The sequence below is a fragment of the Salinivirga sp. genome, assembly GCF_055145285.1.
In genome coordinates this window covers 1-51,180 of sequence record NZ_JBSRDC010000021.1, presented here as the reverse complement: position 1 = coordinate 51,180, position 51,180 = coordinate 1, and the positions used below count along the sequence as shown (strand labels likewise).

Below are 51,180 nucleotides of genomic sequence, written 5' to 3'. Positions count from 1 at the left end.
TCTGTATGGTATGATCTTATTGGAGAAGGGACAATAGCAGATGCTATTTTGGATCGGTTGGTAAACTCTTCTCACAGGATCGACCTCAAAGGAGAATCGTTAAGAAAAGGTTTTATAAAAAGTGAATAAGAAAAAAAATTGTACTATTGTATGATCTTTCAAAGTGGCACCTTTTCAACCGGAAAGACTGGCATGGTCCGACCGGAATAACCAGCTTTATTCAACTGTTTGAATATTACTAATTAAATGATTTGATGCTTTTCTTTTTAAACTATTGATTGTATCAGACATAAACATTATATGATAATCATTTTCTACCTCAAAAAGCGTCGTTGAATTTTTTAAATAACCGTCAGAGTCTGTGTCCTTTTCTTCTATAACTACTTTGTAATTAGAATCATTAATTTGAAGTGTACACCATATTTCATAATTAATCCTTTTCGTTGCAGTTTTAAGAGAAAGCATTTTTCTAACCCATTGAATCTTATTAATGTTTTCTTCTTCTAAATCGTGTCCGAAAATCTTGTACTTTTTAACTATCACTTCTCTATCGGCCAATGATCGTGCTGACCTTAATAAGGGGTTAGTAATTGTTTTAGTTTCTTCAATTTTTATACCGTCAACATAATTCTCATTCTTAGTCTCGGCAAAGAAGTCATCAAACTTGGAAAGTACGCTATTAAGAGGTTCCCATAAATCACTATTAATGTGGTTTATGATTTCAAAAGCAACTTTGGGAGTTACAAATATTTTGGATTTTGTTAGTTTCTTGCGTTTCAGAATTTCAATTTCTTTTTCAATATCACCTAATTCGTCAATATCTTCTCCATTCGCTGCTTTTATGCTGAGTTCTAACGACCAAATTGATTGCCTTTCAATGTATTCAATTAGGGATTCAATATCACCAGCATCAGCTTTTTGTAAAGCTGTTAGATAGTTTTCTTTATCTTCAGATTTTATTATTACTGGTGGGTAGCTGTTTTTTAAAAGAATATAATTCATTATTAATCTGGCGACTCGTCCATTTCCATCATCAAAAGGATGGATACAAACAAATCTGTAATGGAATTCCGCTGCTAATTGTACTGGATGTGATTGGTTAATGTTAGAGTTATACCAACTCAATAAATCCCTCATTAATGCTGGGGTTGCTTCTGGTGAAGCATACTCATGAATTTCTCCATTTTTCAATTGAACGCTGTTGGGAGAACTTTTGTATTGCCCGATTTCAATCTTCTTTCTAGTAGATGTACCATCTGGTGTAATTGCATCTTTCCAAAAAGGATTAACTAAAATTGTTTTATTTAACTCTTTGATAAATGTTTCTGTTAATGGACGTTCTTTTTCTTTTGCCATTTCCTTAATTTGTGATAAAGCTACATCATGAGCTTTCATTTCTTCAATATCACTTACTGGAACATCTCCAGAACTTTTATCAAAAAACAATAATAATTGAGTTTGACCATATGTTAATGTATTACCTTCAAGGTGATTTGAGTTATAGTTGAATTCTAAACGGAGCTTTTTTTGCAAACGCTTATTATCTTCATCTTTTAAAGGAAGCATTTCATCTAATTCCACCTTCAGGGCATTCACGGTATCTATTGTCTTCGTATTATACATTTCTATTTTTTTTATTAGATACAAGTAATTCTTTGACATCAACATCTAATATCTCTGCTATTTTATATAAGTCTTCTAAACTTGGTTGTCTCCTATTCTGAACGTAAGCATTTATCATGTTATAGCTTTTATTCAATTGCTTAGATAACCAAGTTTGTTTTATGCCTTTGATTTCAAGTACCTCTTTTATTCTATTCATTATATCTCAAAATGTGATATAAAAATACGGCATTATTTAATTGTCTGCAAGTTTTTTTAGGAATGGTATTGTTTTTTTGCATGAAACCCAACCGTCCCGGCTGTATGCGCTCGGCCGGGGCTTTCAACCCGATGTGATTTTATCAGTATAAACGAATGTGCCAGGGATAAACGAATGGCTGAATATGTTGTGGATGCCCCGGCTGCCGTATGACAGCTTTGTTGCCTGCTGGCATTCTATACTATTTTTTCAATTCATAATTTGTACTTCTTCCTCCTTCGGGTTCCTTTTGTAATATGTTCTTATTTATCAAATCGTTAATGTCTCGAATGGCTGTGTCTTTTGAACACCTGGCCATTTTAGCCCATTTCATTGAAGTCAGTTTTCCTTCAAATCCATCAAGAATTTTGTTTAATACTTTTCTTTGTCTCTCATTAATGATTGTTCTTGAGTGTCTGTTCCAAAAATCTGCTTTGAATAAAACTCTTGTCAAAATCTTGTCTGTTGTATTTAAAGCATTAATTAAACAACTTAAAAACCATTTTATCCATTCGGTTATGTCAAGGTCTCCTTTTTGAGATTTTTCAAGAATCTCATAGTATTCTTTTCTTTCTACTCTAATTTGAGCGGACATACTATAAAATCGTTGAGTGCTTTTATCTGATTGAGCTAATAGCATATCTGTTAAAGCTCTTGCAATTCGTCCATTTCCATCCTGAAAGGGGTGAATTGTTACAAACCAAAAATGTGCGATTGCTGCTTTTATTACTAAATCAATATTCTTCTCTTGGTTGAACCATTTTAAAAATTGATTCATTTCATTACCTATTAAATCTGCATCTGGTGCCTGGAAGGGAACCTTTTCTCTTCCCGCAGAACCCGAAACAACTTGCATTTGTCCCGCTGTGTCTTTTCTCCAGTCTGCCACCGTTATCTTAGAGATTCCACTTCGTCCCATTGGGAACAGCGCAGCGTGCCAATCAAAAAGTCTATCTTTTGTTAATGGTTTGAAACAATTATTTGTAGCATCAATCATCATGTCAACCATTCCGTCGACGTTTCTATCGGATGAAATTGCCCCAGCGAATTCCATTCCGAATCTCTGTGCAATTGAAGAACGAACTTGCTCAGGATTTAAATGCTCTCCTTCTATTTCTGATGATTTTATTACATCTAATGTTAAAGTTTCAATTAATGCTTCATCTCGTAATTCAAATCCCAGAGATTCCATTTTGCCAATCAAGCGACCTTGTAGATTTCTGGTTTCACTTAGAAGGTTGACAAATTCATTACTATTCCATTTGAAATTTGGCCAATTCTCCTTTTGATGTATATAACGCTCCATTCGTCTTAAAATTTGCAACAAATATACGATTTAATCGTTGCAAAACAAAATTTTCGTTACATTAAGTGCGTTGAATAATGGGGTTATTCGTTGCACTTTGCATTCTATGCTTGCAGGCAACTTATAAATAATACCACCATCCCCGTTTTACTGCGTTTATATCTCCTTCTTCCACAGAAAAAACGGCTATGTTTGCTCTTTCAAATATATCAAAGGTTATGTGAAATTCTATTTGTTTTCACCAAAAATTTCGGGATTAGAAAATGGGTTGGGATGTCAGGGCATCAATGGGTTGAAACTTGCAGGTTTGGATGAATTTTAGCTGTTTCATCCAAAAAAAGATAAATATATTTGGTTAATATAATTAACTGGTTTATATTTGTGTCAACTTAATTTAATTAATAACTAAAAATATGGAAAAAAATAGTTTTACACCGGAAGAGAGCTTTGATTTGATTCAAAAGCACATCTCAAATTTTAAAATGAATTACAAAGAAAATGCACAAATCTTTCTACTTTGGGGTTGGATAATGACTTTAGCCAGCTTTTCGCATTTTGCTATTGCAAAAATCATAATAAGTTATGAAGCTTATGAACAGTTCATGATACTTACTATTGGCAATTATATTGCATTTGTTGCTGTTGGTTTTTTAATAGAGTATTTCATTGACCGGAAAAAGAACAAAAAAGTATTTAGCCAGTTGGACAGTTTTAGCAATATTCTTTGGAAAGTAACCGGTGCATCAATACCAATTACTGTATTCCTTTGTATTAAATTGCAAGTGCCTCCCCCTCCGTTTTTTTTGCTGACAATGGGCGTTGCCACGACAATTACCGGATTTCTTATAAAATATAAACCTGTAATTCTGGGAGGCATTGCCTTCTTTTTATTCGCTATTGCCTCTTCATTTGTTCTCAGCGAGAATACCTTGTTAATTACGGGAGCGGCATTAATTTGCTGTTATTTGGTCCCCGGATATTTTTTGAAATACGCAAAAGAATAGTGCTATGTACAGTGATTTAGATCCGTTATTGCATTCTCAGTTACGATTGGCGATTATTTCTATGCTGGTGAGCTCAGAAAAAGTTGACTTTACCCATATTAAGGAAGAAACCAAAGCTGCGGCAGGCAACATCAGCATACAGATAAAAAAGCTGGAGGAAGCCGGGTACATTGAAGTTGAAAAGACCTTCAAAAATAATTACCCGAAAACCATGTTGTCGATTACTGATAAAGGAGTGAAGGCATTTGAAGTGTATGTAAACGATCTCAAAAAATACATTGACCCGAAAAAATAATTTTTTTATCAATTTAGTTAAAATTATTATCTGATAAAAACACACGGTCCAAAGGCAATTAACACAGCGTAAAGGTGCGGGAATAAATGGTCGTTTATCGATAAGTTGTGTGCAAGGCAGCACCTTTCAAGGCTATTGCAATAATTCTCCAGAAATTCGTAAATTTGTTTAAAATTATTTTCGATGAACAACAGGAACTTAATACGATTCGACTGGGCAATTAAACGACTTTTACGAAATAAAGCCGACTTTACTGTATTGGAAGGTTTTTTATCTGAATTGCTTAAAGACGACATCCTAATTGATTCAATTCTTGAAAGCGAAAGCAACCAAAAAATTGACAGCGACAAGTTTAATCGTGTTGACATACTTGTGAAAAATTCAAAAGGTGAATTGGCGATTATCGAAATACAGAACGAAAACGAGTACGACTATTTTCACCGAATGGCTTATGGAACGTCAAAAGTTTTGACAGAATATATTTCAATTGGCGAACCGTACAAAAACATTAAAAAAGTTTACTCGATCAACATCGTTTATTTTGATCTTGGACAGGGCGAAGACTATGTTTATCACGGGAAAACTGACTTCTTGGGGATTCATAAATCCGACAAACTAAAATTATCGGCCAAACAGACGGAATTGCTCGGTGGAAAAACTGACCCCTACCAGATTTATCCTGAATACTACGTGCTTAAGGTAAATAATTTCGACGATATTGCAAAGGACAGTCTTGACCAGTGGATTTACTACCTGAAAAACAACGACATTAAGGACGAATTTAACGCTAAAGGAATTGAAAAAGCCAAAGAACGATGGCGGGTTGACAATTTACCGGAAGAGGAACGGAAAAGATACTTAAAACACATTGAAAACTTGCATTACGGAGCAAGCATGGCCTGGTCGATGAAAGTTGATGCAGAAGATGAAATCAGGAAAGAGGAGCGATATAAAGAAAGACTCCAAAATGCAAAAGGAATGAAAGAAAAAGGAATTGATACAACGATTATTGCTGAAATTACCGGATTAGAGCAAAAGGAGATAGAAAAACTGTAATTCGTGCTCGTGAGAAAACTCCAAAAATTGCGCCGTGCCGTCGGCAAGCCTTTGGCGACCGATGGTTATGTTCATTTTGAAAACAGTCGATCCGTCGGCTGACCTAAACTCCTTGATATTCAAAATGAATGACTTATCGGAAAAATTCACTGTAATACGTTTTGACCAGCGAGGATTTGGAAAATCAAGTATCCCCGAAAAAACATAAAAATGAACACAACTGAATATAATAAAGACGTTTGGGACAGATTTGTTGCGAATAAAGTGCGATGGACGATTCCCGTTTCTAAAAAAGAAATTGAGCATGCAAAAAATGGCATTTGGGACATTGTTTTAACGCCCACAAAGCCTGTTCCTCATCAATGGTTCCCCGATTTAAACGGACTGAAAGTACTTGGTTTAGCCTCCGGAGGCGGACAACAAGGACCGATTTTGGCAGCATTGGGCGCCGCGGTTACCATTTTTGATAATTCTGAGAATCAACTTAGCCAGGATAGAAAACTAAGTGAAGAATTCAACCTTAATATCAAAACCATCCAGGGCGATATGAAAGATTTGTCGGTATTGGCTGATGAGTCGTTTGATTTAGTTTTCAATCCTTGCTCGGTAGTTTTCACAGATAACGTAAAACCGGTTTGGAAAGAATGTTTTCGCGTTTTAAAATCAAACGGAGTTTTAATGACCGGGTTAATAAATCCAATAATTTTCCAGTTTGACCAGGACATTAATCCTCTTCAATTAACTTACGCCCAGCCCTATTCAGACCTGAACTCATTACCGAAAGAAAAGCTCGATAAATTAATTGAAAACCAGGAAACTTTAGAATTTGGCCATAGCTTAACTGAGCAAATTGGCGAGCAGTTAAAAGCCGGTTTTTTAATGACCGACTTTTACGAAGACGATTGGAATGGCGAAAAAATTATTGATAAATACCTTCCTTCGTTCTTTGCAACCCGGGCGATAAAAAGATGAACCTGACAAGAGAAAACAACAGTAATGAATAACTTTAGTATAGTAGAAATAATTGCGCTAATTTCTCTCTTTATTTCGTTGCTGCTGTCATTTTTCCTGCTGACCGTAAAAACGAAAAACAAGCCTGCAAATATACTTCTTGCAGGCTTTATAATTCTTTGTGCATTTGATATAAGCGGACTATTCATAAACTCACGCGTACTATTATCGGTTTCTAACACATCAATATTCTTAATCTTCCCCACCTTCTATCTTTATGTTTTATCCATTTGCCATACAAACTTCACCTTCAAAATCAGGCATTTATTACATGCAATTCCATTTCTTATATATGCTTTACTCCTAAGCTTTTGCTTTTTATTTGATGGAAATGAATTAATTGGTTACTACTTTTTTAAAATAAAATGGATATTTAGCGCTTTCCTGTTAAAACTGCAAGCACTAATTTACATCATTGCCGCTATTCTTTTATTGCGAAAACACAAAACAATATATCTTGAGAATTACACAGGTGGGGACATTTCGATTTACAGTATGTTATATCAGATTGTAATAATTTTTGCACTTACGCTTCCACTGACCATCGCAAAAGAAATGATGTTTTCTGCTGAATTTCAGCATGTTCTTCAATGGATAAATATCACTTTACTGGCAGCAGCATTGTTTATGTTGTGCTGGTTTGTGCTTAAAGCATTATACCATCCTGAATTATTCAGGGGAGTGAACCCGAAATTAAAAACCACAAAAGAAATAATACATAATCTTGAACCAGGTAAATACGAAGAAACAGACAGCCAACAAAATCCTGAGATAAAAACCCGGATAGAACAGATCAAAAAATATATGGCTGAACAAGAGCCTTACCTTGAACCAAAATTCAGTTTGCAGGATCTCGCTTCACGGCTTGAAATGCCTTTGCGAGAAGTTTCTGTTTTGATTAACCGGTATATGGGGCAACATTTTTTTGATTTTGTGAATGAATACCGCATCAAAAAGGCAAAAGAACTATTAAAAAACGCTACAAAAAATGAACTTACCATTCAGCAAATTCTGTTTGATGCCGGATTTAACTCAAAATCTTCATTCAATACAGCCTTCAAAAAGCATACAGGGTTAACGCCAACCGAGTACCGAAATAAACATACATAAAACCGAACCATAAAATTTTCTAAAAAGGGTTCGACTTTCTGAAAGTCGTACGCCTGCAAAATATTTTTTATCGATTATTGCTTCATAATTGGCCGAACCATATCGGTTAAAGATTTAGTTATGTTAAATAATAAGATTTAAAATTATGAAGATGAAACTATTTGCAACATCACTGGTGCTAATCGCATTGACCATTTGTGCTAATGCTATCCCAATTAGCAACACCACAAACAACAATTTTGAAGATACTGTTGAAATTAAAAACGTTAAGAAAACTGTTGTGGAATCCTATGTAGAGGGCATTTTTTTACAAGGCAATGCAAAACTGCTAAAAAAGGGTTGGCATCCGGATTGCGATATCGTGATATTTGAGAATGGAGAATTAACAAAGTTGCCTGCAAAGTACTGGATTCAAAGGCTAGAGAAAAATCCCAAACCATTAGACCCTTCAGTAACATACAAATTTATTGATGTAAAAGTAACCGGATATGCAGCCATTGCGATAATTGAAATTTTTTCAGATGGCAAACAGGTTTATACGGACTATATGTGCTTATATAAATTCAACGATGGTTGGAAGATTGCAACAAAAATTTATTATGCCTTTCCCAAATAATACCCGTTGTATATCAAAATGATTGAAAAAGCATTTTGCTTATTACAACGGTTAATGCCGATACAGAATCACAGATTGATTTTTAATCATTCGTTTTGATTCGTAATCGGTATAGTCTATTTATTAAAATAAAAATTACAGAAATGAAAAATATATCAATCTTATACGTATTACTTGTTTTTACTTGTAGTTGCAACTCTCAATCCATATCAGGATACTGGACAGGAACTATGGAAGTGAATGGGAAGACAGCGGATTTATCTTTAGATTTAAATGACTCTACTATTTCAAGTAGTGATAATATGTTCCTAAAACAGCGAATACAAAATCTAAGCCTTAAAAACAATATCTTAAGCTTCTCATATATTCCTTCTGATGCCAATTTATCATTTGAAGGAGAATTGGACAAAAACAACATAAGAGGTACTGTAAAAATTCGGAAAATGCCTCCTGAAATAAAAATGAGTTTTAATCTAACCAAACAATCTGATACAAGTCCTCCAAAAAAATATACTACAGAAAAACTTATTATTGCAAGCAATGGTGCCAATATTTCAGCAGAAATTTATAAACCAAAAAAAGAATCAATACATCCTGCAATAGTTTTACTTCATGGTTCAGGTGGGACCACTAAAAATGGAAAAGCTTTTTATGCTGATTATTTTGTTAAGCAAGGCTTTGAAGTTTTAATATATGATAAAAGAGGAAGCGGGCAATCAACAGGCAACCGAATAACAGCAACTTATGAAAACCTTGTAGAAGATGCTATAGCATGTTTGGAAATATTAAATAAGAGAGAAACAGTAGATAAGAATAAAATCGGACTCTGGGGAACTAGCCAGGGAGGAATGCTGTTGCCTTTTATTGCTTCCAAAACAGATATTCCTTCATTTATGATAGCTATTTCTCCGGCGTTTAGCGCATATGAAGCAGCTGCTTTCTCTGATAGTCTGAGAGTTGTAAGCAGAGGCAACTCATCTGAAGATGGACATATTGCAGCAGAAAGTCATAGAAAGGTGGCTGAAATGATACGCAATGGAAGCGATTATAAAGAGGTGTTGAACTTCATAAATAATAACACACAGAAATATCGTTTTATGAATCTAACAGGATTACATGACAGGCTGGTTCTAAATAAAGAGATTTTTGAGGGATGGTATTGGTCCGGAAGAAAATACAACTTTTATAATTATTGGAAAAAACTTGATATTAAAACATTATGCGTGCTTGGCGAAGATGATAGATATGTTAACGCAATAAAAATTTCAAAAGCTATAAAAAGCATTAAGAATAATAAAATTGAAATGAAATTATTTAGTGGGGCAAGTCATAATTTGAAGAAAACGCCTAATTTTAGAAATCCTTCTGAATTCGACTTTCCAAGAGTAAAAGAAGGTTATCTGGAATATGTTGAAAATTGGATGAAAAGTGAAGTTGATGGTAATTAACTCATTGGCAACTTACATAATGCCGCACCGGTGCTTTTTCAAAAGTAAACAAAGCCTGGAGGGCTAAAATCATGGCAGATAAAATGTTTGAAAATGGAATATCGCTGCGATGTACTGTAAAGCATTAAAGGAGTTACCCAATATTTCAAGGTGGCAGAATGTATTTCTGCACGGGGCAAGAAGGGCAAACTCTTTTGCAATTTCTGGTTTAACCCGAAAAATTAGCTTCGCTGAGCTCGTCCTTCGTCCTCGGTTCATGAATTTTCTACGACTAAGAAATACCAACAAATTTGGCAAAACAAGATAGCCCAAATTTACCTTCGGTGAGCTCATCGCTGCGCTCTTCGGTTGGGTATTTCTAAGCCGGAGCCTGTTCCGGTTTATCGGAAGTTACCCGCTTTGCCATCCCTTATCCCACCCCACATTCATGAAATTCGCTTCACTCTTTCATGAATAAAGCGGGTTAAGAATTGCAAGTGTGCCTGACCTTGTCAGAAGGCTTGCTTCAAAATTTTCCATACTCATTTTCGGAAAATTATAATTCCCGTAATTGTTAAAAAGAATGCAATGCAAAGCCAGGCAAAATAATCGCCAAGCGAAGAATAAATAGTTTGTTGCCCTTTGGTTGGTACATCTGAGTAGAATATTAAATCACTGGTATTGAAAAAATCTAATGAAGATAATAGCTGTCCTTTATAATTAAATGATGCTGAAAACCCTTTTGAAACTGACCGAACCATATTAAACCCATGTTCAATTGCCCTGATCGATGATACGTACGTGTGGTAAGGCGAAATCTCCCGCCAATCATTTCCCGGCACTAACATAAGGTCAATGTTTGCTCCTCCTATTTGGTTAATATGTGCAGGGAAATCCATATCAAAACAAATGGCCGAACTTATCCTTCCGTGGGGCGTGTCAAAGTATTTTAGTCTTCCATCTCCATACCTGCCTTCACCCGGAGTTGGCCTGGCTTTATTGTAGGTAAACAACATCCGGCCTTTTGGCGAAATCCAAACAATTTTATTTTCTGGTCTTTTTTCGGGATATCCCTTTGGAATGATACATATAGGCAGCCCCAGGTAAATATTATATTTGGATGCAGTAGCTTTGGCATTTTCAATGAATCCTTTTTCTTTATCTTCCGATAATGTAATTAGGGCTTCAATTCCAAATACAATTTTTGCCCCCGCATGTGCTGCAGTATCGCAATTATGTAAAAACTTCTTATTCCTTCTTTCATTTACAGAATCAGCATTTTCACTAAAATGATATCTCAATTCAGCTTGCTCTATATTTATTGATGCTATACGAACAGTTTCATATTCGTTGTTCATTGCCAACCTGATTTGGCCAAATAGCACCACAAGAAGAAATGGGATGCCATAAATTACCAGGGCCAGGTAAATCTTACTTTTCTCAAAATAATTGTCCCAAAGCCAATTTATAATTGATGCAGTCCACGTAATCAGAAATGTCACTCCCCAAATACCGGTAACCGAAACAAGCTGTAATAAAGGCAACGATGACTGTGTATGAACCAAAGTGCCATACGAACCTGAAGGATTGGTTGATATGGTTATATAATCCATTATCACATAAGCAGCAGGAAATATGAGCGTCGAAACAATTCCTTTTATTTTTTGCGAGTAAATTCTGTCCAACAAAAATGTCAGCGACGTAAATACGCTCATCATAAAAGTAACGAGGTAGTAGAAAAAGCCTGACATGGGCATCATTCCCTTCCATACGAATATGTTTGACACCCACCCGGCAAGAACAATTATCAGAAATCCTTTAAATGGTTTTTGAAACCGTAAAAAACGAATGAGAAATACAGGTGCTATAAAAGCAGCAATTGGGAGAATCCATCTTCCGTTAAAGAAAAACAACCATGCAAACCCCAATAAAAGATATAAACAGGATTGATTTGATTTTGTTTTAAAGTTTAGCATAAGTCAAAAATTTAATTTTTGACAAACATAAGCTGTCAATACCCTCTTTCTGAAAAAATGTGACGAAGTGCACGAAAATGTGATAAGATGTTCTGAAACGGCGAAATGTAACGATTCAAATCAACCCATTTTTGAAGAAACAAGCTTTCGAAATTCCTTAATCTTATTTCTTGAAACAGGAATAACATTGTCAATATCCTTAAAATGGACTTTAAGCCCCTGGGCAACGCCGGTAATATGATGGACATGCTGCACGTTTACCAAATAGGAACGATGTGGCTTATAAATGATATTAGATGAGCCTGTTTTCTGCTCAATATTAGTGATGGTATCCCGGATCGTAATCTTTTTTATACCATTATTGATATAGGTTACATTCAAATAATTGCCCAACGCTTCGACAAGAACAAGACTATTAATATCAATATTAACTTTGGTAAATTTATCAACTTTAAATTCTAACCGGCTTTGCGTAGTTGACTCATTTTTTAAATCAAGCGAATTGTTAATGTTGGCAGAAATATTTAGATGTTTTTTTAACAGATAATATTGATTGACCAAATTAATAATTAAACCCAACGGCACTCCTATTAGTAACTGGAGATAAGCCCACCATAAGTAATTTTTAAATGTAAACTCTTGAAAAGCATTGTATTTGAAAATAAGAAAAAGATTCAACGCAAAAAACATGATATTGGCAAACAAGAGATTAATGCCTACAACCCAAACCAAATTTCTTTTTATTGTCCATTTGTCTTCATTGAAATATTGAGGGAAAATCAAAGGAACCAATACAGTAGTTACCAGTCCTGCAAAGCCACCTGAAGCAGTCATAAATGCAGAGAATACAATATAATCGGGGTTGTTATTAAGCCCGAATGGTTTAAAAAGAATTAGAAATAAAAACACGCACAAGCCAATGGGTACAATTTGTTTAATCCTTCTTGAAGGTTGAAATGAAAAAGGATATGGCCGATCCAGAAATTCAAGCATCACATTTCTTTGCTAATTTATCGATCAAAAATAGCAGAAAAAACAGAACTTAAAAAGTATTACCAATGCTCTGCATACGCCTATTATATTGTAAAAACCAATCATAGAGTTCTTGCTCGGGATATATAGACCAATACATTCCATGACCGGCTTCCGGATCTGCCGTGAATTTTAAATCTTTGTTTTTTCCTTCCAATTGATTAATCATCCATTCTGTATCTTCAAATTCTGCTATTTTATCTTTTTTTCCATGAAAAGCCCAAACAGGCAGGTTAATTAATTTATCCGTATTCTTCATAATGTAATCAATATGGCGCGTAAATCCGCTCATAGGAGCAATTGCCGCAAATTTATCAGGATATTTCATCGCCAGATACCATGTTCCGGCTCCTCCTAAACTTACTCCTGTAAGGTACACTCTGTTGGTATTTACTCTATATTTTGTGGTTATTTCTTCATAAAAATTCTCAAACCAATTGTCGGTGGACCATCTTTGGTTTATCGGACATTGAGGAGCAACAATAATAAATTGAAATTTTCTCTTTCTCCATATTTGATCAGGAATACCACAGCAATAAAGGTCAATTGTATCTGTACCTCTACTGGATCCACCATGCAGATAAATGATTAATGGCCATTTTTTTGTGGTGTCATCGGTATATTCTTCGGGCGTATAAGATATGTAATGGTAATTTGTATCTTTTGGATGTTGATTTAATCCTTTCTCGAAAACCAATTCATGTTGCAATGAACCATCAATATTCCACCATGTACATTTCCCATGCTTTTGTCCATTTCTATACTTTTGCGTTGACTCTCTTTGCCCATTCGAATACCAATATTCATGCAGGCCGTGCCGTAATCCATTCGAATAATTAGCCATTCTCTCAAGTTGCCCGTTTTTGTACCATGCTTTGAATTCTCCTTCTTTTGTGTTCGTCCTATAATTACACCACAGGCTTTTTACTTTTACTGTTTTATCAAAAGAACTATAGGTGCCTTCCATCTGGATCTGACCATTTGGATAGTAATCCCGAACATGATACAATTTAGTATCGTTATCAAATCGGATAATTCGCTTGCAAATTATGGTATCGTTTTTAGATATTGGAACATGCAAATTAAATGTATCAACATCCTGGGCTTTTATTGTTCCCTGACAAATAGACAGTAGTATGATAAATGCAATTTTCTTCATCGGCCCGGGCTGCAATTGAAATACAATTAATGTTTACTAAGATAATGTTTTTTAAATTCAATCAATTCAATTGGCGCTCCATTATGCTCAATCATTGCAACTCTAATCCCATCTGCAGGAGGATTAGGTTCTGTTATTACATTTAGATCATGGTTTTTTAATTCAAAATCCAAATTCTCAACCTCAAATGCAATGTGAGGAACTGTTTGTATTAATTTACTAATTGGGCTATCTTCCTCAAATCTCATCCATTCAACGCCGAAAGGACTTGTGCTAAATCCTGAAACATATAACTTGAATTGTGGTAAATATCTTTCATTTGGCATTTTCATATCTGTAGGAATTCCCAGATGGTGATATTTCCAGCCCCAATCTTCGATACAAGGAGGTAATTCAAAGTCTTGACGTATTTGCTGCATATCTTTGATTTTAATCAGTTCGTTTACATTTTACCAAAATACATTTTAAAGGTGGTTCATTTTCCATATGTTTTATCGGTTCATCAATTTCAAAAAATTCGACCAAACCATATTTTTCAAATTCTTGTTTTACGGAGTCGCTGTTGTAAAAGAATACATTTAATCCATCCATTACTTCATATCTGTCTTTACTCAATTGTTTTCCATTTCCATACATCGAAGCTTTTTTTGAGACAACCGTAAAAATCATATGTCCGTTTGGTTTTAACTGTCGGAAACAGTCTTTTACAAACTTTTTTCTCTCGTTTTGACTTAAAAGATGAATCAAAGCATAACAAAATATTCCATCATACATTTTTGTGTCAAATGGCATCTCTGTTACCGAACCATTGTGGATTTTTATATCGAGTCCGTTAGTTCTCTTAGCCAAATCAATTGCTGTTTTTGATATTTCTATTCCAGTCACATTTAATCCGTGCTCAGAGAAAATCTTTGCATTTCTTCCGTATCCAATCCCGGGAATCAGAATTTCTTTTGCATGCATTTTAAGAAAGAAGTCTTTTGACAGAATTGCAGAATCCGATGGTTCAAATCCCCATGTCGTTTTTTCTTCTTTGAACATTGATTCCCAAAAGTTCTTCATCTCATTCCTTTTTTTGCAGGATGTTTGTTTTGCTTGCGGCTAACGGCTTTCTATTAACTATAACCCCGCAATTATTGCTCATATTATTGTTTGGTTCGCGATGGCATCGCGAAGCAGCGGAGGATCGTTGTTGCATATACTTTTATTAAAACCTCATTATTCTTATGTTTTGGCTTATCAATTTCCTTAATCTGGAGGACTTCAGGTAGTCCGTATTGCGTACAAATGACTGCTTTCATTTTTATAAACCTTTAAATTGAATGAATCATTCTATTTTGCGTTGCTTTATTTATTATAAATCACAGGCATTTTCCCTTTCCATTCTTCCCATAAGTCATTTTCAATAATTAATCTTGCCATAAAGTTCCCAACGTTTATTCGACTGGTTTTGCCCGAATTAAAAATAGGACTTCTTGTGGGCGAAGCATGTAGTTCGTATCCGGTTACGTTTGATTCATTTATCAACGAATCCGGGCGAACGGCTACCCATTGAATATTTTCATGATTCTGACCAATGTTTAACCTTAAATAATCGGCTGCGGTTTCATTGTCTAGTTGAGGTGGTATTAGTAATCGAATCAAACCTATTACAATTTTTTCTCCTAATGAAAAAGTTTCTTTCAAATCTTTGTTTCTGTTGCCTGTGGTATTCATGAGAACAAATTTAAAAGGATGTCCATTGGAATTTTTTTCGATAGCACTGCACAATAATTCAACGGCACTTGTAACTAATTTTCGAGGCTTTCCGAAAATTCCCCGGAAGTTTAAATTATGTCCAAGGCAAGACACAACAGATTGGCAATCTTTTATATAGTTCGCCATTTCGTTTACTTCAATTTCTGATACATTGGCTTTTATTATTGATATGCTTTTATTGGTTTCCCATGTGTCAGGAATTATTGCAAGAGGCCGGACGATTACTTTAACATTTTGTCCCATTAAAATTAATTGATTTACCAATTCCTTTCCTGTTGCTCCGCTAGCTCCTATTACCAAAGTTGTCAAATTGTTTGTTTCCATTTTTCATATTTTAAATTTGCAATTAATTGCAATGGATTGTTTTCTTTTCAAATATAACATATTTTTATTGAGGCAGTTAGGCTTGTGGTTAAAAAATGAGAACCTACACCGGGCAAACCGCTGAAATGTATACAAAAAAATGCGGGATGTAGTTCTATCATGAGTTGTCGGCGGAGCTTGCAGGCCGCTCATTGGTCTATCAATTGGCAGCGATAGTTTTTATTTGTTCTACATTCTTGTCCAAATTCCTTCGTATCCCCTCACACGTCCATCACATTCATCATCCTTTATCAATTGAAATCGTAAAGTATCATTGTGAATTTCATATTTATATATTCCGGCAAAATCACATGGTACGCCACCCATATCTTTAAGTATTATTGTATCATTTTTTAAATCATAATATCCCCAAACATCAATTTCTTTGTCATCAAAAAAATCAGATTGAGTTTTATAATCAGGTGTAAATGTCTTAATATTAATCCTATTCGGCAATTTCTGTTGCCAAACACCAATTATGCTATTTTCAGGCTTATCAATTTGACTAATACTATCATTAATCCATGTTCCCCATCCTTTTTCTATTGCTTGTTCAATAAATGGAGCTTCACAGTAACCATCAGGTTTTATTTCACCTGACCTGTACTGATTTCGCAATAAGTCTCGTGCTATTCTATGAATATTACCTGATAAGGTATGAAATTCAGATACATTGGATAAAACTATTACAGCACTTTTAGCCTTTTCATCCATATACATAGCTGAGCGGTAACCAAGTGTACCGCCATCATGAAAATACCAATAGAAAGGAGTGATTCCACAAAATCTTATCATGTTCCATCCAAGAGCCACATTATTGTTATGGTCATCAAAGGTTTTTTGCCGCTGAAAAGATAGAATAGAATCATTTGTAAAATTAGCTTGAACAAAATTAGCTAAATCATTGGTCGAGGATAGAACGTCTCCTGCTGCCCGATGAATATTAAGATCCCAATTAGGAACGTTTTCCCCTTTTTCATTTTGTCCATGTACTAAACACTTATGTACGTCATTTTGATTAGTTGTAGAAATGGCCATACCATACTTTTGGAAAACATATTCCTTCAGTAAACGCTCATAACTTTTGCCTGTTTCCAGCTCTAATATGTATCCAAGTATGCCATATCCTAGATTTGAATATTCAAATTCTTCTCCCGGCATTGAAAACAATCTCATCTCGTTTACCAGATAATCTTTTAGCAACAGGCTATCGTACTCTAAATACGGATTTAGTGGATTTCGCCCTGCTACACTATCCAGGTTTGATGGATAATTTGGTAATCCTGACGTATGATTTGCCAGCATTTTTAAAGTTATCTTATTAGCATTTTCTTCTGTTGAATTTAACCCGAATGGTAAATAGTCAGAAATAACATCATCTAATTGCATGCTGTTTTCCTTAACTATATTTGCTAAAATAGTGGAAGTAAATAATTTAGTAATCGATCCAACTTCAAAAACAGAATCTTTATTGTTTATTTCTATAATCGTATCATTTGCAATGTTATAGCCTAAAAATCCTACTTTATTGCTCTTAATAACTGCAATTGAAAATTGGGTGTTATCAGGGAATTCATTGATATATTCCTGAATAATTTTCTTTTCTTGAATCGTAATAAAACCCTCATTGATATTCTGCTCGCAACTTATCAAGACCAGGATCAATATCAAACTACTTATTATTTTCATTTTGTTAATGATTTTTTGTTTGTGAAAATTACCGCCAAGGGCAAATTTAGGTAGTAACCGACTGGGTGGCACTTTCCTGTCAATTCACAAGAAAGTTGAAGCGGGCTATAATCCTCTAAATTAATACCATATCGGCTATTTTTTTTACATTGTTATGGGCGCTAATTGTTCTATTTTTTAGTTTTAGAATCAAACAGAAGGTCTAGCATTTTATACAAATCACCTTCGTTGTAATTTGATATATTTTCGGTATCAACTCTATGCACAAAAATCATATCCAGGTTAGGATAAACTCCTAAACAATGTATTCCTGCCCCACCATGAAAAAATGAATTCCTTTTTGTTTCATCTTTAGAAACTATTACATCCCAAAGTATTCCTCGTTTTACAAAATTTTGAAGGTTCGAATATGGTTTTGTACTTACATCAATCCATTCTTTAGGCACTAGTTGATTTCCATCCCAAGAGCCGTAGTTCATATACAATTGTCCGTATAACATTAAATCGCGTGCCGACATTCTAAAATGCCAGGCTGGATATTTTGATTTGGTTTTTTCATATTGATAATAACCATCTTTGTCTGTAAAATTCAAATCTTCTGAACTATCACCAACGGTATAAGTAAAATACTTTCCTTTATAATCTTTCATTCCCAGAGGTATAGCAATCTCTTCATTGAAAAGGTCATAGATGCTTTTTCCTGTTTGCATTTCTAAAATTGCGCCCAAAGTATTAAAATCCCAATTATTATAATAGTAATGTTCACCGGGTTTGTGCGAATGGCGTTCAGGTCTACGATCAATCATACCTTGACTTTCTGCTGCCGCTTCATGATACACACCCGAGCGTGATTTAAGCAAATCAACAACCCTGGCTTGTTTTTCACCTTCAGTTAAACCGGGAGTGATATCATCAATTCCAAGTTCTGCCATTGTTTTTGAGGTATCAATCTGCCCGTTTGAAATAGCAATTCCTATTAATGAATTTAAAAGCGCTTTTCTAATAGAATGTATCAAATGTTTTTTATCTGTTTCTCCCCATTCAAAAACAATAGCTCCATCTGCCATTATCATCATTGAGGATGCATCGCTTTTTTCAAGATGTTTTTTTAGCAATTCTAATTTCTGAGAAGAATAACCCTTTGTTTCAGGTTCAGCATAAGTAAAGCCGGATTTAGGTGTTATATCACAACTAGCTAAAAACACTAATAACCCAAATAGATAAATGATTAGATCTTGCTTAATATTCATAATCATAATTTTAAATTGTTTACACTGCCGGTTTGTTTTTATTGCCCATAACAAGTCGCGAAGCTACACAAACGGTGCACAATCGTCGATAGTTTTTATTTGTTCAATTTTATGGTCCAAATTCCTTCATTTCCGCTAATCCGGCATCTATTTTTCAAAGAATTAATCCTTTTTCTTTTTCATAGCTTCTTCCAATTCTTTCAATCTCTTTTCAAGCTCAACTTGCTTTTTAATAAGCTCTTTATTTTCTTTTTCGAGCTGCTTTGCTCGCGAATTATGATTAATGTTCGTATTGTACGTCGCCTGAGAGCCTGGGGTGTCAATGTTAATATTCTCAAAAGAATTAAAACCAGTTGAAACACCATTCAACGTGGTAGAAACAATCCCTTCAATATCGAGGTTTCCAACAACAAATGAGGCCACATCCATCCCGGCTTTAGCTGCATTAACAGACGATTCAATAATTGCGGGATCAACCCCGTCGGCTGCCATTTCGCGCCGCATTTCAATTTCCATTTCCTTGCGGGCCTCTTGTATTTCGCGGGCGGCTTCTTTCATTTCCTCATTTATGCCTTCTTTTTCAACCTCTACAGAAGCTTCTTTCATTGCTTTGGCTGCCTCTTGCATAGCTCCATTAATAATACCACCAAGATTTATTTCGCTAATGCTTTGGTTTATGTCATACATCATCTTTGCAGAAAGCTGCGAGTCGGCTTCAGACATAGCTATTTCAACCGCTTTTTCCACGGCTTCCAGTTGGTCCGGTTGTAGCTTGTCGGTGTTTTTAACCGTAACTTTCATTAAACTGTCACGGTTTTGATGTGTAGTTTGTTGTAAAACAGAATCATTAATATGGGTTAACGATTGGGTTGGGTCGTTTGAAGTAAACGATGCGAGCATAAGGCCTCCCGCAATTATACCTGCGGCGATTATACCTTCAATAAAATTAGTTTTCATAGTTTTTTCTTTTTGTAATCGGTTAATACGTTGTAATACACTACCTCTTTTTGCCGAAAATGCCATTGCAAGCCGGGCTTGTTCTGTTTGTTTAATTTGCATAGCTGCAAGGGTTTTTATATACTCAATTTTATTACCGGTTGCATCAACAGCAATATTGTCGCAGCTGTTTTCGCGTTCGGCACGCACCTGTGCCGATATTATCCAAACCGCCGGATGATAAAAGAACAGCATTTCTACCATTGATTGCATTATGTTGAGCAAATAATCATGGCGCCTAATGTGCGCCAGTTCATGGGCAATAGCAGCCTCGAATTCAGTTGGCGTTAAGCCGGTTAAAGCGCTTATTGGAAAGAGAACAATTGGCTTTAAAGCCCCTAAAGTAACCGGTACCCGGGTCAGTGGTGAAAAAAACGATTCCACTTTCCGCTTTATCCCAAGTTTATGTGAAAGCGATTTTACTATCTGACCCCACTCATCGCCCATTGGTGTCAGGTTTTGGGTGCGCAATCTATGGGTGTAAATAAGCCCTCCGGTAAACCTTGCCATCATAAATAGCATGCCCACAAACCAAATCAGACAAATGATATTGAAGTTTCGTTGGAAAAATGCACGAAACTTTAGTGTGTTTTGATTAATAACCGATGTTTGCTGTTTGTTTAGGTTACTTGAGTGGGAGTTGTCCGCCGAAAGTATGTTTTTAAGGTAACCGGGGTTATTTAACATTTGTGTTTTCAATGCCTGCTTTTCCGAGGCATATTGATAGGCATTAATAAAGGTGATGCCTGCCCACACCAGAATACCCATAAGTGCTGTAAACGAGAGAAAATATTTGATTTGTGCGCTTTTTTTCTTTATTAAATACAAAACAAGAAATAGTAAAATGGCTATTATGGCACCTTGCCAAAGCGAGTGGATTAGCATCCACCCCAATGCTTCCGTTAATTCTTCGGAGAATATTGCTGATATTGTATTCATCACTGTTGGGATTTATCAATCTCATTAATAATGCGCTTGATCTCTTCAAGTTCTTTTGCGCTTGTTTTCTTGTTGCCCAACAATTGCATGAGCAACCCGGAGGCTGATCCGGCAAATGCGGTGTCGAGAAACCGGTCTAATAGTTTTCCGCGGGTTTCATCTTTTTTGGTATTTGCGAAATAGAGGTGACTTTTTCCGTTTGGCTCTCTGCGCAGCAAACCTTTAGCCGTCATATTCTGCATAATTTTCAATGCTGTAGTGTAACCAACATCTTTGGTTTGTACCAACTGCTCATGAATTTCTTTCACCGTGAGCGGTTCCTTATTCCAAAGTATATTTAGTATTTCCAGCTCTGCCGCCGTAGGCATATTCGTATTTTTGTCCATATCAAAGAAGAATTACGATGTTTGTCGTACAAATATATACGACAAGTATCGTAATAACAAATTATTTTGCAATTATTTTTGCAAATATTTGATTGCATTTCAATTATGGAATCCCGGTGTCTTTCGATAGTCGATATGCCGAAATATCCATGGGTTTAAAAAACTCCTCCAATAATACTTCGCCAGGATGTCTGTTTGCTAAAGTGCCCATAGTCAAGTCGTTTATTTTTGATAATCAATAATTTCCACGTCATGTGCTATGACTTGTTGGCAAACATAAGCACTAACGTTTTTTAAATTATTAATTATTTCAAATATGCATTATAATTATCAGATAACCACCACACCGCCAATGAGCTATGAGCACTTGTCAAGCCGCTCAGAGTCCTACTTATAAACCATTGCTATAAAGACTCATACTGAAAATCTAAAGTTGCAAAAAAAATGGTTATTAAGAAATATTTATTGATAAATCGCCAGAAACAAAGGAACAAAGCTTCTTTAAAGCCGGATGAATCCGGCTATAATTATTTGCCGTGTCGTTTTTTACACCCGGTTAAAACCGGGTGCTATTCCAATCCCGTTGCTTATTCCAGGGGTTTCGATTGGTTCATCCGAATAAAATCATGAGGAGCCATAAAAAATTTCCATTTTCTTACAACCTTTAAACCGGGTGCTATTCTAATCTCGTTGCTTATAAACAGGTTAATACCGGGTGTCAGGCTAATCTCGTCGCATATTCATGGGTTTTCAATTGTCCCACTCGATTAAAAAAATAAGGGGTCGCAGAAAGCAAAACCCCTTATAATTTGGTATTAATCCAAATCGAACCGGTCGAGATTCATGACTTTGTTCCAGGCGGCCACAAAATCGATGACAAACTTGTCCCGGCCATCTTCGCTGGCGTACACTTCTGCAAGGGCTCTCAGCTCTGAGTTTGAGCCAAAGATAAGGTCTACGCGGGTTCCTTTCCACTTTTGTTTGCCCGATGCCCTGTCGTAGCCCTCAAAAGCTTCCCTGGAATCAGATGTGGGCTTCCACTCGGTATCCATATCGAGCAGGTTGACAAAGAAATCGTTGGTGAGTTTTTCAGGTTGCTCTGTAAATACGCCATAATCGGAATGGTCGTAATTTGCGTTCAATACGCGCAGCCCACCTACAAGAACGGTCATTTCGGGCGCGGTTAATGTGAGCAACTGCGCTTTATCAACCAACGCATGCTCTGTACATTTGCTATACTCCTTTTTGTGATAATTGCGAAAACCGTCGGTCTCCGGCTTCAGTGCTTCGAACGATTCCACATCGGTTTGTTCCTGCGAGGCATCCGTGCGGCCCGGTGTGAATGGTACGGAAATGTCGAAGCCCGCATCTTTTGCGGCTTTCTCTACTGCTGCACATCCGGCCAGCACAATGAGATCGGCCAGTGAGACTTTTTTATCTCCGGATTGCGCACTGTTAAAGTCCTGCTGAATGCCTTCGAGTGCTTTCAACACCTTGCTGAGTTGTTTGGGATTATTGACTTCCCAGTCTTTTTGCGGAGCAAGTCGAATGCGCGCACCGTTGGCGCCTCCGCGTTTGTCTGAACCCCGGAAATTAGCAGCCGAAGCCCATGCAGTGGCAACCAATAGTGATACAGACAGGCCGGAATCGAGCACTTTACTTTTCAGTTCTGCAATATCATTTTCATCGATCAGTGCATGGTCTACCTCGGGAATCGGATCTTGCCAGAGTAAATCTTCCTCAGGCACTTCGGGTCCGAGATAACGGGATTTGGGCCCCATATCGCGATGCACAAGTTTAAACCATGCGCGGGCAAAAGCATCGGCAAATTCATCCGGATTCTTATAGAAGTGTTTGGATATTTTTTCGTATTCCGGATCCACTTTAAGTGCAAGGTCGGTGGTAAGCATCATGGGCGCATTTTTCTTGCCCTCAATGTGCGCATCCGGCACTAAATCTTTGGCAGCCTTGTCTTTTGGCGTCCACTGATGTTTAGCGGCCGGGCTTTTCGTCAGCTCCCATTCGTATTCGAACAGGTTTTCAAAGAAGCCCATATCCCACTGCGTAGGTTTTTCTGTCCAGGCACCTTCGAGACCGCTGGTAATGGCATCGGCTCCTTTTCCGGTGCCGTAGCTATTTTTCCATCCGAGGCCCTGCTCCTCGATGGGCGCTGTTTCAGGATCGGGCCCGTTATGATCTTCGGGCGCGGCACCGTGTACTTTTCCGAACGTATGTCCGCCGGCTATAAGTGCTACGGTTTCATAATCGTTCATGGCCATTCGTTCAAATGACTGGCGAATAAATTTTGCTGATTTTGCGGGATCGGGTTCTCCGTTGGGGCCTTCGGGGTTAACATAAATGAGGCCCATGTGGTCGGCAGCTAAGGGGCCTTCCAGCGTTCCTTCATCGTTGTGACGGTCATCGCCCAGCCACTCATGTTCTGGCCCCCAGTCTATATCTTTTTCGGGTTCCCAAACATCTTCGCGACCGCCGCCAAAACCGAACGTTTCGAAGCCCATAGATTCCAGGGCAACATTACCGGCCAGAATTATCAGATCGGCCCATGAAATGTTCTTACCATACTTTTGCTTAACCGGCCATAGCAAGCGTCTTGCTTTATCGAGGCTCACATTGTCGGGCCAACTGTTGATAGGCATAAAACGCTGATTGCCTGTACCTCCACCGCCACGGCCATCGGTAACACGGTAAGTTCCGGCGCTGTGCCATGCCATGCGAATGAACAAACCACCATAGTGGCCCCAATCTGCCGGCCACCAATCTTTGGAATCGGTCATCAACTCGCTAATATCTTTTTTCACGGCTTTCAGGTCCAGTTTTTTGAATTCTTCAGCATAGTTAAAATCTTCGCCCATGGGATTGGACAATTCTGAATGCTGACGCAAAATATCGAGATTTATCCGGTTCGCATCGGCACCCGGGTTTGATGCTCCACTACCGGCCCTGTGCGTTCCGGTTGCTCCTGTTACGGGGCATTTGCTAATATTGTTGGAATCCTTTTTCATATTACTATATTTTAATAAGATTTAGTTAGAGTTATCAACGGTCTATGGCTTATTTTGCTTCTTTATTAATTGATTTATTGATGTTCCGATAATTAATACACATTTACTGTTTGGAATGTTTGGATAAAAGTTAAAAATACAGGTTATTTTTCTGTTTTTTAGGAGATGTTTTACACTTTAATAATGGATACAAATTTTTTTTATCCGTTCATAGAACAGAAAAAGCTAAGATAAGTGCATAGAAAACTCCCGGGAGGTAGTTCAACCCGGACTAATATTTAGGTTTCCGATGCATACAGAACAGGATTTACCGGCCGCACAGAGTCGGGTTTATTGGGGATTGTTCTTATTGTTTTGTATTTCCTGATAATCGTCAAGCGCCATTTCTATGCTGTTAATGATCAGTTCCGGGTCATCTTTTTGCACATAATGCCTGGTTTTGGTGCTATAGAAAAACCTGCCATAGCTTAATGGATACAACAGTTCGAGCCAGCGATTACGCTTTAGTGTGCTGTTTAGCCGGAACATTTCTTCCTGGTCATAAGGAGTTACTCGATTTTCATTTGTCCTAAACCCGCCGGCCTGGATAAAATGAACAGGCACATCGGGCAGCGGATTGCGGGTGCATTGTGCATAACCGGAGTCATTAATGGTTGTAGCCACTTCCATCTCCATCAACACGTGCCGGGGCATTGTTGACTTGTATTTCTCTTTAAAATACTTGAAGGAGGCAAAAATGGAGTCAATTTGATGCTCGGTTATTCCAATTTTCTCGTAAGGTAATCTGCCCATCCCCTTTTTCTTTGTAAAATCGTGTGGGTCAGCAAATATAAGTCCGGCGACTTCATCCGGATAAAGCGAGGCAAAACTTCTGATATAATTAGCTCCGAAAGAATGTCCTACCAGAAGGTAAGGTGGGTTCAAATCTTTTTTCAGCAACATTTTTCTCAAATTGGTTACAATGTGTTTCATGGTTGGCAGAAGGCTATCGTCTTCTGATTGTCCAATTCTTGGCCGGTTATAAGCAAAAACCGGGCATTCTTTGGAGACTTCATCAATTATGTTAGTCCAAAAATCAAGTTTTGTAGCACGGCCGTTTTCAAATACAATTGTTGGTTTGCCGGAGTTTTTGTTCTCCATGCCAGCTAATAAAACTTCGATTTTGGTTTGATTGACTTCAATGAAACCAGGTTGACTGAAAACCAAGCTGTTGATGGTTAAAAAAGCAATAAAAGCGAAAATTGAGGTTCTGCTAAACTTCATAATCATACAAATTTTGGTTATTATTTTGAACCCTTATTGGGCTTAATCATCTCTCGGCACTTCATATAGTTCCTTACTTGCTTCTACAGCAACTATCTACTTCCTCTTTAGTTAAAATCCCATCTTTTATGGCATAAGGATAAATCTCCATTACTTTTTGAAAGTCATTGCAAGCCAGGGAATCTTTGCCCATCTCCAAATAGATTTTACCTCTAACCAAATGTGGATATTCGCTTTTCGGATCCAATTCAATGGCTTTTCCAAAATGATAAAATGCATCTTTTGTATTATCCAATTGATGTTTCAGGGCGCCTATTCTTGTGTGAGTAAAGGCCAAATCAACGTGGAGGAACAAGTCTTCGCTGGCAATTAATTTCAATGCTTTTTCATAATCTGACAAGGCCTGTTTAAGGTTTCCCAGTTCATCTTCTGCCCCGGCTTTTATTAAATAATTGACCCATTCACCGGGATTTGCCTTGATATCTTCTCTGGCCTTTTGCAGACGCTGCTCAGCGGTTTGAGTAGTGGTATCATCTATAGGTAAAATTTCCAGGGTCAATTCAGCCATTTCATGAAAACTCATTTTATCAATCACATTCAGGTTAGTGTCCAGATGAAAATATGTTCCTTTGGCTAGTGAATCGCCAATTTTATATGTATGTACAATGGAATACGCAATTGGTTCATTAGTATTTATTTTGTTTTGTATTTCTTTCGCGTAGTTTTGAACATAGAACTCCCCAAATCGAATAACCACATAATCATCTTTTTTGGATTTCATCCATGCCTGCACATTAATAATAGCTGTTATTTGGTTTTTTAAGTATTGAACATCTTTGTCCCGGTTATTTAACGCATAAGCTTTTTGAATATCGTCCTTCGCAGCACCATATTCTTTCAATTGCATCAATAAATAACCTCTCTCAAAATAGTATTCGTAGTTATTGGGGCTGATATTTATAAAAAAGCCGAGGTCTTTAATTCTTCCGCGATAATAACTGTTTTGTGAAGTATCAGTTTCATACTTGTATTCATATTCTATTTTTCTGTCAGTTTTTTGAGCACGAAGTTCGAAAGTTAGAATCAGGAGTATTATTAAAGCTGTTATCTTCATCCGTTTACAATTTTGATTTTATTTGTCGCATAGTCTGCCCCGCAACAGGCGGGAAAGCTCGCCATGATGGGTTAAATGTCCGGCACACTATATTTTAGCCCATTACAATCATGCTAAACACCGAAGATACTTAATCTCCAATGAACATACAAATAAATGATAACATTCGAATATCACGGTATTGGTGGCAGGCGTTGGCTTATGTACGCATTATCTGCATTGTAGTTCAGCGATACTAATTTAGCCGACTCGGTTCGAAAACAAATAACGTTGAACTACAGGTAAACCGGTTTCAGCTTTATTGATGTGCTTTTAGATATCCTCATCAATTGCTTTTCTATTGGTGGTGGCCCGAATTTACCATTGGCATTGTTCGAAAAACCGTAGCCCTCTTTGGGAATTCCTATTATGGATTTATCAAGTTTTTGATTGCTGTTTTCATCATGAAAATATTGAATAGTATATTCACCGCAGGAAAGGCCATCTATTTCCATGGTACTTTCGTTGCCGGTAATATCTTCAACCACTTTTCTTATAAGCTTACCGTTCCTGGTTTTAAGCTGTAAGGCTACTTGTCCTTCACTATTCTTAAGACCTGAAATTGTTACTTTGAGGTGATGTTTATTGCCGGACCTGGACTTTATCAATAAACTGTCAATTTTCTGAATATACCGCTCCGGGTAAAGCATCATGGCTTCAAGATGTTTGCCTTGATATTCCCAGAAGCTTTTGGGATGGGAAGCGCTGTCATAAACACTCTTTCCATAATGAAAAGGAACCGACTCATCCTGTTTACTGTGAACAATAAGCTTCGGAACATCTTTTAAACTTTTAACATTCTCTATTGCCGAATAGGGTGAGGTAACATATTTTGCAATGAACTCTTTTTGTTCTTTTGGAACGGAAGCCAAAGCAATGTCGGTGAAGGAAGTTATAGCGCCATCGAGCACAAGAGCATGTATCTCTTGTTGATTATCTTTTGTGATTTTTGCGGCAACCTGCGTACCCATGGAAGCCCCGTAAACAATAATCTTTGTATCCTTAATGTTTTGCATACCAATAACAGAATCAAAAACTTTCTGTGCATCATTAGCGATATTCAGATGCGTGGGTTTGCCAGACGATTTTCCATATCCCCTGGGGCTAAACATAAAAACCTGGTAGCCGTTTGCCACTAAAGGCTTCACCAGAGGGATGTACGTAGTAACGTTACCTCCGGAGCCATGAAAGAAAAACACAGTCGCCTTTGCATTGCCTTCACTCTCCAGAAATAAACAATGCAAACGGCTGGAGTCAACATCAAAACCCATCTCTTTATACTGTACATCTTCAACAGACTTCCACTCTTTGGAGGGAAAATAAAATTTATCATCAAACTGCGCATAAGAATATGCCACTAAGGCGATCTGGATAGTTGCAATGAGAAAAAACTTTTTCATAATAAACCACTTTTGTTTGTTTTAGTGGTTGTAAAATTATGGGTTCAAGGTGTCAAGCTTCTTAACATATGATAAGAAATTATTTTTTTGCCAATTTATTCCGTATTCTGCTCAGGCTAACGGGTGTAATACCCAGATAAGAGGCAATATATTTTAAAGGTATGCGCTGCAAGGCGTCGGGATGCTTTTTGGTGAGATCAACATATCGTTGTTCTGCTGTTTTTGTAATGAGTGAGATTGTTCTCCGGCTTGCGTTGATATAGAGTTGCTCAGCAATAATTCTCCCGTTTTTCTGGTGATCGCCCGAAAAATTGTACGCCGCCTGAAGGTTATCGTACGGAATACGTTCTACAAAGGTTTCCTCGATAGCAATAATGCGTAATTGAGAGGGTTCCCGGGTGAGAAATGAAACGTAAGAACTAAAAAAGGCGTTTTCCAATGTGAAACCGGGACATATTTCATTGCCATCGTGGTTAATAATCTGAACTACACAGCCCTGAATAATATAGGAGAGATAGTTTTCAATTTTACCTTCTTTTAGAATGGTTTCTTTCTTTTTAAATTTTTCAATCAAAGATAATTCTCCGAAAATTTTCGATTTTTGCTGCATGGATGATAATTTTCATTGGTTTCATTTTCAGCCCTAAAATACAAAATTGCAGTCATTATAAAGATTACTTACATATTTAATCATAATTTATCTACCATAATATCAGGCCTACGGCCTTTTTATCTTCTTAAAAGCGCCATTCGGCGCGGTATTATGGTAGTAGATAAATATTATACAGGAATGGTAAGCACCTATCTTTGTGCGATATTATCAAGGATAGTTAAAGTATTAATTATCATTCATATAATCAACTGTGAAACTTCGGTAACTTAAAACCCACAGGAATAAAAATCGAGAGAAAAATACGTTTGTGTCTGCACTAAATTACAATTGTTAATTTTATTACTGATAACTATTCCATTACCGTTACAACAAATAAAAAGACCAATACTTCGCATATAAATTTTCATAAATCAATAAATTTTGCAAACTTTCAGGATAACTCACTTAATGGGGAATTCGTAAAATGTTAGCAAAGAGAGGCACTTTAATCTTTATATTAATGCTAATTAGCAGTATGATTTGCAGCCAGGATTTGAATAATTCCGGGCTGCCAATGCTAACCTACTTTCCTTATAGTGAATACAATGCAGACCCACAAAACTGGGATATTGCGCAAGCCCCAAACGGTAAAATGTATTTTGCCAATGGAGACGGCGTGCTTGAGTTTGATGGTAATTGGTGGCGACTGATTGAATTGCCCAACAGAACCCTTGTTCGCTCGTTAGATGTGGCCGGGGATGGAACTATTTACGTTGGTGGTTACGAGGAGTTTGGGTATCTAAAAGAGAACAAAACCGGATTTTTAGAATATAAATCGTTGTTGCACCTATTGCCCGATGATCACGAATATTTTCAGGATGTATGGACAACACGGATTGTCGATGATGTGGTATTTTTTCAAACTACAAATTCAATTTTCATCCTGAAAGATAGCACCATACAGGAATTTACACCGGAATGGGGTTTTGTTTGGGGAAGTGTTTCTCACGATCATTTTTTTACGCATGATTTTCACACTGCATTGAAAATATATGTAGATGGCGATTTAAGAAAGCTTAAAGGAGCAAACCGATTCCAAAGGGAGAGAGTCTATAATGTACTGGATTATAATGACAGTTTGTATTTATTGACCACTGAAAAAGGAAACATGTTTATCTGCAACATCGACACCACGCAATTGCAATTAAATATTAAAGACTCAGTAAATAATTCCCTAACTGAACTCATAAAAGAAAACTGGTACTACACAGGAATAAACTACAATAATGAAAAGTTTTGTTTTTCAACATATTACGGAGGCCTGTTTTTGGCAGATATGTCGTTTAATCCCATACTGAACCTGAATGAATCTTTTGGTTTAGACAACAACAATATCACCGATATTTATGAAGATCAGAATGATAATATCTGGATTACAATGGACAGGGGAATTACGCTTATCAATATGGATTTATCGATAACTATTTTTAATAAGTTTTCCAACTTAAGGGGAAGCATTAATGATGCTATTGTTTACGATAATCCGGCGGATAATATTCCCAAACGCTTATATGTTGCCTCAATTGAAGGCATATTTTATAAAGATTTAGATGTAAAAGCGGATCCGTTAGATGAAAAAAAATTTCAGAAATTTAGTGTTTATGAAAATTTCCGGAATGAATCCTGGAGCTTTTTTGAGCACAATAACAGCTTACTCTGTGCAAGTTCGGCTGGTGCCTATGAGTTAAAAACCGATTCTTTATACCAGATATCATGGAGATCGGCAAGGTCTTTTACCCTTGTTAACAACAAATCGAAAACATTAATAGTTAATCTCGTGAACGGCCTGGAGCTTATAAAACTTGAACAGGGCATATGGGCGGCCCAAACCCGTGTTGAAGGGAGCAAGGGGTACATCAGCTCGAGTGTTTTTGATAAAGCGGGATATCTGTGGAAAGAAAGTGTAAATGAAGGTGTTATTAGGTTACAACTGTCAAAAGATCTCGACAGTGTAATTTCGCGGAAATCATACAGCACGAATAAAGGTTTGCCATCACCGGCATTGAACTATCCATATTGGATAAATAATGGGCTGAAAGTTACAACAGAGCATGGAATCTATCAATACAAAAAAAGCGAAGACCGGTTTATCCCCGATGAGCAATTAAATCAATTAATTGGAAATGTTTCGCCTGACTTTTTGCTGCAAACACCCAATAAAAATATATGGTATATTTCCTCGCGAACAAAAGCTTTGGGTGAATTAATCCATCAACCTGATGGCGAATACTTAAAGGATACATCCCATTTTAACGACATTCGAAATCTTGCTGTCCAAAACATATATCATTATAATGATTCAATCATTTTCTTATGTAGTTCAAACGGTTTAATCTTATATAACAAAAACAAAAGAAAAGAAAGAAAAGAGACTTTAAACTCACACATTAACAAAGTTGAAATAATAAGCAATACCAATGCTGTATATGCTGTTCAAAACAGCACATCTGAAGATGAACCGCTTACATTAAACTTTGATCAGAATGCGATCCGGTTTTATTTCGCAGCCACATCGTTTGTGAGTGCTTATGAAAATCAGTTTTCATATTATTTGGAAGGATTTGATAAGAACGAACAATGGTCAGACTGGACCGACCAGGCCGTAAAAGAGTATAACTTTTTAAGAGAGGGTGAATACACATTACATGTAAAGTCGCGAGATTTGCACCTGAACATCGGAAATACCGTAAGCTATCATTTTGAAGTTTCACCACCCTTTTACCGGACAAATATTGCCTGGGTATTCTACGTTGTTTTAATCGCAGCAATCATCTATTTTCTGTTGATATTAAATTCAAGACGGTTAAGAGCAGCGAACATTAAATTAGAAAACAAGATTAAAGAGCGCACAGAAGAAGTAAGATCACAAAAAAAGAAAGTTACAGACAGTATTGAATACGCTTTGCATATTCAAAAAGCCATTCTTCCATCTGAAGATGCCATAAAAGAAATATCGGAAGAATTTTTTATTTATTACAACCCAAAAGACATTGTGAGTGGCGATTTTTACTGGTACAACAAGTGCGACAATGCACATTTTTTTGCCACGGTTGATTGCACAGGCCACGGGGTTCCCGGTGCATTTATGTCGATGATTGGCAACACGCTACTCAATGAAATTGTGGGACATGAAAAAATATTGCAACCAGCCAACATTCTGGAAACTCTCAACGTCAGGCTAAAATTCATTCTCAACCAGGGAGATGAAGACAATGATGCCAATACAGATGGAATGGATTTATCGATTATTAAAATTGATAAACAAAACCAGGTATTAAACATTGCATCAGCAATACACTCTGTAATATTAATAGAAAATGACGAGCTTAAACTCATACAGGGCGATCTGTGCGATATAGGCGGAATTTTCTCAAATCGTGAAGAATTTAAAATTACAGAGCAACTAATTAAATATAAAAAAGGATGCCTGGTTTATATGTTTTCTGATGGTTTTACAGATCAATTCGGTGGAAATGACAACCAGAAGTTCAAATTATTGCGATTAAAAAAACTTCTTTTCACAATCAGGGATTTACCCATGGATACCCAGAAAAGAAATATTGAAGATGCATTTAATGAATGGAAAGGTGACAAAAGGCAAATAGATGATGTTACGGTTATTGGATTTAAACTGTAGCTTAGCTCGTCGCTTTGCTCTTGGTTTTTTTAAATCGGGATTTCCCTCAATAGCCTTTGCCTTAACGCAGATTAATTCCAGGTCATCTTTTCCTCCGGAGAAAAAGGCTCTTTGAGTCGTTGCTCCACCCAGGCTTTATCAACGGTCATATTGTACTGTGAATGTGTGTAAGGATTGCCATCCCATACATCGATTGCTTTTTGGTAATATTCAATTGCAGTGTTTCTGCTACCTGTCAAATCGTACATGTGGCCGAGCCAGGCACTATTAATAAACTTTTTATCATTGCTTCCGTACTTCAGTCCAAAATAAAAACACGTTCTGGCTTGTCTGCTATATCCGCCATCATAAAGCGCCATTCCAAGCTTGTACCATTCATCTGCAACTTTTTCGCGGTCGGAGTTTAATGCCTGAGCGTATACAATGTACGCTTTATCGCCGGCTCCGGAATATGGCAGTGAACGAATTTTTGGTTTTACATCCTCTGCCTTTAGAGTTAGTTGCTCATCCAAATTGGCCAAACAACCCGAAGGATCGATTACTGCGCCGGTGAGCTTACTGCTACTGGTAAAATTCACAACAGATTTATGGCTTGATCTTCCGGTCATTTTCACCTGGTATGAACCGTCTTCAAACGTTGCATAAACAGGTACCGGCATATAAAAATCGCTTTTATAATGCACGTTCACAGTGGAATTGTATTTGCCATTTTCCAAAACCGATGTGGTATTGCTCACAAAAGCAGATACATATTTGTTTGATCTTAACCAGGCATTGAAAAACCAACTGAGGTTTTCACCGCTGGTTTTTTCGCACTCTTTTTGGAATTCGCGGTTTGTCAATCTTTTACCGCCATATTTTTTCAGCGTTTCATTGTAGGCTTTCTGAAACATTTCTTTTCCCATAACTGTTTCCAGGGCACTGACAAAAGAAAATCCTTTGGCATGCTGAACGTAATTGTTGCGATCAAAGTCAAACGATGATTCCTCTTCGGCGCGAATATCCATTGTGGTATTATAGCCCTTTTTTACGCCACGGAGATAATAATCAGCCCAGTTTCTATGTTTCCAGTCGCTTAGACCAATATGCTGAGAAAATTTCCAGTCGGCGTAAATCCCCAAAGCAATCCAAAGGAACGGAACATCATCTCCATCGAGCACATACTCGCCCCAATATTCATGACCGATTTCATGCGCAGTAATCCAGCGCCAGTGCCTTGTCGATCCCTGATCGTACAACTGCATTCCGTGAATTACCACAATGCCGGTTGCAAAAGGATATCCGCCCCAAACGCCATCGCCGCCGGGAATAATGTTGAGAAACGTGTACGGATAAAAACCCATCAGGTCGATATAGAACGGAATTACTTCTTTGGCGGTGTTCAGTGCCAGTTTTGCTACTCTTTCGCCATTTTCCGGATAAAGCACCCTGACGTGCACGCCATTTATCTCTTCCTGCAATGTTTTATTGGTTTTGCTGCAATAAAATCCATAAGTTTTTACGTTTTCACTTTCATAATAACCGGTTTCTTTGTTGTAGCGGCCACTTACAGCCATGGTGTAGTTTTTATCGGTGTCGATTTTTATTTGGTAGCTGTTGGAAACCGTAATTCCATCCCACCACAACTGAGGAATAAGCTCCTGCGACTCAAACGACTGAACGTTATCATCAACCATCAATCTCTTTTTAAATGCTATTTGCAGGTTCGCATCTTCGCCTGCTTTTACCGGATTGTGTAGGTTGAAAAAAAGCGGAGGATTCACCTGTGCTCTTTCGTCAGGATTGTAAACTTCGAGTGTTTCTCCGTTCCGGCTGATTTTAATTAATGAAGATGCCGAAATTTTCTCGTCTATGGCAATTGCCGTCATTGGCTTTTTACCGGTATTTCTGAAACGGATACTGCCATGTCCCTCGAGCAGTTTATCTTCAAAATTCAGTTTCAAGTCTAATTTGTATGCAGCCTTGGGTGGTGTTGCAGGCACCCAATAATTGATTTGTGCAAACGAATTTGCATAAAGAAAGACAAAAATGGAACAGAATAAAACGGTGTAGGATTGGAAATGCTTCATAACAATAAATGTTTTAATAATAAAAGATGATATAAAAACCACCTGCTCATATTATTATTCTTAGTTTAATGCTTGATTATCTGCGATTTAATTAAACTACACGATCATCAAATTACTATTTTAAAGACGCAATAATTCCTGATGCGTTGCATTTATCGAAATAAAAAGAAGCTGACGAAAAATATTGGTTTTGCATCATTATACATATCCGAAGGGATGTCAAAATACGAGTCTGTTAAGTTTTTTAGTATTTGCTCAATCATAATGCTTTAAGCTAACTGCTACATTCAACAGGAATTTAGCTAAAGTTGATCAGAAAACTCCAAGAAAGCTTTAATGTCTGAAATTATCATGTCTTTTTTGTTAAGGTTTTTCCTCCATATTTTTTTAATAATAGAATAGCTATTGCCCATGTAGCAATACCAGTTACAAGACCTATTGACGGATTATGTGTGGCTACGTTCCCTAAAATATATAGTGTTGCTGTATTCCCCCACGCATGGTGAAGAATTGCGATAAAAACACTTTTTGTGTTGTTGTATAGCCATGTATAAATAATTGTTTGTCCGATCATAACCATTGTAAATCCGGCTAAAGAAAAGGCTATCTGCAGAATCTCCTGTTCATGATATAGCGAAATCATTATCGGGAAATGCCAAATTGCCCAAATTAATCCTAAAATCCAACTTGCTTTTTCTGCTGAATATTTGCTTTGTAAATTATCAAGAGCAAAACCTCTCCAACCCGGCTCTTCCATTCCACTGGTAATTATTTGATAAAGAAAGTATATAAGCAACAACGACAACGAAATTTCACTTTGGAAAAAATCATCAAATGACATACCCGATATAACTCCCGCAAATACAGCAATTAAGTTGATAACAAGTGGGATAAGCAACAAATATAAATACCACCTTAACGGCACTTTCCAATTTACTATTCGTCTCCAGAGGTTTTTCAATCCATCAGTTTTAAACCTCCAAAAAGTCATCAGTAATGAAGCTATTAATGGGCCGTATACTCCCAGACGAAAAATAAAAAACAGTGTCTTTTGCTGCGAATTATCAAATTCCCAGTTAATTAAGCTGACAAATGATACATCTTTATAACCTAACAGAATAGCAGTAATCCAAAACAGCCATGTAATAGTGTATGCAATAATGACATAAAAAATCAATGATCTTCTTTGAATATTTTTAATTTTTCTCATTCCTATTTTTTTACAACACCCTAAAACTGAGCAAGAAACTGTTTAAATGCCTGCCGGTATTTTTCGTGCCCTTTATTCTCGCCCCACAGGGCTTTTGAACCGTGGTGACCGCGAGAATCGGGGAGATAATACTGCTTTTCGGATTTTACTGCACTATAAATACTCTCCCAGTGCTTTTTCTCGTGGGCAGCAGATGTTACAAATATCGGGCAACGCACGCTGGCAGCGTAAGTCGCAATTTTTTTATCGTTGTAGGTAAAATATTCGCCCGGTGAGAAGGAAGCCAATCCTTTTACTTTGTCGGGATATTCGGTGGCCAGAATAAAAATCAGCGAAGCAGAATATGAGCTTCCTACCAGAATAATTTCTTTTTGGCCAAGCTCATTCAACACATAATCGATTGTAGCACGCAAATCGGGTATGGCTGCGACATAATCAGTCTCCAATCCTTTGGCTTTGGCTTGTTTGAATGTTTCATTTTCAACGCCGTTTACCTTTTTACCGGAACGTTGATCGATGGCGAGGCACGAAAAACCCATTTCGTTGAGCCATGGTGCGGTTTCGCGGTATTCTCCCCTACTGTAGCTGGCCTGATGAAACAATAAAACAAAGGGTTTGTCTATTTTCTCAAGCTGATAGAGGTCTCCCTGAATAATAACATCGTTTTTTCCGGGTATTTGAACTTTTTTAAAATCATTAGGCTGACTTATAGATTGGTTAGAACTCAACAAAGCTACAGTCAGCAACGAAAGCATTAGTGTTTTTTGTGTCATAATGCATTTTTTGATTATTCGTCTTCCTTTATGAATTTTTTAGTTATAATTCCTTTATTGGTTGTGGCCTTCAAAATATAAACCCCTGATGATAATTCGCTAATGTCAACAAATGCAGATTGCCGGTTTTTCTGCACAATTTGCCCGGCCATGTTAACGATTTCTATTCGATTGATGCCCATCTCCGTTTGAATTTGAACATAATCTGTTGCCGGATTTGGATATAGACTGAGTTCATGTTCCGGATCAGGCCCCAGGCCAATTATTATTCCTTCACAATACACAGAATCAATATATCCAGACTCATCTGTTGAGTCGTTATAAACGGCTGTTACATAAATATAACACGGGCCGTTGTCCAGAAAATTCTGCGGAGCATTGGCAGAATCCATATCATAATACATTGCTGTGTCTGTTTGGAAACGATATACCTCATCATCACAATAAATATTATAACCTGTTAAGTTGTCTGTTGATGGTTCCGGCGTTTCCCAGGTTAAACGGTAAACATTAACACCGTTCGGGTAACTGTGGTACCAGTCGAGGTTTTGTACCGGATTGAGCTGACCCAATGCCGATTGGAGCATTCCCATGACAAATAACACTAAAAATAGCTGTTTCATAGGTAGCAGATTTAGGAGTGTGCATTGTGCAAGTTACGGAAATTTCTTTTAAACAAAAAAACCAGGAATGAGAGCTGCTTTTTTTTCGGCAATCCCATTCCTGTTACAGATTTACAAAACCTAAGAAAGATCCTTCTTTTTTTCTTCAAACTCTTCCTTGGTAATTTCGCCACTGGCGTATCTTTCTTTCAAAATAGCCATCGGTGTTTTCTGTGATTGGTGTGACGCTCCTGCATTTTGACTGGTTACTCGAACAATCAGCCAAATTATCAGGGCTAAAACGACGAGGCCGATTATCCAGCCCCAGCCCATTCCATACCACATTCCATCAGGTCCATGCATAGCTTTCTCCTTTCTTTTTATGTTTGTGCAATTGCTTCATTAATAAAATAAGATTTTGGTCATGCATTATCTATTCTTATTTTCTTTTAATACATGCTATTTCAACACTTCAAAATTCCGCATCATTCCCATATCTTCGTGCTCCAGATTATGACAGTGGTACACATAAATACCTGTAAAATCGCGGAAACTCATTATAATCTGAACTTTCATTCCGGGCAACAGCAGGAAAGTATCCTGCCAGCCTTTGTCAAGAAACCCGTCTTTCATGGTTTTCCATACAGAAGAACTAACACTGGAAATATCCCGCTCAACGATCTGAAACTGCAAACCATGCAGGTGAACCGGGTGTGGCATTTGCATCATATTGTTCATCATGCCCATACCATCGCCATCATTACCATTAATGAATTCCCAGATTTCTGTGGTATTAAGTTTTACTTTTTCCCATTCGGCTACGCCTTCCATGTCGAAGGTTGCTCCATTAATTACCCATTGCATGTGCTCAAAGGCAAAATGGAATCTGCGTGGTTGGTCTACGTTTTTGGCTTCATTCCGGTTAACACTTTCTATTTGAGATAATTGTGCGGGCAATGGTTTCTGAAAGCCCTGTTCATCAACAACCTGAAATTCACACAGGTCTATTTCAGCACCATTCTCAACACCTTGTGAGGTTTGCATGCGGTCTCCCATCATTCCACCCATTCCTATGGAGGTGCCCGGGTTAAAAGAAAGGCTTTTGAGGATGACGTTTTTTCCTTCATCCATTTCACCAAAGTTTCTCCAAATATCAACGCGTTCGCCGGGAGCCAGCATAATATAAGGTTTTTCTATTGGGTTTTCCAACAAACCACCGCCAGTACCAATCGCAGTGACCTTGCTTCCGTCGTTCCATGCTAGTTTATAAATTCGCGAATTTGAGCCATTTAATACACGGAAACGGTAAGCGCCTTTTTTTACTTCCATTTCCTGATGCGCTTTTCCGTTAACAAATATCTGATCGCCCAAAAAACCACGCATACGAGACATGCGATTATTATCCAGGTAAATTAGTTGATTATCGGTATCAAGTATCCTGTCTTGCAAAATCAGGGGGACATCGTATTCACCCGCGGGAATGCCGGGTTCATTTCCTCCAACAATAAACATCCCAGCCAGTCCGTAATAAACCTGCGGCCCGGTTATCTTGTCAGGGTGCGGATGAAACCAATAGGTTCCCGGCCGGTTATTTACTGTAAATTCATAAACAAACTCCTCTCCTTTGTCAATTGCATACATCGGGTGTCCGTCCATTTTGGGCGAGATATGTAAGCCGTGCCAGTGGATTACGCTTTCATCGGGAAGCTGATTTTTAAACCGGACACGAATTTTTTGCCCCTGTTTAACACGAATGACCGGCCCAAGGTATGTATCCGGTAGTTTTTCGAGGTTTCCTTCTTTCCCTTTTACCAACTTTGATTCATAAGTGTACACATCGGTCTTTTCGCCCGGCAGAAGTTGTACTTTTGCCGGTGTAGCTGTAAGTTCTATTTCAATGTCGGCTTTAAAGTCCGGATTGTTGTGTTTTTTTTCAATACCGGGTTTGTGCCCTTGCGAATTGCATTGCACGAAAAGGCTAATTGCCAACAAAAAATAAAGGAATTTGCTAAAATGGTGCAGGATAAAATTTCTCATCATATTTTGGACATTATTGTTTGAAAATGACAACAGTAAAGTCCATGTGATAGTTTAGGAAAACATTCGTAAAATTCCTTGGACATGAAACTTTGCGCAATTCGAAGCACAAACTTATCATACTGCAAAGTTGTCCTTAACAATTTGCTTTATGATACAAAATCATAGCGGACAGCACTTTATCTTTACACGCCTAATATTTTAGCATCTACAAAGAATACAGAATGCATTTCAATCTCGTGGTCTGAAGTTATAAGCTCATCTGTCACAACATTCAACCTTAAAGTAAAATTATCTTTCTTTATGTATTCCTTTAAATCATCATCTGTAACAACTAAATTTAAAACTGCGCCAATATCATCAGGGATGTTGTTTTTCCATGCGATTTTAGTTTCAGAAAGCCCTTCCGCTGAAATAAAAATATCAATAGATTCCAAAAAACTAAAATCTTCACTTGCAGGAGATATAAGAGTAAGGTTTAAAGTTGTTAACTTAATTTCCTCAACCAAATCTTTTCTAGTGTCGTTTACTGCAAATGTTGATTCTGAATTTGTTTCAACATCGGGGGTTAGAATATTGACAGGCAGATCAACACCAGTTGATGAAGGAATCACTAAAGTTTCATTGTATTCCATATTAAATTGTGTTAACTTATCAGCTTCTTTACATCCTATCATTGCAAGGATAATAAAACTAAATATTAAAATTGTGTTTCTCATATTGTCGTTTCTTAATGGTTTTACAATACGTTTTTATCAATTATAAAAGCGTAAAGCCAAATATTAATGGAAATATGCGACCATCGAGTTACTGATAAATAGCTATTGTTCGCCTTTGGCATTCACGCTCTTCCATAAACAAAGCTAAGCATGTTTTGAAAAAAATAAGGTTAGAAGACTATAAATAATTGTGAAATTTTCGTTTTATGGAGTGAGTATTTCGCAGGGAAGCAAAACACTCCAGTTATGTACATTTATAGATGGAAATGCTTTGATAGATGGAAATGTTTTTTGACAATTTAATTGCCTATTTTGCTGTAGATTCCTTATATTTTAATCTCAGTATTTTCCTTATCTCATGTGCAAAATAGCGCGTAAAAATCCTAGCCCCCTTACTGTTTAAATGGCCAACATCAAATGAATTTTCGGCTCGATAAAATGCTTTAAATTCCGGGTATTTATAAAGCTTTATTGAATGCACGGGAGGCAAAGATTCGGTTAGCGGCAACAATTCCTTATATTGATTGGCGTGCATTCTGGGTGATACAACAAAAACTAAATGGATACCTTTGCTTTTTGACTTGTTTATAAGTTGTTGCAAATATCTTAAATGAGTTTCATTTACCATGCTTTGAGGAATTGATTCAGGCGTAATTTTAGCGGAATGTATTCGTTTCTCAATTTCCATCGTATCGGAACGAAATTCGTTCCACCTTTTTTTAAATATGTTATTTTTTCCATTATCCTGCATAGCATCTTCGAGTGCATAAAATCCATGCTCACCAATTTCTTTTATATTATTATTGGAAAACAGGTTGATAAAAAGCGAAAAATCAAAAAAACTATACATATAACTTTTAACATAGCAATCCAGAAGATTTTCTTTTTTGTCTTCTGAATATTCAGCGTTCATGATATAATGATAGGCAAACAGAAAAAAATTCAGTGTATTCCAGTAGCTTGCTTTGGTAGTTTGGCAGTTTTCTTTTGAGTAACTGTGCAGTACCTGTAGTTCCAGAAATGCCGTTTTTATTTGAGCGGAATCAATACTTTGCAAAAAATTTTCAAACAGATAATATACTTCGGGGTTATAGGTAGCGCCAACAGCAAAATTATAAGTGGAAAAATTATATTTGTTCAAAAGGGAATCTAAAAGCCATGGTTTTACATGTCTGTAAAGACGACTTGAACCAAAAACAACTGTATTGAAATTTTCTTGTTGCTTTAAGTAGTCATAGTATTTTGCTTTAAAAATCTGGTCACCCAAATAAAATGGCGTGACTTGTTTTTTTATCAAAAGAAAAACTACAAGCAATGCGCTAAAAAACAATATTTTGTAAATAAACTTCCTCATGCCTTAAAATTGAAAATAAATAAATTCCTGTTGATTGACTCCTAACCACAAAATTGCAAAAACGAAGGCATAATACATAGCATATCTATAGGGCCTCTTCCAGGTTAAACCCAATTTGGCAATAGCATATTCTTCTGATCTTCCGTTCCATTCTATCAACAGGAATATCAAGAGCAGAAGCATCATAGCCAAAGCCTTGCCAACTCCCTCAAATTGAGGAAAATCAAAAAGAGATAAAGAAAAAACCCCTGAAATATAACTTATAGCATGCCCCATATTTTCGGCTCTAAAAAATATCCATGCAAATACGGTTAAAGCGAAGGTTACAAGCATTAATGAGAACTCCCTTAGCGAAGGCAGATGTTTGCCTTGAGCAATAACATCAAGATTTTTCCTGTTATTTTTTGTCAAAAGTAAAGGCAAAAAATAAATGGCATTTAATGCGCCCCACACGATGAATGTCCAGTTGGCACCGTGCCAGAAACCGCTTACAACAAAAATAACAAATGTATTTCGCACTTTCATTAAATTACTGCCACGGCTTCCGCCTAAAGGAATATAGAGGTAATCTCTGAACCAGGTTGAAAGTGATATGTGCCATCGTCTCCAGAACTCTGCTATATCGCGTGAGAAATAAGGGAATGCGAAATTCTTCATCAAATCAAATCCAAAAAGCCTGGCCGTACCAATGGCAATATCGGAATATCCGGAAAAGTCACCATAAATTTGAAACGTAAAAAACAATGCCCCAAGAACAAGGGTGCTGCCGTTCATATCAGCCGAGTTATTAAAAATCTGGTTGGCAAAAACCGCGCAATTATCTGCAATTACAACCTTTTTAAATAGTCCCCACAGAATTTGTCGCATTCCATCGACTGCTTTTGTATATTCAAATGTTCTTTTAGTATAGAACTGGGGCAGCAACCTTGTGGCACGTTCTATAGGCCCTGCAACCAATTGTGGAAAAAAGCTTACAAAAGCTGAAAAAGCAATAAAATCTTTGGTTGGTTTCAACTTCCGCCTATAAACATCAATGGTATAACTTAATGTTTGAAAAGTATAAAAACTTATACCTACCGGTAATATAATATTTAATGAGTTAGGCTGAATATCATGCCCAAAAAATGAGAATGCTGTTATAAAGTTATCGAGAAAAAAATTGTAGTATTTAAAAAAACCAAGAAACCCCAGATTGACTAAAATACTTGTCCATAGTAGTAGTTTCCTTTTTAATTGGTTTTCTTCATTCTTAAGCTTCCTGCCTACTGTATAATCAACAACCGTACTGAAAATTATAAGAGATAAAAATCGCCAGTCCCACCAACCATAAAAGACATAGCTTGCAGCAACAATTAATGCATTCTGAAGATTAAGGTTTTCATTTGTAACGAACCAATAAAGTACAAAAACAATTGGTAAAAAAATCGCAAAATCTATTGAATTAAAAAGCATTTTATCAAAAAAATTACAGATTAATTGCCTAAAGCCATCTAAAAAATTGGCAGCCCAAAGTAACTAATAAATTCAGGAATTGAAAATGTATGCTTAATTAAAAAATGATCTTAGGAGACTGCTATTGGGCCATTTTCACAAAACTTTTAAAAGCAGTCAACAGAGAACAACTGCAGCATCATAAATTATAAGCTAAAACCCGCTTTGATATCAAAAACACTGAAATTTTTTATTGTCCCCGCTTCAATATCCACATTTTCCACCATAGCCACAGGAGGTCCCTGCCTACACCATGCGATAAATTCACCCAGGTTTTGCTCCTCTCCTTCTGCCTCAATATAAACATTTCCGTCAGACAAATTTTTTACAAATCCTTTAATACCGAATTGGTTGGCTTTATCCCTGGCTGATGCTCTGAAACCAACGCCCTGTACCCTGCCGTTTATTGTTAGATTATAGTGATTCATGTTTGAGCATTTATCCATATAATATGCAAAAATAATGAAAAGTATTTTGTTTCCCGGAAAAAACGACCTAAGCCTCAAACAAAAGGGGCCAGAAAAACAGCCCCCGCCTGACATATATCTTCATAAGATAAGTTTAAAACCCATTCAGATCCATGGTCACTGTTGGTATTAGCAACAAGAAACCAACGATAATCAGAATAGTAATCAGCGGCCATACCCAGCGTACCCATTTGTCATACGGAATTTTGGCTACGCCCAGCACCCCTATTAGGACACCTGATGTTGGTGTAATCATGTTGGTAAATCCATCGCCAAATTGAAAAGCTACTACCGTAGCCTGACGCGAAATGCCAATTAAGTCGCTGAATGGCGCCATGATAGGCATGGTAAGAGCCGCCTTGGCACTACCCGATGGAATTACGATATTAATTATGTTTTGAATGACGTACATCACACCTACACTACCCACTTTGCCCATCTCATTCATTCCCTGCGCAAGACTGTGCAGAATACTGTCTATGACCTTTCCGTCTTCGAGTACGGCAATAATACCACCAGCCAAACCTACAATCAAAGCTGCCGACATAATATCTTTGGTTCCGGCCAAAAACAGGTTTGTAATCTCGTTCGGTGTTTTGCTCATGGCAATGCCCGCAAATAGACCCATGGCAAAAAACAAGGTGGCAATTTCCATAATGTACCAACCGTATCCCATCACACCCACAATGAGGTAAATGATGGTAAAAACCAATAAGTTCAGAATGAAAAAGTGCGCCGATTTACGCAACAACAATGGGCTACTGATGATAAACAACCCGGTTATAATGGGTATGGCCGGCACTGTAGCCGCTGAATTACCCACCTTCAATTCTGAAACCGGGAATATGAATGAAGCTGCAATCATTGCACCGGCCAGAAAAATAAAAGCAGCCCATGCAGCTTTCGGTGTGCGGTATTTGAGTTTTTCTATACCCTCTTCGTCTGTCCTGTTGCGCCATTGCTTATCTTCCTCGTGTACAATACTTTTCTCAGGGTGCTTTTTTATTTTGTGCGCATACCGCAACACGAACGCAATTCCTATAATGTTTATCACAAGCCAGGCAAACATGCGGTATTCAATTCCCGAAAAGAGTGGAATTTCTGCCAATCCCTGTGCAATACCAATGGTGAATGGATTCAAAATAGCTCCTGCAAAACCAAGACCTGCAGCCACAAAACACATCGATACGCCCACCAGACTGTCGTACCCCATGGTAATGGCCATTGGCACAAAAATAATTATAAACGCAATGGTTTCTTCGCTCATGCCAAATACAGCACCAAAAACGCTGAACATAATCATGATGAGTGTAATAATGATGTTATCCACACCTATGCGTTTCATGAACTTGTTCCGTTCAAGTTTTTTGGTCATTCGCAGAAAAGCGTATATTCCCACGTCAATGGCTTTACTGTCGTTCATAATCCAAAAAGCGCCTCCTATCATAAGAATAAACACAATGATGCCGGCCTGCCGCTCAAAACCTTTAAACATGGCTGAGAATATTTGCCAGGTTTGCGGCTGGGCTTCAGTAGGCTGGTATTCCATCACCTGCTGTACCTGGCCGTTTACCTCTTTTTGTACTTCCACATATTCTCCACCGGGCATCACCCAGGTAAGTACTGCTGATAATACGATAAAAAAGAAAACAATAACATACGTGTGTGGGATCTGACGCTTTTTGAACATAATTATTGAATTTTTGTTAAGAGGGCGCAATATATAAAATATGGATAATTCCACCAATACCTTTTGCATAACCCGTAAACCGTTTGTTACAAAATATAGTAACAATGAACATATAAATTATATATAAGCTTTAATATTTATAACACTTCTTAATAAATTAATAAATGTTGTGTATATTTACATAGATTAATATGAAAAAACATTAAATTTTATATGATTTATTTACAAGCATTTAATGAATTTCCTCAAAAATAATTTATTGGTTCAAAATTTGATAAAAAAATTTCAATCATAAGTTCATTATTATTTCCTTTGTTTTTAAGTTGAATAAAAATAACCTTTAAGGTATACAATAAATTTATTTCTATGAAAATTGCCATTGCAGTAGATCATCAGGATAACATTCAACCAGGCCATTTTGGTGAAGCCACCACTTACAAAATATACGAGGGGTATGGAAACCTATGGCAGTTAGTAATTGTTTTAGACAATACATTAAAAAAATTTGATGAGGACAAACATGGGGCTTCAGGCAAAGGTAAAGGCATTGTTAAGTTGCTGGCTGAAGAAGGTATACAAGCAGCTGTATCAAAACAATTTGGTAAAAATATTAATATTGTAGGAAAATATTTCGTTCCTATCATCACTTCAATTAATTCTGTGGCAGAATTTCTTGAACATTTAGACGAATCGATGTGTAATAAAATAGAACAAAAGGATGAATCGGAAATTAAACCACTTCGTATCCCATGATCAACCGGTTACATAGTCAAAATTTAACCACCTGGGTGTCCCGGAACAATTTCAGGGCATTTATTTGGCACGCTTCACTTTTGGCCATCGCCAAAAACTTTATGGATGTAGACACGGTAATACCATCGATGCTCATAAAAGCCGGTGGCGAACCCTGGCATATTGGATTGTTAACTACCATCATGGTGGGATTCTCAAAATTCTCGCAGTTGCTTTTTGCACCTATGATTTCCGGTTCAACCGCCAAAAAAGGACATCTGTTAACGGGCATCAACCTCAGAATTTTCACTTTATTTAGCATGGCTGCTCTGTTCTATTTATATATGTTCATGAGCTCCACAATGGCCATACTACTCATTTTTGGTCTGGTAAGCATTTTTGCCGTCAGTGGGGCTTATGCCAACATTGCTTTTACAGACATTTTAGGCAAATCGGTGAAGGAAGAACGCCGCAAACAATTTTTCAGTCTCAAACAGGTTATTTCAAGTCTGGGCATGTTTGGATCAGCCATTGCAGTGAGTTTTGTATTAAAACGAAACGAATGGCCCGACAATTATTTTTGGGTTTTCATGCTCGCCGGGGGCTTTCTGCTTTTGGCCTCACTGGGGTTCTGGCGCATCAGCGAAGTAATCTCACCTAACGAGGAAGTAAAAAAATACCGGTTTGCCCACCTCTGGACCGAATTGAAAAGCAATCGAAAGTTGTTATTTTTCCTATTAAGCATCAACGTTTTAGGAATTGGACAGGGACTTATGCCCTTTCTCCTGCTCTTTGCCGGGACGCATGATCTTGTCACCAACGGCCTGGTGGGTAATTTGCTCATAGCCAAAACCCTGGGCTTAATCATTTCAGGACTGGTTTTATATAAACGTTCGCGAAAATTCTCTTACCGCAGCATGCTTTGGTTTCTCTGGGGTCTGGCATTAATTTATCCGGCTGCAGCCTGGATATTTTCATCAAACGTCTGGTTTTATTATCTTTCGTTTTTTATGGGGGGTATTTTTTTAACGCTGTATCAAATTGCCAATAGCGGGGTTTTACTTGAAATATCAACAACTCAAAACAGGGCCCTCTACACTGGAATTGCAGGCGCTGGAAATGTTTTGCCAGTGCTCTTTCCGCTACTGGGCGGTAGTTTTATTGCGCTCATTGGCTTTAATGCCTTTTTTGGCATTTATACCGGAATAGCAGCCCTCGGTATTTGGTTTCTACATAAAATGAATTGTCAAAAATAAATATACTACAACATGAAACTTTTATTGATTTACGCGAACAAGTTTGGATATACACCTACCACAAAAACACTTGATGATGCCGAAGCGCATACAGAAAGCTATGACTTTGAAAAAGTACAAACGGCTTTCATCCAGGTCGAAGCCGAAGATACCGATCGGGAAGGCGATGTATCGAAAAAACTGGTTAAAAACCTGAAATGGATCATGAAAAAAAATGAGGCCAAAACGCTGATATTGCACTCTTTTGCACACTTGTCTGAAAGCAAAGCCGATCCGGAACTTACAAAGTCCATTTTTGACAAAGCAGAAGAGAAAATGAAAAATGCCGGGTATACCGTGCATCAAACACCATTTGGTTATTTTCTGGATTTAAGACTTGATGCGCCGGGATTTTCGCTGGCTCGCGTATTTAAGGACCTTTAAACTCAAACCTATTATTAAAAGGATACCGTATGAAACGTACCATACTCATCACTGGCGCCACCGATGGCATAGGCAAACAAACAGCATTCAGGCTGGCTCAACTTGGAAATCGTGTGATTATGCACGGCCGCAATGCAGAGCTTGGCAAAGAGTGGCGTGACGCTCTTCGCAAAGCAACCAGCAATAAAAATATCGAATACATTAATGCCGACCTGACCAGCTTCAGCGATATTGAGGGTCTGGTAGAAATAATAGTGAACAAAAAATTGGTACCTGATATACTCATCAATAATGCAGGGGTTTTTCAAACCAACCTTGAACTGGTTACAGAGCACGAAATTGAAAAAACCTTCATGATCAATTACCTGGCTTCTTTTTACCTGACTTATCTACTTGTACCAATTATGGAAGAACATAATAAACAGACAATTGTAAACGTCTCCAGTATGATTCACGCCAGCAATATTAATCTCAGCGATGTGGTTAAGCCAACAAATTTCAGTGGCAGCAGAGCCTACGGAGAGTCGAAACTCTGTAATATCTTATTTACAAAAAAAATGGCGCGGGAGCAACCCCACCTTAAAATAAATGCCGTGCATCCCGGTGTGATAGACACCAAATTGCTGCGCAGCGGCTGGGGCGGTGGCGGTTCAGACGTTAATGCCGGTGCCGATCAATTAGTATTTGCAGCCTTAGAGCTACCTGACGGCACAACCGGCAAATACTTTGAGTATTCCAACGAGGCTCAACCGGCAGAAGCCGCAAATGATATAATACTACAGGATGAACTCTATGACCTTAGCATGAAGCTAATCCCACAATCATCATAAGTATCTTTAACCCAAATTGAGCGATTTCCGCTCGCTGCCTGCCCCGTACACGCAGTGTCGGGGACTAGGAAATTGTAAGGTTTTCATCTCACCTATTCAATGAAACCCAACAATTTCTAAGTCGGCTTCGCCTTCGAGTAGCTTCGGCGGAGCAAGGCTTCGCCTTCGAGTAGCTTCGGCGGAGCAAGGCTTCGCCTTCGCATAGCTTTCGCTTCCCTTCGGTCGCCATAAGCTTGCCGCAGGTGAAACGCTATAGCTTCAGCGAACGCGGACAGCGGAGCAAGGGGTTATCCGCCAGCTGGCAGAAAGCGCTTTTTCACTACGTTCAAACCACTCAACGTAGGTTTAATATAAAAAGAACCAATTCATTTTTACCGTTATTAAAGCATTCTAAAAGTGTATAAGCAACTCACATTAACATAATTAAGGCACGCCTCATATGCTTAAGATTCGTATTTAAGTCAATAATCTCAATAACTCCGACCCGCCAGCAATTCAAAGAGTGAATATATTGATATTATTCTTCTTTTCTTAGATTTAAAAATTACGGATAAACACATATTAACACCTAATTATGAGTAGGTTTATAATAAACATATATGCATTCATAGATGCTTGCTATTGATTTAACTCAGCATGTTGTTTGTCGAAAAAAATTGACCAGTTGCGCTGTATTCATATTTTCGCATTCAAGTTGAAAAACTATTTAAAAACAAATCCCAAATTCATTATTTATGAAACGAATTTTACTCTGTCTGTTGATTGCCATAAGCTTTATGGTGCAAGCAACAGCAGCCAACCAACAATGGCAAAAGCTTGACAAGCAAGCCAAAAACAACCAAACCCAAATTAAACTGGTACAAGCAAACGAAAACCACATACGTGTGGCATTCGACTTCAATGCTTACCAAATTAAGAATGTCAACACACCACGAGGTGTTTCAAAAATCATCGAAATACCTGAATGTACACGAACAAAAACCAAAGGAGCTCCAGATCTGCCCAAAATATCGCAGGCGCTGGCCATACCAGACAACGCGCATATGGAGCTCAAGGTAATCAAGAGCCGTTTTGTAGAAATTGAAAACGTCGACATGGCACCTTCAAAAGGAATCATGTCGCGCGAAAAGAAAATAAGTGACTACCCATTTGTGTATGGTGAGCAGTACAATCAAAACGCTTTTTTTCCGGGCAATCTTGCCAAAGCGCAGGATCCTTACATTATTCGCAATGTGCGCGGACAAAGTATTGTTGTATATCCAGTTCAGTATAACCCGGTTACACGTAAGGTAAGAATTTACACTGATCTTGTAGTAGACCTCGTGGCCACAGGAACAGCCAAATCCAATGCCCTGTCACCGAATCCCATTATAAAAAACGATGCAGTTTACCACAATGTACTAACCAAGCATTTTATTAATTACAACCCCGGGTCAAGTAAATACTCACCCATTTCTGAAGATGGTAAAAAAATGCTTATTGTGTCATACAGCAGTTTTACAGACGAAATGCAAGCCTACAAAAGCTGGAAAGAGTCCATAGGTTATACTGTAGATTTGGTAGATTACACCACCATAGGCAGCGCATCAGCTCTCAAATCGTATGTACAGAACCAGTACGACCAAAACGGAATCAGCTACCTGCTTATTGCTGGTGATCATGCCCAGGTACCCAGTTCAAGTACAAGCGCAGGCGACTCCGATAACAACTACGGATACACTTCAGGAAGCGACCACTATCTTGACTTGTTCGTAGGACGTTTCTCTGCATCAAATACGACTGATTTACAAACACAAATAGACCGCTCCATTTATTACGAACGCGATGTTAGTTCAACAGCCACATGGTTCAAAAAAGGCGTTGGCATTGCTTCAAACGAAGGCACCGGAGGCGGTGGAGATGATAATGAAAGTGATGAACAACACATGAACAACATTGAATATGACCTCGAAGGATACGGTTACACAATGGATCGCGTTTACCAGGATGGTGGAAGTGCTTCGCAACTTAGCGCTGATTTAAATGAAGGTCGTGGCATTATAAATTATGTCGGTCACGGAAGTGATTATACGTGGGCTTCAATGGTTTACACACAATCAAATGTAAATGCTTTAACCAATGAAAATAAACTTCCTTTTGTAATTTCGGTAGCTTGTGTAGTGGGTAACTTTACAAGTAAAACTTGTTTTGCAGAAACCTGGCTGCGAGCAACAAATAATGGAAACCCAACAGGTGCCATTGCTTTTTGCGGTTCAACCATAAACCAATCGTGGGCTTCACCCATGTGTGCCCAGGATGAAATAAACGATCTTTTAGTAGCCAACAGCTTTATCACCTACGGTGGTGTATTTGTAAATGGTATGTTCCAAATGATTGATGAATATGGCAGTGATGGCGAAAACATGGCCGATACATGGACTGTATTTGGCGATCCTTCAGTTCAAATGCGTACTCCCGGACATCCGGACGGACCCGGTGGAGCAGTTGAAGAACCACCCGTTGCTGACTTTACAGCAAGCAACACAACTATAGAAGAAGGACAAAGTGTAACTTTCACAAGCACATCAACCAACAATCCTTCAAGCTTGTCATGGTCATTTAACGGTGGCGACCCGTCAACAAGTACAGCAACCAACCCAACGGTAACTTATAATACAGCCGGAACGTACCAGGTTTCACTCACAGCCACAAATGATTATGGCAGCGATAACGAAACAAAAAATGCCTACATAACTGTTGAAGAATATGCTCCAACATACTGTTCTTCAGCCGGAAGCGATGCCAGCTACGAGTGGATTTCTAAAGTAGAAATTGGCAGCTTCGTTAACAGCACAGCTTCAGATGGTGGATATGCAGATTACACAGCTCAAACTGTTGAGTTATCAGCTGGTCAAACCTACAACTTAACATTAACTCCCGGTTTTGGAAGTTCAACCTACAATGAATATTGGAAAATCTGGATTGATTATAATAATGACTATGACTTTGATGATGCTGGTGAACTAGCTTATGATGCAGGCTCAATGTCGCAATCAGCTGTATCAGGAACAATATCAATTCCTTCTACTGCCTCAGGAACCGTTCGCATGCGCGTTTCCATGAAATACAACGGCGAACAAACAGCTTGCGAAACATTCAGCTATGGTGAAGTAGAAGACTATAACG

The 51,180-nt window shown here is 37.6% G+C and carries 44 protein-coding genes; 14 read left to right on the top strand and 30 right to left on the bottom strand.

Annotated features, from left to right (window positions below; all coding sequences use genetic code 11):
- On the top strand, positions 1-129 hold a 129-nt coding region (locus tag ACTB0Y_RS04275), incomplete at its 5' end, for an ATP-binding protein (protein WP_463205564.1).
- An 87-nt stretch (positions 130-216) separates the two neighbouring features.
- Here ACTB0Y_RS04275 and ACTB0Y_RS04270 read toward each other — a convergent pair.
- The 3 genes from ACTB0Y_RS04270 to ACTB0Y_RS04260 all read right to left on the bottom strand — a co-directional run bounded on the left by ACTB0Y_RS04270 (position 217) and on the right by ACTB0Y_RS04260 (position 3,167).
- Entirely contained in the window at positions 217-1,623 is a 1,407-nt protein-coding gene (locus ACTB0Y_RS04270) for a Fic family protein (RefSeq protein ID WP_463205563.1), read from the bottom strand.
- Entirely contained in the window at positions 1,616-1,822 is a 207-nt protein-coding gene (locus ACTB0Y_RS04265; protein WP_463205562.1) for a helix-turn-helix domain-containing protein, read from the bottom strand. The genes ACTB0Y_RS04270 and ACTB0Y_RS04265 overlap by 8 nt, the downstream gene beginning before the upstream one ends.
- Before the next feature lie 241 nt (positions 1,823-2,063).
- Entirely contained in the window at positions 2,064-3,167 is a 1,104-nt protein-coding gene (locus ACTB0Y_RS04260; protein WP_463205561.1) for a Fic family protein, read from the bottom strand.
- Between the two features lie 413 nt (positions 3,168-3,580).
- On the opposite strand from ACTB0Y_RS04260, the gene ACTB0Y_RS04255 reads away from it, so the two are divergent.
- The 7 genes from ACTB0Y_RS04255 to ACTB0Y_RS04225 all read left to right on the top strand — a co-directional run bounded on the left by ACTB0Y_RS04255 (position 3,581) and on the right by ACTB0Y_RS04225 (position 9,707).
- Positions 3,581-4,171: a hypothetical protein gene (locus tag ACTB0Y_RS04255; RefSeq protein WP_463205560.1), complete on the top strand. Its 591-nt coding sequence runs from the start codon at positions 3,581-3,583 to the stop codon at positions 4,169-4,171.
- A gap of 4 nt (positions 4,172-4,175) precedes the next feature.
- On the top strand, positions 4,176-4,466 hold the full coding sequence (locus tag ACTB0Y_RS04250; protein ID WP_463205559.1) for a winged helix-turn-helix domain-containing protein: 291 nt from the start codon (positions 4,176-4,178) through the stop codon (positions 4,464-4,466).
- 183 nt (positions 4,467-4,649) lie between these two features.
- The gene (locus ACTB0Y_RS04245) at positions 4,650-5,522 is read left to right on the top strand and encodes an Rpn family recombination-promoting nuclease/putative transposase (RefSeq protein WP_463205558.1); all 873 of its coding nucleotides are present in this window, start codon (positions 4,650-4,652) and stop codon (positions 5,520-5,522) included.
- Between the two features lie 210 nt (positions 5,523-5,732).
- Positions 5,733-6,494, top strand: coding sequence for a class I SAM-dependent methyltransferase (locus tag ACTB0Y_RS04240; protein ID WP_463205557.1), 762 nt, complete (start codon positions 5,733-5,735; stop codon positions 6,492-6,494).
- A gap of 24 nt (positions 6,495-6,518) precedes the next feature.
- Entirely contained in the window at positions 6,519-7,643 is a 1,125-nt protein-coding gene (locus tag ACTB0Y_RS04235; RefSeq protein WP_463205556.1) for a helix-turn-helix domain-containing protein, read from the top strand.
- A 151-nt stretch (positions 7,644-7,794) separates the two neighbouring features.
- Positions 7,795-8,259, top strand: a complete 465-nt coding sequence (locus ACTB0Y_RS04230; protein WP_463205555.1) for a nuclear transport factor 2 family protein — start codon at positions 7,795-7,797, stop codon at positions 8,257-8,259.
- Positions 8,260-8,402: 143 nt separating this feature from the next.
- Positions 8,403-9,707 carry an alpha/beta hydrolase family protein gene (locus tag ACTB0Y_RS04225; protein ID WP_463205554.1) on the top strand — a complete coding sequence of 435 codons (1,305 nt, stop codon included), beginning with the start codon at positions 8,403-8,405 and terminating at the stop codon, positions 9,705-9,707.
- A 521-nt stretch (positions 9,708-10,228) separates the two neighbouring features.
- Here ACTB0Y_RS04225 and ACTB0Y_RS04220 read toward each other — a convergent pair.
- The 16 genes from ACTB0Y_RS04220 to ACTB0Y_RS04145 all read right to left on the bottom strand — a co-directional run bounded on the left by ACTB0Y_RS04220 (position 10,229) and on the right by ACTB0Y_RS04145 (position 28,683).
- Positions 10,229-11,662 (bottom strand): nitrilase-related carbon-nitrogen hydrolase, encoded by a 1,434-nt coding sequence (locus ACTB0Y_RS04220; protein WP_463205553.1) that lies wholly within the window; start codon positions 11,660-11,662, stop codon positions 10,229-10,231.
- 120 nt (positions 11,663-11,782) lie between these two features.
- Positions 11,783-12,655 (bottom strand): LytR/AlgR family response regulator transcription factor, encoded by an 873-nt coding sequence (locus ACTB0Y_RS04215; protein ID WP_463205552.1) that lies wholly within the window; start codon positions 12,653-12,655, stop codon positions 11,783-11,785.
- Positions 12,656-12,704: 49 nt separating this feature from the next.
- Positions 12,705-13,853, bottom strand: a complete 1,149-nt coding sequence (locus ACTB0Y_RS04210; RefSeq protein WP_463205551.1) for a dienelactone hydrolase family protein — start codon at positions 13,851-13,853, stop codon at positions 12,705-12,707.
- A gap of 26 nt (positions 13,854-13,879) precedes the next feature.
- A complete protein-coding gene (locus ACTB0Y_RS04205; RefSeq protein WP_463205550.1) occupies positions 13,880-14,272 on the bottom strand; it encodes a VOC family protein in 393 nt (130 codons plus the stop codon).
- A gap of 10 nt (positions 14,273-14,282) precedes the next feature.
- Positions 14,283-14,915, bottom strand: a complete 633-nt coding sequence (locus tag ACTB0Y_RS04200; RefSeq protein WP_463205549.1) for a class I SAM-dependent methyltransferase — start codon at positions 14,913-14,915, stop codon at positions 14,283-14,285.
- Positions 14,916-15,200: 285 nt separating this feature from the next.
- The gene (locus ACTB0Y_RS04195; protein ID WP_463205548.1) at positions 15,201-15,935 is read right to left on the bottom strand and encodes an NAD(P)H-binding protein; all 735 of its coding nucleotides are present in this window, start codon (positions 15,933-15,935) and stop codon (positions 15,201-15,203) included.
- Between the two features lie 228 nt (positions 15,936-16,163).
- Positions 16,164-17,663: a serine hydrolase domain-containing protein gene (locus ACTB0Y_RS04190; protein ID WP_463205547.1), complete on the bottom strand. Its 1,500-nt coding sequence runs from the start codon at positions 17,661-17,663 to the stop codon at positions 16,164-16,166.
- Positions 17,664-17,833: 170 nt separating this feature from the next.
- The gene (locus ACTB0Y_RS04185) at positions 17,834-18,913 is read right to left on the bottom strand and encodes a serine hydrolase domain-containing protein (RefSeq protein ID WP_463205546.1); all 1,080 of its coding nucleotides are present in this window, start codon (positions 18,911-18,913) and stop codon (positions 17,834-17,836) included.
- A 162-nt stretch (positions 18,914-19,075) separates the two neighbouring features.
- On the bottom strand, positions 19,076-20,848 hold the full coding sequence (locus ACTB0Y_RS04180) for a M56 family metallopeptidase (protein ID WP_463205545.1): 1,773 nt from the start codon (positions 20,846-20,848) through the stop codon (positions 19,076-19,078).
- The gene (locus ACTB0Y_RS04175; RefSeq protein ID WP_463205544.1) at positions 20,848-21,234 is read right to left on the bottom strand and encodes a BlaI/MecI/CopY family transcriptional regulator; all 387 of its coding nucleotides are present in this window, start codon (positions 21,232-21,234) and stop codon (positions 20,848-20,850) included. The genes ACTB0Y_RS04180 and ACTB0Y_RS04175 overlap by 1 nt, the downstream gene beginning before the upstream one ends.
- A 103-nt stretch (positions 21,235-21,337) precedes the next feature.
- Positions 21,338-21,445, bottom strand: a complete 108-nt coding sequence (locus ACTB0Y_RS04170) for a helix-turn-helix transcriptional regulator (RefSeq protein WP_463205543.1) — start codon at positions 21,443-21,445, stop codon at positions 21,338-21,340.
- A 604-nt stretch (positions 21,446-22,049) separates the two neighbouring features.
- Complete coding sequence (katG, locus tag ACTB0Y_RS04165; protein ID WP_463205542.1) at positions 22,050-24,257, bottom strand: catalase/peroxidase HPI; 2,208 nt, start codon at positions 24,255-24,257, stop codon at positions 22,050-22,052.
- A 330-nt stretch (positions 24,258-24,587) separates the two neighbouring features.
- Positions 24,588-25,520, bottom strand: coding sequence for an alpha/beta fold hydrolase (locus ACTB0Y_RS04160; protein ID WP_463205541.1), 933 nt, complete (start codon positions 25,518-25,520; stop codon positions 24,588-24,590).
- Between the two features lie 73 nt (positions 25,521-25,593).
- Positions 25,594-26,634, bottom strand: coding sequence for a tetratricopeptide repeat protein (locus ACTB0Y_RS04155; protein ID WP_463205540.1), 1,041 nt, complete (start codon positions 26,632-26,634; stop codon positions 25,594-25,596).
- A gap of 275 nt (positions 26,635-26,909) precedes the next feature.
- The gene (locus ACTB0Y_RS04150) at positions 26,910-28,073 is read right to left on the bottom strand and encodes an alpha/beta fold hydrolase (protein ID WP_463205539.1); all 1,164 of its coding nucleotides are present in this window, start codon (positions 28,071-28,073) and stop codon (positions 26,910-26,912) included.
- A 79-nt stretch (positions 28,074-28,152) separates the two neighbouring features.
- Positions 28,153-28,683 carry a Crp/Fnr family transcriptional regulator gene (locus ACTB0Y_RS04145; protein WP_463205538.1) on the bottom strand — a complete coding sequence of 177 codons (531 nt, stop codon included), beginning with the start codon at positions 28,681-28,683 and terminating at the stop codon, positions 28,153-28,155.
- Between the two features lie 502 nt (positions 28,684-29,185).
- Between ACTB0Y_RS04145 and ACTB0Y_RS04140 the strand changes: the two genes are divergently transcribed.
- Entirely contained in the window at positions 29,186-32,362 is a 3,177-nt protein-coding gene (locus ACTB0Y_RS04140) for a SpoIIE family protein phosphatase (RefSeq protein ID WP_463205537.1), read from the top strand.
- A 71-nt stretch (positions 32,363-32,433) separates the two neighbouring features.
- Here ACTB0Y_RS04140 and ACTB0Y_RS04135 read toward each other — a convergent pair whose 3' ends face one another.
- The 11 genes from ACTB0Y_RS04135 to ACTB0Y_RS04085 form a co-directional block, all read right to left on the bottom strand.
- Positions 32,434-34,431: a M1 family aminopeptidase gene (locus tag ACTB0Y_RS04135; RefSeq protein ID WP_463205536.1), complete on the bottom strand. Its 1,998-nt coding sequence runs from the start codon at positions 34,429-34,431 to the stop codon at positions 32,434-32,436.
- Positions 34,432-34,780: 349 nt separating this feature from the next.
- Positions 34,781-35,641: a CPBP family glutamic-type intramembrane protease gene (locus ACTB0Y_RS04130; protein ID WP_463205535.1), complete on the bottom strand. Its 861-nt coding sequence runs from the start codon at positions 35,639-35,641 to the stop codon at positions 34,781-34,783.
- 20 nt (positions 35,642-35,661) lie between these two features.
- Complete coding sequence (locus ACTB0Y_RS04125) at positions 35,662-36,414, bottom strand: alpha/beta hydrolase (RefSeq protein WP_463205534.1); 753 nt, start codon at positions 36,412-36,414, stop codon at positions 35,662-35,664.
- 14 nt (positions 36,415-36,428) lie between these two features.
- Complete coding sequence (locus ACTB0Y_RS04120; RefSeq protein ID WP_463205533.1) at positions 36,429-37,037, bottom strand: T9SS type A sorting domain-containing protein; 609 nt, start codon at positions 37,035-37,037, stop codon at positions 36,429-36,431.
- Between the two features lie 120 nt (positions 37,038-37,157).
- Positions 37,158-37,379: an SHOCT domain-containing protein gene (locus ACTB0Y_RS04115; RefSeq protein ID WP_463205532.1), complete on the bottom strand. Its 222-nt coding sequence runs from the start codon at positions 37,377-37,379 to the stop codon at positions 37,158-37,160.
- 96 nt (positions 37,380-37,475) lie between these two features.
- The gene (locus ACTB0Y_RS04110) at positions 37,476-39,056 is read right to left on the bottom strand and encodes a multicopper oxidase family protein (RefSeq protein WP_463205531.1); all 1,581 of its coding nucleotides are present in this window, start codon (positions 39,054-39,056) and stop codon (positions 37,476-37,478) included.
- A 182-nt stretch (positions 39,057-39,238) separates the two neighbouring features.
- A complete protein-coding gene (locus ACTB0Y_RS04105) occupies positions 39,239-39,772 on the bottom strand; it encodes a hypothetical protein (RefSeq protein WP_463205530.1) in 534 nt (177 codons plus the stop codon).
- A gap of 307 nt (positions 39,773-40,079) precedes the next feature.
- The gene (locus tag ACTB0Y_RS04100; protein WP_463205529.1) at positions 40,080-41,126 is read right to left on the bottom strand and encodes a hypothetical protein; all 1,047 of its coding nucleotides are present in this window, start codon (positions 41,124-41,126) and stop codon (positions 40,080-40,082) included.
- A 3-nt stretch (positions 41,127-41,129) separates the two neighbouring features.
- Positions 41,130-42,578, bottom strand: a complete 1,449-nt coding sequence (locus ACTB0Y_RS04095; RefSeq protein ID WP_463205528.1) for an MBOAT family O-acyltransferase — start codon at positions 42,576-42,578, stop codon at positions 41,130-41,132.
- 185 nt (positions 42,579-42,763) lie between these two features.
- A complete protein-coding gene (locus ACTB0Y_RS04090; RefSeq protein ID WP_463205527.1) occupies positions 42,764-43,045 on the bottom strand; it encodes an acylphosphatase in 282 nt (93 codons plus the stop codon).
- Between the two features lie 133 nt (positions 43,046-43,178).
- A complete protein-coding gene (locus ACTB0Y_RS04085; protein WP_463205526.1) occupies positions 43,179-44,774 on the bottom strand; it encodes a YfcC family protein in 1,596 nt (531 codons plus the stop codon).
- 366 nt (positions 44,775-45,140) lie between these two features.
- Between ACTB0Y_RS04085 and ACTB0Y_RS04080 the strand changes: the two genes are divergently transcribed.
- From ACTB0Y_RS04080 to ACTB0Y_RS04060, 5 genes are all read left to right on the top strand, one after another.
- Positions 45,141-45,527 (top strand): NifB/NifX family molybdenum-iron cluster-binding protein, encoded by a 387-nt coding sequence (locus ACTB0Y_RS04080; RefSeq protein ID WP_463205524.1) that lies wholly within the window; start codon positions 45,141-45,143, stop codon positions 45,525-45,527.
- Positions 45,524-46,762 (top strand): MFS transporter, encoded by a 1,239-nt coding sequence (locus ACTB0Y_RS04075; protein WP_463205523.1) that lies wholly within the window; start codon positions 45,524-45,526, stop codon positions 46,760-46,762. The genes ACTB0Y_RS04080 and ACTB0Y_RS04075 overlap by 4 nt, the downstream gene beginning before the upstream one ends.
- A gap of 12 nt (positions 46,763-46,774) precedes the next feature.
- Positions 46,775-47,185, top strand: a complete 411-nt coding sequence (locus ACTB0Y_RS04070; protein ID WP_463205522.1) for a threonyl-tRNA synthetase editing domain-containing protein — start codon at positions 46,775-46,777, stop codon at positions 47,183-47,185.
- A gap of 29 nt (positions 47,186-47,214) precedes the next feature.
- A complete protein-coding gene (locus ACTB0Y_RS04065; RefSeq protein WP_463205521.1) occupies positions 47,215-48,015 on the top strand; it encodes an SDR family NAD(P)-dependent oxidoreductase in 801 nt (266 codons plus the stop codon).
- Positions 48,016-48,749: 734 nt separating this feature from the next.
- Positions 48,750-51,180: C25 family cysteine peptidase (locus ACTB0Y_RS04060; protein ID WP_463205520.1), on the top strand; the 2,431-nt coding region annotated here is incomplete at its 3' end.

Bases quoted from the DNA above. Each gene is read 5' to 3' on its own strand.
- ACTB0Y_RS04135 (WP_463205536.1), bottom strand. From the start codon at position 34,431: ATGAAGCATTTCCAATCCTACACCGTTTTATTCTGTTCCATTTTTGTC.
- ACTB0Y_RS04215 (WP_463205552.1), bottom strand. From the start codon at position 12,655: ATGCTTGAATTTCTGGATCGGCCATATCCTTTTTCATTTCAACCTTCA.
- ACTB0Y_RS04265 (WP_463205562.1), bottom strand. From the start codon at position 1,822: ATGAATAGAATAAAAGAGGTACTTGAAATCAAAGGCATAAAACAAACT.
- ACTB0Y_RS04145 (WP_463205538.1), bottom strand. From the start codon at position 28,683: ATGCAGCAAAAATCGAAAATTTTCGGAGAATTATCTTTGATTGAAAAA.
- ACTB0Y_RS04220 (WP_463205553.1), bottom strand. From the start codon at position 11,662: ATGCTAAACTTTAAAACAAAATCAAATCAATCCTGTTTATATCTTTTA.
- ACTB0Y_RS04190 (WP_463205547.1), bottom strand. From the start codon at position 17,663: ATGAAAATAATAAGTAGTTTGATATTGATCCTGGTCTTGATAAGTTGC.
- ACTB0Y_RS04115 (WP_463205532.1), bottom strand. From the start codon at position 37,379: ATGCATGGACCTGATGGAATGTGGTATGGAATGGGCTGGGGCTGGATA.
- ACTB0Y_RS04140 (WP_463205537.1), top strand. From the start codon at position 29,186: ATGCTAATTAGCAGTATGATTTGCAGCCAGGATTTGAATAATTCCGGG.
- ACTB0Y_RS04210 (WP_463205551.1), bottom strand. From the start codon at position 13,853: ATGAAGAAAATTGCATTTATCATACTACTGTCTATTTGTCAGGGAACA.
- ACTB0Y_RS04075 (WP_463205523.1), top strand. From the start codon at position 45,524: ATGATCAACCGGTTACATAGTCAAAATTTAACCACCTGGGTGTCCCGG.
- ACTB0Y_RS04090 (WP_463205527.1), bottom strand. From the start codon at position 43,045: ATGAATCACTATAATCTAACAATAAACGGCAGGGTACAGGGCGTTGGT.
- ACTB0Y_RS04225 (WP_463205554.1), top strand. From the start codon at position 8,403: ATGAAAAATATATCAATCTTATACGTATTACTTGTTTTTACTTGTAGT.
- ACTB0Y_RS04095 (WP_463205528.1), bottom strand. From the start codon at position 42,578: ATGCTTTTTAATTCAATAGATTTTGCGATTTTTTTACCAATTGTTTTT.
- ACTB0Y_RS04160 (WP_463205541.1), bottom strand. From the start codon at position 25,520: ATGAAGTTTAGCAGAACCTCAATTTTCGCTTTTATTGCTTTTTTAACC.
- ACTB0Y_RS04195 (WP_463205548.1), bottom strand. From the start codon at position 15,935: ATGGAAACAAACAATTTGACAACTTTGGTAATAGGAGCTAGCGGAGCA.
- ACTB0Y_RS04175 (WP_463205544.1), bottom strand. From the start codon at position 21,234: ATGGACAAAAATACGAATATGCCTACGGCGGCAGAGCTGGAAATACTA.
- ACTB0Y_RS04085 (WP_463205526.1), bottom strand. From the start codon at position 44,774: ATGTTCAAAAAGCGTCAGATCCCACACACGTATGTTATTGTTTTCTTT.
- ACTB0Y_RS04180 (WP_463205545.1), bottom strand. From the start codon at position 20,848: ATGAATACAATATCAGCAATATTCTCCGAAGAATTAACGGAAGCATTG.
- ACTB0Y_RS04100 (WP_463205529.1), bottom strand. From the start codon at position 41,126: ATGAGGAAGTTTATTTACAAAATATTGTTTTTTAGCGCATTGCTTGTA.
- ACTB0Y_RS04245 (WP_463205558.1), top strand. From the start codon at position 4,650: ATGAACAACAGGAACTTAATACGATTCGACTGGGCAATTAAACGACTT.
- ACTB0Y_RS04250 (WP_463205559.1), top strand. From the start codon at position 4,176: ATGTACAGTGATTTAGATCCGTTATTGCATTCTCAGTTACGATTGGCG.
- ACTB0Y_RS04185 (WP_463205546.1), bottom strand. From the start codon at position 18,913: ATGAATATTAAGCAAGATCTAATCATTTATCTATTTGGGTTATTAGTG.
- ACTB0Y_RS04240 (WP_463205557.1), top strand. From the start codon at position 5,733: ATGAACACAACTGAATATAATAAAGACGTTTGGGACAGATTTGTTGCG.
- ACTB0Y_RS04125 (WP_463205534.1), bottom strand. From the start codon at position 36,414: ATGACACAAAAAACACTAATGCTTTCGTTGCTGACTGTAGCTTTGTTG.
- ACTB0Y_RS04255 (WP_463205560.1), top strand. From the start codon at position 3,581: ATGGAAAAAAATAGTTTTACACCGGAAGAGAGCTTTGATTTGATTCAA.
- ACTB0Y_RS04070 (WP_463205522.1), top strand. From the start codon at position 46,775: ATGAAACTTTTATTGATTTACGCGAACAAGTTTGGATATACACCTACC.
- ACTB0Y_RS04105 (WP_463205530.1), bottom strand. From the start codon at position 39,772: ATGAGAAACACAATTTTAATATTTAGTTTTATTATCCTTGCAATGATA.
- ACTB0Y_RS04150 (WP_463205539.1), bottom strand. From the start codon at position 28,073: ATGAAAAAGTTTTTTCTCATTGCAACTATCCAGATCGCCTTAGTGGCA.
- ACTB0Y_RS04235 (WP_463205556.1), top strand. From the start codon at position 6,519: ATGAATAACTTTAGTATAGTAGAAATAATTGCGCTAATTTCTCTCTTT.
- ACTB0Y_RS04155 (WP_463205540.1), bottom strand. From the start codon at position 26,634: ATGAAGATAACAGCTTTAATAATACTCCTGATTCTAACTTTCGAACTT.
- ACTB0Y_RS04260 (WP_463205561.1), bottom strand. From the start codon at position 3,167: ATGGAGCGTTATATACATCAAAAGGAGAATTGGCCAAATTTCAAATGG.
- ACTB0Y_RS04205 (WP_463205550.1), bottom strand. From the start codon at position 14,272: ATGCAGCAAATACGTCAAGACTTTGAATTACCTCCTTGTATCGAAGAT.
- ACTB0Y_RS04170 (WP_463205543.1), bottom strand. From the start codon at position 21,445: ATGGGCACTTTAGCAAACAGACATCCTGGCGAAGTATTATTGGAGGAG.
- ACTB0Y_RS04230 (WP_463205555.1), top strand. From the start codon at position 7,795: ATGAAACTATTTGCAACATCACTGGTGCTAATCGCATTGACCATTTGT.
- ACTB0Y_RS04120 (WP_463205533.1), bottom strand. From the start codon at position 37,037: ATGAAACAGCTATTTTTAGTGTTATTTGTCATGGGAATGCTCCAATCG.
- ACTB0Y_RS04130 (WP_463205535.1), bottom strand. From the start codon at position 35,641: ATGAGAAAAATTAAAAATATTCAAAGAAGATCATTGATTTTTTATGTC.
- ACTB0Y_RS04200 (WP_463205549.1), bottom strand. From the start codon at position 14,915: ATGAAGAACTTTTGGGAATCAATGTTCAAAGAAGAAAAAACGACATGG.
- ACTB0Y_RS04080 (WP_463205524.1), top strand. From the start codon at position 45,141: ATGAAAATTGCCATTGCAGTAGATCATCAGGATAACATTCAACCAGGC.
- katG (WP_463205542.1), bottom strand. From the start codon at position 24,257: ATGAAAAAGGATTCCAACAATATTAGCAAATGCCCCGTAACAGGAGCA.
- ACTB0Y_RS04065 (WP_463205521.1), top strand. From the start codon at position 47,215: ATGAAACGTACCATACTCATCACTGGCGCCACCGATGGCATAGGCAAA.
- ACTB0Y_RS04270 (WP_463205563.1), bottom strand. From the start codon at position 1,623: ATGTATAATACGAAGACAATAGATACCGTGAATGCCCTGAAGGTGGAA.
- ACTB0Y_RS04110 (WP_463205531.1), bottom strand. From the start codon at position 39,056: ATGATGAGAAATTTTATCCTGCACCATTTTAGCAAATTCCTTTATTTT.